Consider the following 56,060-nt stretch of genomic DNA (forward strand, 5'->3'; position numbering starts at 1 on the left):
TCAGGAGTGCGGCGTGAACCGCTTCGACGCACCTCCTGCAACAAACAGAAGCGGACATCTGATGTGCTACAAAAACCGGACAACTTGAAAAGCTACCGACAGAGCGGCGCGTTCAATCGTGATCGCCTCTGCCCAAACGGAAAAGGGCGCCACCGGCGCCCTTGAAACTGCTTATCCGTCACCCGGCCTCAGCTGTCGAGGAAGCTTCTGAGCTTGCGCGACCGGCTCGGGTGCTTGAGCTTGCGCAGCGCCTTGGCTTCGATCTGGCGGATGCGCTCGCGGGTGACCGAGAATTGCTGGCCGACCTCTTCAAGCGTGTGGTCGGTGTTCATGCCGATGCCGAAGCGCATTCTGAGCACGCGCTCTTCGCGCGGCGTCAGCGAGGCCAGCACGCGCGTCGTCGTCTCGCGCAAATTGGCCTGGATCGCCGCGTCGATCGGCAGGATCGCCATCTTGTCCTCGATGAAATCGCCGAGATGCGAATCCTCCTCGTCGCCAACCGGCGTTTCGAGCGAGATCGGCTCCTTGGCGATCTTCAGCACCTTGCGCACTTTTTCCAGCGGCATTGCGAGTTTTTCCGCCAGTTCTTCCGGCGTCGGCTCACGGCCGATCTCATGCAGCATCTGGCGCGAGGTGCGCACGATCTTGTTGATCGTTTCGATCATGTGCACCGGAATGCGGATGGTGCGCGCCTGGTCGGCGATCGAACGGGTGATCGCCTGCCGGATCCACCACGTCGCGTAGGTCGAGAACTTGTAGCCGCGGCGGTATTCGAATTTGTCGACCGCCTTCATCAGGCCGATATTGCCTTCCTGGATCAGGTCGAGGAACTGCAGGCCGCGATTGGTGTATTTCTTGGCGATGGAGATGACGAGGCGCAGATTGGCCTCGACCATTTCCTTCTTGGCGATCGCGGCTTCGCGCTCGCCCTTCTGCACCTGGTTGACGATCTTGCGGAATTCCTGGATCGAAATCGCCGTCTCGGTGGCGAGGTTCTGGATCTCGGCGCGCAGGTCGCGGATGGCGTCCTTCTCGTTCTTGGTGAATTCCTTCCAGCCGCGCGAAGTCAAATTGCCGATCGAGCGGGTCCAGTTCGGATCGAGCTCCGAGCCCTGATATTCCTTGAGGAATTCCTCGCGGCGCACGCCATAGCTTTCGGCCAGCCGCAACAGCTTGCCTTCGTTCTGCACCAGGCGCTTGTTGATGTCGTAGAGCTGCTCGACCAGCGCCTCGATGCGCGCCGTGTTCAAGGACAGCGACTTCACCGCCTTGATCAGTTGGTCCTTCAATTCCTTCAGCCGGCGGTCCTGACTGGGCGACAGCGTGCCGGCGGCGGCCAGCCGGTTCTCGACCTGCTGGTCCTGCAGCTTGCGCAGTTTCTTGTAGGTGTCGGCAATGACGTCGAGCGTCTCCATCACCTGCGGGCGCAGTTCCGCTTCCATGGCCGCCAGCGACAGGCTCGCCTCGTCATCGTCTTCCTCGTCGTCGTCCACCAGGCCACGCGTGTCGCCGCCGACATTGGTGATGTCGTCCTCGTCCTCGCGCGAACGGCGCGACTTTTCCTCGGTCTTGGCTTCCTCGATACGCTCGACAACCGGCGCCTGCTTGGCCTCCGGCCCGGCATAGGTCGCCTCGAGGTCGATGATCTCGCGCAGCAGGATCTTCGATTCGTTGAGCTCGTCACGCCAGATGATGATGGCCTGGAAAGTCAGCGGGCTTTCGCAAAGGCCCGCGATCATCGTCTCGCGGCCGGCCTCGATGCGCTTGGCGATCGCGATTTCGCCCTCGCGCGACAGAAGCTCCACCGAGCCCATCTCGCGCAGATACATGCGGACCGGATCGTCGGTTCGGTCGGTCGGCTCTTTCTTGGTCGTGGTGGCGGCGACGGCGGTGCCGGTCTGCTCGGCGAGCTCGTTGGCGTCTTCCTCGGCATCAGCGGCGGTGTCGGCGGCTTCGGGCTCCTCGCCCTGCTCGTCGTCCTCGACCACGTTGATGCCCATGTCGGAAAGCATGGCCATCGTGTCCTCGATCTGCTCGGAGGTCACTTCCTCCGAGGGCAGCACCGAATTCAGCTCGTCCATGGTGACATAACCGCGCTTCTTGGCGGCCTTGATCATCTTCTTGACAGCATCGTCGGAAAGGTCGAGCAGAGGGCCATCGGTCGCGGCCTCGCGTTCGGTCTCGACTTCTTCCTTTTCTTTTGTCGCCATAGTCTTTATTTTCTCCAAGCGGCTGAGTATCAAAGCCGCGTAAGCTGCCGGTCCGGTCAAATTGGATGCGCTCCTTCCAGAACGCGCTTTACCGGGCCAGTAACTGCATCTCTCGTTAAGTCCAGATTAACCCTGATATCTGTGGCAAGCTGACTGCCTGTCCAGTGATCAGTACCTTACATCGCTGCATTCCCGTCGATGCCGGGGCGGGTTAACGTTTCGAATCGACCTGATTCCGCCATTCTGCCGGAAGGTCAAGCGCCTCTCGCATGATTCGCATGAAAAAAGCGAATCAATTACCCGACTTAGAGCACCGCACGCTTGATTCAACGCGCAAGCACGGCCTTACATTTCAGTCTTCTGGAGGCTTCGATCTAAACGCGCCCAGCTCTGCCCGACGATACGCCAAACCCTTCGATCAGCGCTTCCGTTGCCTGCACATCACGAAATTGCGCCTGGATTTCGACCAGGTGCCGGTAATTTTCGTCCGTGGGATCGCTGGCGAGCGCTGCTTCCGCCTGCTTCAGCTCCTTATGTAAGGTGCGCGCGCTGCGCTGCAAGTGGAGAGCTTGGCTGAACGCATCGCGAGCATCGTCGAGTGCTGCCGTTTCCAGCGCCGGCCATTGCCGCGCACGTTTGATCAGCGCCACCGCGCGCTGCCAGATCTCACCGCAGCCGGCCCGCTCGATCGTCGCGATTACAGCCTCGCGGTTGTTGGCCATATCGTGCGCCATGGCGTCGAGGATGGCCGCATGCAGCCGCTTCAGATCGGAATTGGCGAGATCGAGGAACTCGACATGGGCGAAATTCTCGTCGATCAGCACGGGATGGTTGACGAGGGCCGCAATGATCGTCGCCTCGCGCACCGACATGCCCTCGCCGCCGCGTTTGACCAGCGCCGAGCGGCCGAGGCTTTCGGTGATCGCGGTGCGCCCACCGGCACCGCCGCCACGTGCAAACTGTCCGCCGGGTGCTGAGACCCTGCCCGGGAAGCGCTCACCGGGCCGTCCGTCCTGACGTCCCTGGCGTCCGCGCTGGGCACCGAAGAAGCTCTGCACGCGCTCGCGCATTTCCTGTTGGTAGTGATAGCGAAGGCTCTCGTCGCGGATGCGGCTGGTCAGTTCGCGTAGCGTCTTTTCGAGCTCCGCCCGCCGTTCCGGCGTGTCGAAGATGCCGCCGGCGGTCTCGCGCATCCACAAGAGGTCGGCCAGCGGCCGCGCCTCGGAAAGCACGGCGCGGAACGCATCCGGCCCGTCACCCTTGACCAGATCGTCGGGATCCTTGCCCTCCGGCAGCAGGGCGAAGCGCACGGAGCGGCCTGCCTGGACCGCCGGCAGCGCCATGTCGGCGGCGCGCCACGCTGCCTTCAACCCGGCTTGGTCGCCGTCGAAGCACAGCACCGGCTCGCCAGCCATGCGCCATAGAAGTTCGAGCTGGTTTTCAGTCAACGCGGTGCCGAGCGGCGCCACCACGTTTTCGAAGCCGGCCTGCGCCAGCGCGATCACATCCATGTAGCCTTCGACGGCAATGACGGTGCCGCCCTTGGCCAGCGCCCCCTTTCCCAGTGCTTGCCGCGCACGGGCGAAATTGTAGAGCACGTTGCCCTTGTGGAAGAGCTCCGTATCGGGCGAGTTCATATATTTGGCCAGCGCATCCGGCGCCAGTGCCCGCCCTCCGAAGGCGATGATCTTGCCCCTGGAATCCGGGATCGGGAACATGATGCGGTCGCGGAACCAATCATAGGAAACCGGGACGTCGTCGCCATGGCGCACCAGCCCGCACGCCTCGATGTCGGCCTTGGGGACACCCTTGGCGGCAAGATGCTCCTTCAGCGCATTGCGGCTGTCGGGGGCATAGCCGAGGCGGAAAGACTGCTGCGTCGCCGGTGTCAGCCCCCGGTCGCGCAGATAGGCGCGGGCCTTTGCCCCTTCCGGTCCCTGCAGCCGTTCCTGGAAGAACGCCGTCGCCATCTCCATGACGTCAGTCAGGCTGGCGCGTTCCTTTTCGCGCCGCTCCTCCTGGGCATCGCGAACCGGCATCGGCACGCCGGCCATGTCGGCGATCTTCTCGACCGCTTCAGGAAAGCTCATCCCGTCAAGTTCGGTCAGGAACTTGAAATGGTCGCCCGAAACCGAGCAGCCGAAGCAATGGTAGCGGCCCTTCTTGTCCTCGCAGTGGAAGGACGGGCTCTTCTCGCCATGGAAGGGACAGCACGCCCAATAGTCGCCGCGCGGCGCGTTAGTCTTCTTCCTGTCCCACGCGACGCGCTGGCCGATCACCGAAGAAATCGGCACGCGGTCGCGGATCTCGTCGAGGAAAGCAGGTGGAAAGCGCATGGGGGGACAGCCCGTTTGGCCTCCATATAATCACACGGGCGAAGCCCGACGACTCCTAATGGCGATCATACCCGGTTTTCACAGGCCAAAAAGAGAAAGCGGCCCGCGGGCCGCCTTCTCGATCTAAACCGACGCAGCGCGGTCAGCCGTTCCGGGCTCATTGCGCGGCGATAGCACCGAAGATCAGGCCGGAGAGAACGCTGACCAGCAGATAGTCGTTGCCGACCCGGATCCATTCCTGCCCGGGACCCGGACGGCGCAGGCCATAGTGGCGATAGTCGCGGATCGGCTGGTGACGCTTCCAGCTGGAATATCTCTGGCCGTTGCGCCAATGGCTGCGCTTCACGACGATCTTTTTCTTCACTACGACGCGCTTGTTCACGTCGACATGCCTGCCGGGCCTTTGCCAGTCGACCTGGCTGTAGTTCGACTGCGGCGCGTTTGGTGTGTTCAGAGGTGCAGCCTGGCCCTGCCAGGTGGTTGCAGCCAGCATCGAGAAGGCAATGGCGGAAAGAACGACGCGTTTCATGGCGGGTACTCCTTGGTTGTCGATGCCTAGGGAATAGAGCCGGACGGATGAACCGAAACTGAACACCGAGATTACGTTTTCGTAATGATTTCTTATATTTAGAACGACTAATTCAGCGCTACCTTTAAAGCTGGCATCCGCGAATGGACGCATGACCCGCCGCAACTCCGCAGTCTATGCAACCATTTTGTCAGCCATCCATTTCCGACACGCTCCGTCGCGTGCCAACAGGCGTCGGAACCGGGCAAAATTTATTATTCGGCTAAAATAAATCGGAGTAATATCAACCTCTGCAATGTCCACGATTCGCGCCCACTTTTGCACCCTTGACGTCACGGCGCCCGCGTCGCTGGCATCTGTTGGGTTGCGGGGTCGGGCATGAGTGGCTCTGTCGTTTTGCTGCACCTTGCCGGTGCGGTCGCATTGATGCTGTTTGCCACCCGTTTGGTGAAGACCGGCGTCGAGCGCGCCTATGGCGATGTGCTGCGCCACAAACTGCGCGCCACAATGCGCAATCCGTTCATGGCGGTTCTGGCCGGCTGCGGCCTGGCTGTCGCGCTGCAAAGCTCGACCGCCGTCACCTTGCTGGTCGGCTCATTCGCCGGCTCCGGTATTGTCAGCGGCATGTCGGGCCAGCTTGCGGTGCGCGGCGCCGAGATCGGCTCAGCACTGGTGGTCAAGCTGCTCACCTTCGATCTGTCGCTGCTGGTGCCGATCTGCCTGGTCGCCGGCACCGTCATGTTCATGGCCACCGAGCGGCGCGACTGGCGCCAGTTCGGCCGCATCCTGGTCGGCATCGGCCTGCTGCTTCTGTCGCTGGAGATGATCGGCCAGGCGTCGGAGCCACTGCGCCAGAGCACGCTGATGCCGCTCATCGTCGATTACTTCTCCGGCGATCCGGTCACCGCCTATCTTCTGGCGGCGTTGGTCACCTGGCTGTTCCATTCCTCGATCGCCGCGGTGCTGCTGATGGTGACGCTGGCCGGCCGCGGCTTCATCCCGCCCGAACTCGGCATCGTGCTGGTGCTCGGTGTCAATCTCGGCTCTTCGATCATCGCGCCGCTTCTAACCCGCAACGCAGAACCCGGCGTTCGTATCGTGCCGATCGGCAATCTCCTGATGCGCGGCATGGGTTCGCTGATCATGCTGATCCTGTTCCTGACGTTCAAGCCGCCGGTCGCCTTCTTGGGCAGCACGGTGCCCGAGCAGATCGTCAATGCCCACATTGTCTTCAACATCCTGATCCTGATCGCCGGCCTACCGCTGGCGAGCCTGGTCTATCGCGCCTCGGAAAGGATCGTGGCGTTGGGCACCAAGCCCCAGGAAGCTAACGCGCTCGACGTCGTCGAGCTTTCGGCGCTCAACGAAAGTGCGCTCGACGTGCCGAGCCAGGCATTGGCCAACGCCACCCGCGAGGTGGTGCGGGTCTGCGAAACGGTCGAGATCATGCTGAAACGGATCATCGAGCTCTATGAGAGCGCCGATGCCGACAAGATCGGCGCGTTGGCCGCACTCGACGACCGTGTCGACAGGAAGCACGCTGCGATCAAGCTCTATCTGGCCAAGGTCACCAAGAACCCGTTGAGCGAGGACGAGGCGCTGCGTTGCCAGGAGCTGATCGGCGCCTGCGTCAAGCTGGAGCAGGTCGGCGACATCATCGTGCGCAACATGCTGGTCCACGTGAAGAAGAAATTCGAGCGCGGGCTGGAGTTCACGCCGGAAGGCTGGCGTGAGCTTTGCGCCTTCCATGGCTTGGTGCTTGCCAATGCCAGGCTTGCCTTCAACGTGCTGGTATCCCGCGATCCGGAGACCGCTCGCCAGTTGGTGCTGGAAAAGGACCGGCTGCGCGACCGCGAGAAGGAAACCAGCCAGAGCCATTTCGTGCGGCTGCGCGACGGCACCCCCAAGAGCGTCGAGACCAGCTCCATTCATCTAGACACCATTCGCGACCTCAAGCAGATCAACTCGCTGCTCGCCTCGATGGCCTATCCCGTGCTTGAGGAGCGCGGCCTGCTCACCGGTTCGCGGCTGAAGGCTGGATAGATTGCGTCCACAGGCCGGGTAGCTTCAGAACATCGCCTATGAAAATTGCTGTGGGCCAATGCGCAAAAATTATCTTTGCGCCACCTCCTGTCTGTCGGCTAAAGATCGCCGCATCTACCGCAAGGAAAGTCGATGGACACCCATTCTCGCAGCTTCGCCAAAGCGCTTTCCTGGCGCGTCACCGGCACCATCGACACGATGATCATTTCGCTCGTCGTGACCGGAAGCATCAAGCTCGCCGCGGCCATCGGCCTGACCGAGGTCGTCACCAAGTCGCTGCTCTACTATCTTCACGAGCGAGCGTGGCTGAAAATTCCTTATGGAAGGAAGGCAGCCGCCTAGCTCTTGCCTCCGCGGCGGGCGCCTGACCGGCGATCAAGAAAAGCTAAAGCGGCGTCGACAATTTCTGGATTGCCCGCTGCCCTCATCCGTGGTTTGAGGCGACCTTATCCGAGGATCGCCAGTCCGCCATGCTCCCCCTCATTGCCCTGTTCATTGCCGCCTTCGCCTTCGGCACCACCGAATTCGTCATCGCCGGCGTGCTGCCGCAGGTGGCGGAGGGCCTTGGCGTCGCGATCCCGACCGCCGGCTATCTCGTTTCCGGCTATGCCGGCGGCATTGCAGTCGGCGGCCCGCTGCTGGCGCTCGCCACCAAAAGGTTCTCCCGCAAGGCCCTGCTGCTTGGACTGACTGCAGCCTTCACCATCGGCCAGGCCGCCTGCGCGCTGGCGCCCGACTTCGCCTCGATGCTGCTGTTGCGGATAGCGGTGGCCGTGGCGCATGGCGCCTATTTCGGCGTTGCCATGGTGGTGGCCGTCGGCCTCGTGCGCGAAGACCAGCGCGGCATGGCGGTGGCGCTGATCCTGTCCGGCCTCACCGTATCGAACGTAATCGGCGTTCCGGCCGGCACGGCAATCGGCAACATCTGGGGATGGCATGCGACATTCTGGGTGATGTGCGCGCTCGGTGTGGTGGCCTTCACGGCAATCGGCGCCCTGCTGCCGCGCAAGACGGGATCGTCGAGCCCGTCGGCGAGCCTTGGAAGCGAGGTCCGCGTGCTCGCACGCCAGCAGGTCTGGACCTCGCTCATTATTATGCTGATGCTGATGATCGGCCAGTTCGGCCTGTTCACCTACATCACGCCGACGCTGCTTGAGGTCACAGGCCTCGACGAGAAATGGATACCTTGGGTGCTCTTGCTCAATGGGGTCGGCGCAACGATCGGCGTCTTCGTCGGCGGGCGGCTCGCCGACTGGAAGCTGATGCCGTCGCTCATCGCCATGCTTTTCCTACAGGCGGCAATGCTCGCCTTGATCTACGCTGTCAGCCCTTACCCGCTGCCGATGGTGATAGCGATCTTCGTCTGGGGCGGCCTCAACTTTGCCATCGGCACGCCGATCCAGACCCGCATCCTGACCTGGACCGCGGACGCGTCCAACCTTGCCTCGTCGCTCATCCCGTCGGGCTTCAATGTCGGCATCGCGCTCGCCGCATCGCTCGGCGCGGCGATGCTCAATGCCGGCTATGGCTATCGCAGCCTGCCGGTGGTTGGCGCGATCGCCATGCTGGTCGCGGTCGCGGTTGCGCTTGCCTCGCATGTCTGGGAATGGCGAAGCCGGGCTGCGCCGCCGCTGCCGGCTGCCGCCGAATAGGGCTACAGATCGATCCGGTAGCGCAGGCTTTCCGCGCCGCCATAGGCAGCGTCCTCGAAGAAACGCCCGACGAGCCGGCCGCCATTGGCCAGAACGACCTTCTGCGAGGGCACATTGTGAGGCTTGCAGGTGATTTCGACGAAGGGCAGGCCAACCGCCCTCGCCTCCACCAGCATCAGCCGCAGCGCCTCGGTCGCATAGCCGCGTCCCCGTTTCCACGGCACCACCGCATAGCCGATGTGGCCGAGCACATGCGACGGCAGCGCCGCGGTGCCGTGCTGCCAGCGCAGGCCGATTGAGCCTGCGACTTCCCCGTCCCAGATCCAGCGCCGGAATCCGGGCAGCCGCGGCACTGTCGAACCGTCGGGCAAGGTGATCGGCGGTCCCTTGCCATCGGAATCGTCGAGATCGCCAAGGAAAGTCGCTGGATCCTTTTCGATAGCCGCAAGCTGCTCGCGCGTCGTGTCGAGCAGCCGCACATTGTCCGGCGACCAGCCGCGCTCGAGGGCCGCCTTGTAGGACGGCAGGTGTTCAAGCGCCGGTTTGACGAGTTCGATCACGGGCGCGAGCTTTTGGCTGCCGGATTGCGGGCGCGACGGCAAGGGCCTTCGGCAGCTTACTGAAGCAGGCTCTTGACGATGCCGCTCGCCTTGGAAAAATCCATCTGACCGGCGTATTTCTCCTTGAGCGCCGCCATCACCTTGCCCATATCCTTGACGCCGCTGGCGCCGGTCTCGGCGATGGCGGAACGGACGGCGCTTTCCGTCTCGGCCTGACCCAGTTGCGTCGGCAGGAAGTCGCGGATGATGGCCATCTCGTCGCGCTCCTGCGCTGCAAGCTCCGGCCGCTTGCCGTCATCGAACGCCTTGGCCGACTCTTCGCGCTGCTTCACCATCTTGGCCAGGATCTGCAGGATTTCGTCGTCGCTGGCCGGCTCCTTGCCGGCGCCGCGATTGGCGATGTCGCGATCATGAATGGCCGCCTGGATCAGCCGCAATGTCGGCAGCCGGCGCTTGTCCTGCGCCTTCATCGCACTCTTCAGGGATTCGGCGATTTTGCCTCGCATGGTGCTTTCTCCTTCGAATGCCGCGGACAATAGTCGTGCCGATAGCTCAAGGCAAATTCGATAGCGTCCGGCAAACCGCTGATATTATTCGACGAAATAAATCCAGGCACGCACGGCGCGGCATCATTGACCGCCTTGGCGCCTTCCCCTATGTACTGGGCCTTGCATGAATTGAATTCTAGTGCACGTCGCCCAAAAATGCGTAGCGGTTTTGGGCAACGACAGGCACAAATGAAAACTTAGCGCGCCGAGGCTGTGAGATCGCCGCTTCGCGCCTTTTGTTGCGCCGACTGAGGGCGCGACCTTTAGGAGTGCCGCCATGGCAACGATGACAGCCGCGTCGACCCCCCCTTGGGCCAGCGAGAGGCCGACAGCCCTGCTGGTGCTGGCCGACGGCACTGTCATAGAGGGCCGCGGTCTGGGCGCCACCGGCTCCGCCGTCGCCGAGGTCTGCTTCAACACCGCGCTGACCGGCTACCAGGAGATACTCACCGACCCATCCTATGCCGGCCAGATCGTCACTTTCACCTTTCCGCATATCGGCAATATCGGCACCAATGACGAAGACATCGAGGACCTCAACCCGCTGGCCCGCGCCGGCGCGGTCGGCGCCGTGTTCAAGGCCGATGTCACCAACCCGTCGAATTACCGCGCCGGAACCGGTCTCGACCAGTGGCTGAAGAAGCGCGGCATCGTCGCACTTTCAGGCATCGACACGCGGGCGCTGACCGCGCTGATCCGCGAAAAGGGCATGCCCAATGCCGTCATCGCGCACGCGCCCGACGGTATCTTCGACGTCGATGACCTCAAGCGCCGCGCCGCCGCATGGTCAGGGCTCATCGGGCTTGATCTCGCCAAGGAGGTGACCTCCGGCCAGTCCTCGGTCTGGCGCGAGACGCCCTGGGTCTGGAACGAGGGCTTTGGCGAACAGGCTGATCCGTCGATGCACGTCGTTGCCGTCGACTACGGCGTCAAGCGCAACATATTGCGCCTGCTGGCCGGCCTCGGCGCCAAGGTCACTGTGGTGCCGGCAAAAACCGGCGCCGAGGAGATCCTGGCGATGCGGCCCGACGGCATTTTTCTATCCAACGGCCCTGGCGATCCGGAAGCCACCGGCGACTACGCCGTTCCGGTCATCCAGGATCTGTTGAAGACCGAAATCCCGCTTTTCGGCATCTGCCTCGGCCACCAGATGCTGGCGCTGGCGCTGGGCGGCAAGACCGCAAAAATGCATCAGGGCCACCACGGCGCCAATCATCCCGTCAAGGATCACACCACCGGCAAGGTCGAAATCGTCTCGATGAACCATGGCTTTGCCGTCGACGCCGACTCATTGCCGAGCGGCGTCGAGGAAACGCATGTCTCGCTGTTCGACGGTTCGAATTGCGGCATTGCGCTCACCGGCAGGCCGGTCTTCTCGGTCCAGCATCATCCCGAAGCCTCGCCCGGCCCGCAGGATTCGCACTATCTGTTTCGCCGCTTCGTCAATCTCATCCGCGAAAAGCGCGGCGAGCCGGCACTGGCCGAGCGTGTTTAGCGCATGCGTAAAAACGGATTTGATTGACGGCGCCGGCCGGGCTCCCGGCGCCGATCAAGCCCCGTCTGTCACCGCTTCCTGCGCGTGCATGCGTTTGACTTCCTTCGGCGTCGGCTTGGCCACCCTGGTGACGAAGACGACGAGCGCCAGCGTGAGGAAAATCGCGCCGAGCAGATACGGGGCACCGCCGAAAACCACCGGCGCGCTCGGCCCCGTGAACCAGGAAAAGATCGCCGTATAAAGCAGCGGCGTGATGATCGAGGTGATCGAGAAGATCGAGGTCATCGCGCCCTGGAGTTCGCCCTGGGCGGAAGGTGGCACCTTGGCGGCCGCCAGGCTTCTGAGCGGCGGGTCGGCCAACGCCTCGAGACATCCAACGACGATCACTGCATAGATCATCCAGCCTTGTGACGCGAAGGCGTAGCCGAAGGCGCTGAGTGCGGTAAATGCCAGACCGATTACCGCCGTCTTCCACTCGCCAAGCTTAGGGATCACGCGCGGCAGGACTGTCGCCATGACGATCGCCCCGCACAGGCCGAAAGCGCCGAGCGAGAAGCCGATCTGTTGTTCGCTCCAGCCATAGCGATAACTGGAGACGAACGACCAGACCGCAGGATACATCATGTGCCCCAGCGTCATCAGAAAGAAGACAAGTCCGATCCAGCCGATACCTTCGTAGTTGCGCATCTGGACGAGCGTGCCGACCGGGTTCGCGCGTTTCCACTCGAAGCGGCGACGGTGCTTGTTATCAAGTGTTTCCGGCAACAGAAACAGCGCGATCAGAAAGTTTGCGAAAGCAAGCCCGGCAGCGAAATAGAACGGCACACGCGGCCCGAACGTGCCGAGCAACCCGCCCAGAACCGGCCCTATGACGAAGCCGACGCCGAAAGCAATGCCGAGCAGCCCGAAATTCTTCGCACGATTTTCGTCGGTCGAGATGTCGGCAATGAACGCCGATGTCGTGGAATAACTGGCGCCGGAAATGCCGGCCAGCACGCGGCCGATGAACAGCATCGGATAGGACCAGGCGATAGCGCAGATCAGATTGTCGATAGCGAACGTCAGCACCGAGGCGAGCAGAATTGGCCGCCGCCCGAACCGGTCGCTCAACCCGCCCATCACTGGTGCGAAAACGAACTGCATCGCCGCATAGACGAAGAACAGCCAGCCGCCCTCGATAGCCGCCTCACTGATGCCGACGCCGGTCAATTCCCTGAGATAGGCCGGCAGCACCGGCATGATGATGCCGAAGCCGATGATGTCGAGCAGCAGGGTGGTGAAAACAAGCGCAAGGCCCCGCCTGGCGGTTTTGGGGTCTATCATGATGGTATATCTCCTCGGGCCGCCCGAGCGAACGGGAACACACCTTATAGGCGAGCACATCGCTGGGAACAATGAGGGAACGGGCCGAGTGCTTTCATCCTGACATCCCCTGACTGCGATCCAGTCTCTCGGATTAGCGAGAAAACCGGCGGTTCAGATCGGGTTGTTGAACGTGTCGCAGTCCGAAAGCTTGCCGTTCTGGAAGCCGCGCGCCAGCCAGGTCTGCCGCTGCTGCGACGTTCCGTGGTTGAAGCTTTCCGGCACGACGTAGCCCTGCATCTTCTTCTGCAGCGTGTCGTCGCCGATCTGCTTGGCGGCGTTCAGTGCCTCCGCCATGTCGCCCTGCTCCAAAATGCCCTTCTGGCCGGTGAAATGTGCCCAAATGCCGGCAAAGCAGTCGGCCTGGAGCTCGACCTGCACCGACATGTGGTTGGCGTCCGCTTCGCCCATGCTCTGCCGCATCTGGTTGAATTTGGGCAGGATGCCGACCAGGTTCTGCACGTGATGGCCGACCTCATGCGCAATCACATAGGCCTGTGCGAAATCGCCTGAGGCACCGAACTGCTGATCGAGTTGCTGGAAGAAGGTGGTGTCGAGATAGACCTTGCGATCGTTGGGACAGTAGAATGGTCCGGCCGCTGACGAGGCAGAACCGCAGGCGGAGCGAATCTGGCCGCTGAACAGGACCAGTTTTGGATCTTGATAGGTCAGGCCCTCGGACTGGAAAATACCAGTCCAGGTATCCTCGGTCTCGGCCAGCACGGTCGACACGAACTGCTTCATCTCGTCGGATGCCGGCGCACCGGTGCCGCCGTCTTGCTCGCCGCTATTGTCGGTGATCTGGCCGCCGCCGGGCTGCAAGCCGCTGTTATCGAGGATCTGACTCGGGTCGAAGCCGAAATACCACCCTGCCAGGAAAATCAACCCTACGATGATAATGCCCGACATGCCGCCGCCGCCGGCGCGACCGCCGATCGGGATGCGAAACTGCCCCGGCCCGCCGCCAAGCCCGCCGCTCTGGCCGCGCTCGTCCTCGACATTGTCACTCTGACGACGGCCCTTCCAGAGCATGGCAACCCCCGTGATGCAATTTTCCGGCCGATCGGGCCGTGTCCCGGTTCGATCGGACACGACAACAATTATCTCAACGGTTACGCCAAGTCACAGTATTTTTCGTGCGAACAAGCAATGCTTGCTGACGCTTGCCTGCTCTGGCCGAGACATCGCAAGGTCTGTGCCGTTCACCCTGCTCATGGGAAGCGAGAGTCGCGCGAAGAGATACGCTGGCCGTGCTTTTCAGCGGGCGGCGATTATTGCCTTGCGAAAGGCTTCGAGCGTCTCGGCGCTGACATGATGCTCGATGCCCTCGGCGTCGATGCGCGCCGTCTCGGCGCTGACCCCGAGCGAGCGCAGGAAGGCCTCGACGGTCTGGTGGCGAATGCGGCTCTCTTCCGCAACCTTGCGGCCGGCATCGGTCAGGAACACGCCGCGATAAGGCTTCCGGGAGACCAGCCCGTCGGCGCACAGCCGCGTCAGCATTTTCGCCACCGTCGGCTGAGCGACGCCGAGCCGTGCCGCGATATCGACCTGGCGCGCCTCGTTGCCATCCTCGATCAGGTCGGCGATGAGCTCGACATAATCCTCGACCAGCGCGCTGCGGCGCGCTTCACGCGTCTGCCTGAAGCCTTCCGAGTGGATTTCTGCGTCAGGCAGCGGCTTTTCGCGAGGAACCGGTCTTTTCTTCAGCGCCAATACGCGCTCCTCCCGGCAGTTTGAATCGACATTGCGGTCATAACACGGAACCCTATTGGTTCTGGCCGTTTATTTCCATTCGGTGGCCGGCGCAACCGGCGTTCACTGCCGTTCCGGCCGCACGGCCAAGCGGCCACAAGAAAAAGCTCAGACAATGAAATATAGCATATTGCATAATGTTCAGCCGTGGCATAGATAAGGAGACAACATCGATCGTTCCAGCGGAAAGCCATTTCATGTCGGAAGCCGAAGCCACCTCAGCCCCCCGGTCCATGTGGCGATTTGCCCGCCCGGAGGACGACGAGCAGCCCAGCCTTCGCGAAGTCAACGCAACGATCGCGGTGCCGCACTCGGGGATCTGGCTTCGCCGGCTGTTCGCCTTCATGGGGCCGGGCTACATGGTTTCGGTCGGCTATATGGATCCGGGCAATTGGGCGACCGACCTCGCCGGCGGGGCCCAATTCGGCTACACGCTGCTTTTCATCATCATGTTGTCGAACCTGATGGCGATCCTGCTGCAGGCACTCGCCGCCCGGCTCGGCATCGCCACCGGCCGCGACCTTGCGCAGGCGTGCCGCGCCTATTATCCGCGACCGGTCAATTTCATGCTTTGGGTCGCTTGCGAATTGGCCATCATTGCCTGCGACCTGGCCGAGGTCATTGGCACGGCGATCGCCTTGCAACTGCTGTTCGGGATTCCGCTGATCGGCGGCGCCATTATCACCGCGCTCGATGCCTTCCTGCTGCTGCTGCTGATGAACAAGGGCTTCCGTTTCCTCGAGGCCTTCATCATAGCGCTTTTGATTATCATCTTCGGCTGCTTCGCCATTCAGATCTTTGCCGCCGCCCCGCCGGTCGGCTCCATCCTGCACGCGATGTTCGTGCCGTCGTCCGAGATCGTCACCAATCCGGCCATGCTCTACATCGCCATCGGCATCATCGGCGCCACGGTGATGCCGCACAATCTCTATCTGCATTCCTCGATCGTGCAGACCCGCGCCTATGAGCGCACCGATCGCGGTAAGCGCGACGCCATCAAATGGGCGACGACCGACTCGACCATCGCGCTGATACTGGCGTTGTTCGTCAATGCTTCCATCCTGATCGTGTCGGCGGTGGCGTTCCACGGCACCGGTCATCATGACGTTGCCGAGATCGGCCAGGCCTTCGAGCTTCTGTCGCCGCTGCTTGGCCTCGGCATCGCTTCCATCCTGTTTGCCGTAGCGCTGCTCGCCTCCGGCCTGAACTCGACGGTGACGGCGACGCTCGCCGGCCAGATCGTGATGGAAGGGTTCTTGCGGCTGCGCATCCCGCAATGGGCGCGCCGCCTGCTGACGCGCGGCATCGCCATCATCCCGGTGGTGGTGGTCACCGCGCTCTATGGCGAGAAGGGAACCGGCCAGTTGCTGGTCTTCAGCCAGGTAATCCTGTCGATGCAGCTCCCCTTCGCTGTCGTACCGCTGGTGCAGTTCGTCTCGGACAAGCGCAAGATGGGCAATTTCGCCATTTCCCGCGCCGTTGCCGTGCTGGCCTGGGTGGTCGCCGGGCTCATCCTGGTGCTCAACTTCAAGCTGCTCTACGATACGGTCGTTGGCTTGGGCTGAGCGTTCTCGGCTCCAAGCTGAGACGATAAGGTCGGCAGTCATCCGCCCTTCCAACCCTGGAAATTTGCCGGCCGCTGTCGGATAAATGTCCGTTCGCCCGTCCTTGGCTCGAACTCCGGCCATGACGGCACGGATCAGGGAAAGGGAGCTCCAATGAGGAAGATCATCGCCGCAACATTCGTCAGCCTCGACGGCGTCATGCAGGCGCCCGGCGGCCCGCAAGAGGACCCTGTCGGCGGCTTCAATTTCGGCGGCTGGACGTTTCACTACTGGGACGATGTGATGGGCGCCGCGATGGGCGAGACGTTTTCAAAACCGTTCGCGCTGCTTCTCGGCCGCAAGACTTACGACATCTTCGCCGCCCACTGGCCTTATCAGAAGAATGATCCGATCGCCGACAGCTTCAACGCCGTCACCAAATATGTGGCGACGCACAGGCCGGATTCGCTGTCCTGGCAAAACAGCCAGCCGCTCGGCAGCGATGTCGTGGCGACGTTGCGCCGGATGAAGCAGGAGGACGGCCCCGACCTGCTCATTCAGGGATCGAGCGAGCTGATCCAGACCTTGCTCGCCAATGACCTGATCGACGAGATCAGCTTGCTGATCTTCCCGCTGGTGCTGGGCAAGGGCAAAAAACTGTTCGGCAGCGGCACGATACCTGCCGCCTTCAAGCTGACCCGTTCGCAGGCATCGACCACCGGCGTCCTCATGGCGAGCTATGAACGCTCCGGCGAGATCAAGACCGGGTCATTTGCCACGGAGCAGCCGTCCGAAGCCGAGATCGAGCGGCGCAAGAACTGGAAGTAGATGCCGCGGGGCGATCAAGGACGGCTGAACACTGGCCGTCCTTTTTGCTGTTTTTAAGCCGCCTCTCGTCGCCCTGCCAACCCATCGCGGAGGTGGCCCGCGAATGCCAGTGCAGCCGGCGCGACGTCGTGCTTCGGCAAATGCAGATTGATCGAAAAATTCGGCAATGACGGCAGCTCCGGATCGTTGGCCAAAATGTCGAGGTCGACAGGCACGGTCGACGCCAACCAGGTGGTGACGGCCAAGTCCGAACGCACCGTCGCCGTCGTCGCGTCGATGCTGCCGTTTTCGAATACGGTGCGCCATTCCAGCCCATGCTCGTTAAGCGCCTCCAGCACCACCGGGCGGAACGCACAGGTCTCGGCGACCATCGAAACCGGCAAGGGCCGCTTGCCGCGGGCGGCGCCGCCTTTGGCGCCGACCCAGACCAGCCGGTCGACAACAAGGCATTCACCGGCCGACCGACCGATCGGCTCCTCGATCACCGCGAGCTCTATAGTGCCGGTCGCCAAGGCTGCGGCCAACTCTGGCGACGAAGCACAGACAAGCGAGATCTCGACCTGCGGATAGGCCTCGGCATAGGCCTTCAGCACCGGCGCAAGCAAGGTGCCGACAAGGTCGTACGGCACCCCGAGCCGCACCTGACCGGCAACCGCATCGCCCGCCATCTCCGCCAGGATCTCGTCATTGAGGGAAAGCAGGCGCTTGCCCTTGCCGAACAATCGCTCGCCGGAGCGGGTCAATCGCAATCCGCGCGGATCGCGATCGAACAGGCTGCAGCCGAGAACCTCTTCCAAACGCTTGATCTGCTGGCTGACGGCACCTTGCGTCAAATGCAGCGCGTTGGCCGCCGCCGTCATGCTGGCCTTGTCGGCAACGGTGACGAAGGTTCGAACCAGGGCAGTATCGAGGTTGCGGAGCATCCGGCTATTATATTTGCTAATACAGATCATAGCAAACATTGCATTTACTGATGAGCCAAACAGCCTACCGTGCAGGCTTCAAAGGAAGCAGCATGTTTGAAACCGTCCTTCCGCTCGTCCTGTTCGCGCTGGTCTCAACCTCAACGCCCGGCATGGCCACGACCTTATCGACGGCGTCCGGCGCGCAGTTCGGCTTTCGCCGCTCTATCCCGCTGATGGCCGGGAGTGCGGCCGGCTTGGCCACGGTGGCTGCGGCAGGTGCTGCCGGGCTCGCCAGTCTGCTGGCTGCCGCTCCTTCGCTGCAACTGGCAATGAAAATGGCCGGTACCCTCTATCTGACGTGGCTTGCCCTCAAGATCGGCCGCAGCGGTCCGCCCAACCTGGACGTGGCCATGGCAAAGCCGAACAGCTTTTTGGGCGGCGCCGGCCTGCAATGGATGAACCCAAAGGGCTGGGCCATGGGGCTGGGAGCGGCGGCATCCTTTGCCGCGCTCGCCAACGGGCCGCTGCAGCTCGCCGTGCTGCTCGGCACGGTCTTCGGCCTTGCAGCGGCCCTATCGCTGGCGGCGTGGTGCGTGGCGGGCACGCTGCTCGCCCGGTTGCTGCGAACCGAGCGGCAGTGGCGCATGCTCAACGCCGTGCTTGGCCTGCTGCTGGCCGCCTCGATCATCCCGATGTGGCGGACAGCGTAAGATCAGTCTTTAGCCATGTCAGGCAGCGTAACGCGCCGCCGGCTTGCCGGCCAGCAGGCTGCCGAAGAAACCTTGCGGACGCGAAGAAAGGCACCCCCCCGGCAATATCGGCAAGACCCGGTGCCGTGAATGCTTCACCTTTTTCCAGGCCAACCAGCGCTGCATCGACCAGATCGTCGGCGGTCATGACGATTTCTTGCGGAACGTCGGCGAGGTCGCTTCCGGCAACTTCCCAGAATTCGGCACTGGACGAAATCGCCGCGCTGGATTTTGACGCACCGCCGCCGCGACTTGAACTATCGGCGGCCGGCAGCCAAGCTTTGCTAACAAGCCTTACTCGGCCGGCATCGCCACCGGACGCGCCGCCAGGTGGCCCGCCAGCACGACGCCCAGACCGACGATCGGGAATGCCGCCGCGACCACGCCGAGGTCGGCCGGTGCGCCATAGCGCAGCACCGCGGCGCCGACCACGGCACCCAGTGCCACGCCGAGATAGAGCGCCGAAGCGTTCAGCGACAGCACGATTGGCGCGGCATCGGGCGCCAGCTTGATGATGCGGCTGGCCTGCGCCGGCGGGAATGCCCAGCCGACGATGCCCCACGGCACCATCATGGCCATCAATGCCGGCCCGGCGATCTCGCGCGGCAGGAACATCGGGATCAGCGAAAACGTGACCAGCATCGCGGCACTCAGCGCCAGTGACCAGCAGACGGTGCGCGTCGCGCCGAAACGGTCGGCGGCCTGACCGCCGCCGATATTGCCGATGACCGCGCCAACGCCGAAAGCGAGCAGCATTCCGGGAAGCGCGATCGGGTTCAGTCCGCCGCCTTCGATCGCGAGCGGCGCGACAAAGGCAAAGACGGTGAAGGCGCCGATCAGGGCCAGGATGGTCGTCACCAGGATAGGCATGACGCCGGGGCGAAGTGCCGCTGCCAACCGCATCCGGAGCGGCAGCCTGGTGCCGACGATGCCGCGCGGCAGCCGGTACCACAGGATCGCGCCGGCGAGCGCACCAAGGCCGGCGATGGCAAAGAAGGTGCCGCGCCAGCCGGCAACCGTCGCAACGAGCGCGCCGAGCGGTGCTCCGACCGCGACCGCAACCGTAGTGCCGCCGACGACCACGGCAATGGCGCGGGCGCGGTGATGATCGTCGACAAGCGCAACGGCCGTTCCCTGTGCGGTCGCCGCGAACAAGCCTGACGACAGCGCCATGACGATGCGCGCGATCAACAGCAATTCGAAGGAGGAGCTTAGCGCCGCGGCGACGTTGCCCAACACGAAGAACACCAGCGTCCACAGGATGACGCGGCGCCGGTCCCATTCGCCGGTCAGCGTTGCCAGGATCGGCGTGCCGATCGCATAGGCGAGCGCAAACGCGGTGATCAGCGTGCCGGCGAGCGGAACGGAGATGGCGGCATCCTTTGCAATGTCGGGCAAAAGGCTGGAGATGACGAAACCTTCGGTCGAAATCGTGAACGATCCGAGCGCAAGCCAGATGAGGCGCTTATCCATGGCAATTTCCTTAGTTCAAAGGTTATTGAACAATTGGACATAACAGGGCATGATGTCAATAAAGCCGCTGCAAAATAGCCGAACCATCCTGACAGCCCGGTGTCAGGACGGGGCGACGGGACGAAACTATGTGTCCATTAGCCACGAGAGGAGATGCGTTGAAATCGGCTCCGAATGTGCTTAATTCCTGGGCATGACCTTGCCCCATCCCACCGCCGACCAGATCAACCTGCCGAACGTGCTTGCCGTGCTCGGCGACCCGACGCGACTGGCCATCGTGCGCTATCTCGCCAGCAAAGAGGGCGTGCCGCTGAATTGCAGCCGGTTCCTCGATCTCTGCTCGAAGACCAATCTGAGCTACCATTTGGCCAAGCTGCGTGAGGCCGGCGTCACCCGCACCGAGGCGGTTGGAACCAGCCGGCTGATCACGCTGCGCCGTGACGATCTCGACCGCCGCTTCCCGGGCCTGCTCGACAGTGTCATTGCCGCGGCCGGCGACGCATCGTTGCCGGCGGTCGGCGGCCACGAGATCGAAGTCCGCGCCTGAACGACCCGAAGCTGGGTTCCGCTCTCGCCCGCCTCGCGAGGCGAGCAAAGTAGCTTCACCCGCCCTCCAGCCATTCCAATTAACGGAGCCTGCCATGCGCATTGCCGTCCTCGCCGACATCCACGGCAATGTCCTGGCGCTCGACGCCGTGCTCAATGATCTGCGGCAGCGCGGCGGCGCCGACCTCATCGTCAATCTCGGCGATTGCGTTTCCGGCCCGCTCTGGCCGCGCGAGACCATGGAGCGGCTCGAGACGCTCGACCTGCCGACGGTGCGCGGCAACCACGACCGCCGCGTTGCCCGCGACACCGCCGACGAGACCATGTGGCCGTCCGACCGCTACGCGCAGGAACGGCTGACCGCAGGCCAACGCGAGGCGCTATTTGCGCTGCCCGTCATGCTGGAGGTGGCGCCCGGCATACTCGCCTTCCACGCCCGGCCCGACCACGACGAAAAATACCTGACTGACGCGATCGTCGACGGCCGGCTGGTGCGCGCGCCGCTGGTCGCCATCGAGCGGCGGCTCGGCGCGATCGATGCCGCCTGCCGCATCATGCTTTGCGGCCACAGCCATCGCAGCGAGCTGGTCCGCATTCCCGGCGGTCCGGTCATCTTCAATCCGGGTAGCATCGGCTGCCCCGCCTATGACGATTCAACCCCGCCGGCGCATGTCTCCGAACAGGGTTCGCCGCACGCCCGCTACGGCATCGTCGACTTGCATCCCGATCGTTTCGAATCCATCGCCGTCGACTATGACCATGAGGCGGCGGCGTATCAGGCCGAGCAGGCGGGACGGCCCGAATGGGCTCACGCGCTGCGCACCGGCTTCATGCCGGGCTGAGCTTGCTCATCCCAGGCTGAGCTTGCTCATGCCTAGCTGAACGGATGACCGCCTTCGAGCGGCAGAAGTCGCGACCGGTCCAATCTTCAGTCGTCAGACGCCGATCGCTTCGATCGCTTGGCAGGACGTCGGGCGCTGGCCGCCGAAGTCTTGGACGTCGAAGTCTTGGACGTCGAAGTCTTGGTCGCCGAAGCCTTTGGCCGTGACGTCTTGGGCGCTAGTTGCGTTGGGTTGAAAGTCTGTGCTGGGGCGGATTCGGAACCGGCCCGAATGTCGGCGTCGCGCACCTGCTGGCCAAAGTTCAGGCCGGTCAGCTCTTCAATCTCGGCCACCGTCGAAAGGAACTCCGATACCCTGGCAATTTCAAGCGGGTCATCGAATGCCTCGGCACGCTCGCCGAACGCTTCGGGCATCACTTCCAAAACCGGCTTCTGGTCCGCAAGCAACGCGATGGCGCGCAGGCCAGCTTGATCGGACCACAGCGCGATCTTCCAGAACTTCAGCGGAACATGGCTGTCGAAGCGGTAGGGAGGATCGTCCTCGCCGAACACTGGCCCGGCAAACACCGTGACACGGCCTCGCGTCGTATAGGCGTTGCGCAGCACATAGGTTTCTACCGCGCGCCATCTCAACTTCCCTTTGGAGCCGGGATGGTTAAGCGAGCTTCCTTGATTGAAGAAGCCGACTTGCGGCGCAGCATTGGTATAAAAGAACGTGTCGCGTTCTGCCGCGACCGCCTCCTGATCGACGCCCCATGCGGGGTCGCCGCGAAGTGTAATATGGCCCTTCTGGAACATTCGAGCGATTCGTTCCTTGGATTTTGCGACGGGAAATCCAGGCACATTCTGGCTCGAATAGAATTCCTGGTTCATCTGCTCGCCAAGGTCGATGCGCCGATCCGGCCGGAAAGCATCGCTGGCTTCCGAACCGGAAATCGACTCCACCCCCAATTCGACAAGCGACGGGTTGTCGATGACCGTCTTGTCCTCACGATTGACCGCCTTGGTGCGGGATCCATCGATATTGCAGGCGGTGACGAAGGCAAGCCTGCGATCGGCGTTCATCAAGATCGAAAAATGATGGTAGCGCAATTCGTGTGGGTCCTCTCCCGGTTTGGCAAGAAGGTTTTTGGCCAACCGGTAGGGTGAATTGGCAACCGTCGGCATTGCCAGGACAAAGCCCGGTATGAAGCCGGGCTCATACCCTCCACGATCGTCGAAATCCTCTGTTTTCCAACCCGCGGCCTCGGCGATGGCCACCTTCCCGGGTTCGCTTGCCGGGCCTTTGCCGTCGTTTCGTCTCGCATCGCCTCCGTCGATCAGCGGCGCCCGGACATTTATCTCGACGGGAAAAGTCCAGGTGACCGAGCCATCGGCATTGTGTCTCGTCGCCGGCGGATTGCGATCCGGTTCCGGCCGCTGCACCGGCTTGTCCGGCACATCTTCGCGAATATCGGCGTTCAGCCGAACTGTCTCGTCCATCATGCGCGGCATGCCGGCCCAAATCGCCAGAGCTCGCGAAACCGCCGATGCCGAGGAGCCCGGCAGCTTGGACTTTCTAGCACCCAGATCGTCAACGATGGCGCTGATCCGTATGCCTTCGTTGATCTCACGCGCAAGCGCATAGCCACCTATGCCCGTCACCTCGTGGAACGGGCCGGCCCAATGGTGCAGGGCGATAGGTTCCCATTCATTGTTGAAGACCGGGGAGCCGGACGAACCCTGTTCGGTGTCGGCGACATAGTGCAGCACTTGCACCGTTTCGTCGCGGGCCACCAGCCGGTTTTCACGCAACACCAGTTCCTTGAAGCGGCCATCGGGATGCTGAACGATGTTGGCGATTTCGCCGAGCATATGCTTGTCGCGCGCATCCGACAGCGAGATAAAACCGAACTCCCCCAGTTCCTTTGGACCGGAACGCCGCTCGCCAACTCCGATCAGCGTATAGTCCAGACCCTCTATGCTATCGGTCACGAAACAGGATTCAGGATCGAACAGGAACGTCGTCGGCGTACGCACGGCATTCGCACCGTCCTGCTCATAATCGAACTGGACCTGGAAGCGCCGGGAATCCGCCGGCGACGAAATCACATGGTTGTTTGTGAGGAACAGCCTTGGCCCGACCAGAAAACCCGATCCTTGTGGATTGCCGTTGAGAAAGGCAACGCGGCCAACCGCATCGGCAGCACGGCGCCCACGCTCGAGGAATGCGATCCCGATGAAATCGAGCGTTGGGCCGAGAATTGCCTCCGGCCCTGGCTGCTTGGCGGCGGCCTTTCTTTCCCCGGCAGACCTCATGTCGATCGCTGCCGATATCATCTCCGCTTCGGTGCGGCTGAGCGACGCCTTTACCTGCAACCTGTCGAGGCGCCTGGAGAGGGTCTGTTCGGCGGCCAGCGGATTGCCGTTGGCGATGTGACCAAGTGAAGCCTCAATCTCGGCGCGCGTTTTCTTGATACGCTGGCGAACTATGTTTTCCACCTGCGCAAATATTTCAAGGTCGACCATATTTCCCTCCTCAACCTTACTTGAGAGAGTGCATATTTACATGAAATGTGCAATATTTTGCCGGCTGTTAGTTCACGGAAGTGGCCTGGTCGCGATTCAACACGCGGCACCTTTTCGGGCTTACACAGCGCCGTCTCGTCGCCTATAAAAACCGGCTGGCGTGCGATGGCGCTTTCGTGCCTGGCCGCGCCTTCGGCAATTGAACCTACCGCCATGGCAGATGATTAGGCGCACAGTAACACTCCCGACGACGCTGCTTGCGATGGTTGCCGCTCCGCTGATGCTGGCGGAGTTGCCGGCCAACGGCCAGGAGCCGGAGCCCATCATCTCGATTGTGACGGGTCTTGCTCCGGATGATCTCCTGAACGTGCGCGCCACGGCGTCGGCCATGGGCAAGGTCGAGGCGCGGCTGCCGAGTGGATCGAGCGTGAAAAATCTCGGCTGCGGCGACGTCAGCGGCCACAAGTGGTGCAAGGTCGAAGACATTGACGACCCGAAGCTGAGCGGATGGGCTCCCGCACGCTACCTCGACCCTATCAATCCCCAGCAAGTGACGCCCCAGGCGGCGGCCGATACGGAGAGCCCTGCCTCTCAACCGCTGCCCGATCTGACAACGCGCCTCGGCGCAACCGGTCCCGAAACGACGCTGAACTCCGCTGACGCAATCGGCAAGGTGGCGATCGAGGACGCTTACCGCCTGGCCCTGGCCGCTGGAAACCCCTCGACTGGACAGGTTGATGGATCGCCGCCCGTGGCTGCGGACCCCGTCCGGAATTTCGGCGCGGTCAATGCGGCGCCTCCGGCCGACGCGCAGACCGTTGCGCGGCTGCAGCCGCCGGGGACACCGGTCCCCGGTGCCGGCAACGCCATCCCCTGCGCGCGCTATCTCGGCCAGCCGATGACCAGCTGCAAGGCAGGCGTGGTGCGCACCGGCGACAAGACCGACGTGACCGTGACCTGGCCCGATGGCGGCACGCGCATCATCAGCTTCAAGGCCGGCAAGCCGGCCGGTGCGGACGCACCCGGCGAATTCCGCTTCACCCGCGAGGGCAGCCTGAACATGATCCGCGTCGGTGCTTCCGAACGCTTCGAGATCACGGACCAGTTGGCGCTGGGGGATAGTGGTAAGGGGAATAAGGCAGTAGGGCAGTAGGGCAATATGCTTAAGGGCGCTCGAACCTCTGCCCTACTGCCCTACTGCCCTACTGCCCTACTGCCCTACCCGCATTTTAGGGGGTTACATCCGGCAAAACTCTTCCCTATAAGGCCCTCCTAGCCTGATACCAGAATCGCGCGCACAACCGGCCGGGTCATCCCGTCCGGCTTTTTGTGCAAGCCGCCCGCCGAACGGACCCTCGACATGCCAAGACGCACCGACATCAAGTCGATCCTGATCATCGGGGCCGGCCCCATCGTCATCGGCCAGGCCTGCGAGTTCGACTATTCCGGCACCCAGGCCTGCAAGGCGCTGAAGGAAGAGGGTTTTCGCGTTATCCTGGTCAATTCCAATCCGGCCACCATCATGACCGATCCGGAACTGGCCGACGCCACGTACATCGAGCCGATCACGCCCGAAGTGGTGGCCAAGATCATCGCCAAGGAGCGGCCGGACGCGCTGCTGCCGACCATGGGCGGCCAGACCGCGCTCAACACCGCTTTGTCGCTGCGCCGCATGGGCGTGCTCGACCGCTATCAGGTCGAGATGATCGGCGCCGACGCCACCGCAATCGACAAGGCTGAGGACCGCGCGCTGTTTCGCGAGGCGATGAACAAGATCGGCCTGGAAACGCCGAAGTCGATGCTGGCCAACGCCACCGACGTCAAGAATGCCGACCGCAAGACGCACGAGGCCGAGCGCGCCGCGCTGAAGGCGGAAAAGCCCGAAAATCTCGACGCCGCGCTCGATGCTCTGGAAACGCGCTGGAACCTCGGTGAGGGCGACCGCAAGCAGCGCTATATCAGCCATGCCATGGCGATTGCAGCACAAGCGCTCGACCATGTCGGCCTGCCCGCAATTATCCGCCCCTCCTTCACCATGGGCGGCACCGGCGGCGGCATCGCCTACAACCGCGCCGAATTCTTCGAGATCGTCCAGTCCGGCCTCGACGCCTCGCCGACCACCGAAGTGCTGATCGAGGAGAGCGTGCTCGGCTGGAAGGAGTATGAGATGGAGGTTGTCCGCGACAAAGCCGACAACTGCATCATCATCTGCTCGATCGAGAACATCGACCCGATGGGCGTGCATACCGGCGACTCGATCACCGTCGCCCCGGCGCTGACGCTGACCGACAAAGAGTACCAGATGATGCGCAACGCCTCGATCGCGGTGCTGCGCGAGATCGGCGTCGAGACCGGCGGCTCCAACGTGCAGTTCGCCGTCAACCCGGCAGACGGCCGCCTGGTGGTGATCGAGATGAACCCGCGCGTCTCGCGCTCGTCGGCGCTGGCTTCCAAGGCGACCGGTTTCCCGATCGCCAAGATCGCCGCCAAGCTCGCTGTCGGCTACACGCTGGACGAGCTGGAGAACGACATCACCGGCGGCGCCACGCCGGCCTCGTTCGAGCCGAGCATCGACTATGTCGTCACCAAAATCCCGCGCTTTGCCTTCGAGAAATTCCCCGGCGCCGAGCCGGTGCTGACCACCTCGATGAAGTCGGTCGGCGAGGTCATGGCCATCGGCCGCACTTTCCAGGAATCGCTGCAGAAAGCGCTGCGCGGGCTGGAAACCGGCCTGACCGGGCTGGACGAAATCGAGATCCCCGGCATCGGCCATGGCAGCACGGCCGCCAGCCACGTCGACGACCGCAACGCCATCCGCGCCGCCTTGGGCACGCCGACGCCGGACCGGCTGCGCATGGTGGCGCAGGCGATCCGCATGGGCACCTCGCTGGAAGACGTGCACGCCATGTGCAAGATCGACCCGTGGTTCCTCGAGCAGATCGCCGGCATTCTCGACATGGAAGCGCGCATTCGCGAGCACGGCATCCCCGAGGACGCCGCCAATCTGCGCATGCTGAAGGCGATGGGTTTCTCCGATGCCCGCCTCGCATCCCTGGTCAGGAAGGACGTCGAAGAGATCGAGAAGATTAGGCGTACACTCGACGTTCATCCGGTCTACAAGCGCATCGACACTTGCGCCGCCGAGTTTGCTTCGCCCACCGCCTACATGTATTCGACCTATGAGGTGCCGTTCGCCGGCGCGCTCGCCAACGAGGCGCAGGTCTCATCGCGGAAAAAGGTCGTCATCCTCGGCGGCGGCCCCAACCGCATCGGTCAGGGCATCGAATTCGACTATTGCTGCTGCCACGCCGCGTTTGCGCTGCGCGACGCCGGCTTCGAGGCGATCATGATCAACTGCAACCCGGAGACCGTGTCGACCGACTACGACACCTCCGACCGGCTCTATTTCGAGCCGCTGACGCCGGAGGATGTGCTGGAGATATTGCGCGCCGAGAAGGCGTCCGGCGAGCTGGTCGGCGTCATCGTCCAGTTCGGCGGCCAGACGCCGCTGAAGCTCGCCGATGCGCTGGAGAAGGCCGGCATCCCGATCCTCGGCACCTCGCCCGACATGATCGATCTGGCCGAGGACCGCGACCGCTTCCAGAAGCTGTTGCACAAGCTCGGCCTCAGCCAGCCGAAGAACGGCATTGCCTATTCGGTCGAGCAGGCCCGCCTTGTCGCTGGCGAGCTCGGCTTCCCGCTGGTGGTGCGCCCGTCCTATGTGCTCGGCGGCCGCGCCATGCAGATCATCCACGATGAGAGCATGCTGCAATCCTACCTGCTCGACACCGTGCCCGGCCTGGTGCCGGAGGACATCAAACAGAAATATCCCAACGACAAGACCGGCCAGATCAACACCCTGCTCGGCAAGAACCCGCTTCTGTTCGATACCTATCTGTCGGGCGCCATCGAGGTCGATGTCGATTGCCTGTGCGACGGCAGGTCGACCTACGTCTCCGGCATTTTGGAGCATATCGAGGAGGCCGGCATCCATTCGGGCGACAGTGCCTGCTCTCTGCCGGTGCATTCGCTGCCCTCCGAGCTTGTCGACGAGCTCGAGCGCCAGACGGCAGCGCTTGCCCGCGCGCTCAATGTCGGCGGGCTGATGAACGTGCAATATGCGATCAAGGACGGCACCGTATATGTGCTCGAGGTCAACCCGCGCGCGTCGCGCACCGTGCCCTTCGTCGCCAAGACGATCGGGCGGCCGATTGCGAAGATTGCCGCCCGCATTATGGCCGGCGAAAGCCTGGAAGACGCCTTCGCCCATTACGGCGCCATGCCCGACCCACGCAATCCCGGCCACATCGCGGTCAAGGAAGCGGTATTCCCCTTCGCTCGCTTCCCCGGCGTCGACATCCTGCTCGGCCCGGAAATGCGCTCGACCGGCGAGGTCATGGGCCTCGACCGCGACTTCGCGCTCGCCTTCGCCAAGAGCCAGCTCGGGGCGGGTGTTGATCTTCCCCGCGCGGGCACGCTGTTCGTCTCGGTGCGCGACGAGGACAAGAAAGGCATATTGCCGGCGGTCAAGCGCCTCGCCGGCCAGGGCTTTAAAGTGCTGGCCACCTCGGGCACCGCCCGCTTCCTCGCCGAAAACGGCGTCGCGGCCGAAAAGATAAACAAGGTGCTGGAAGGCCGCCCGCACATCGAGGACGCCATCCGCAACCGCCAGGTGCAGATTGTCTTCAACACGACTGATGGCCAGAAAGCGGTATCGGACTCAAAATCGCTGCGCCGGGCGACGCTGATGCAGAAAGTGCCGTATTACACGACGCTATCGGGGGCTGCTGCGGTGGCGGAGGCGATTGCGGCCCTGAGGGCGGGGAGTTTGGAAGTGCGACCGTTGCAGGAGTATTTTGCTTAGGCGATTAGCCAAGCTCTCTCCCTTGGGGGAGACAGCCGACAGGCTAGAGGGGGCGCTGCCGGCAATAAGGCCCCGCTTTGCTTCGCTCAGCCATTTCACAGACTTGGGGCGGCAAAAAACGAGCAACTCGAAGGCATCGCTCGGATCAGAACACAATAACTCTCCGCAGGCACAGCGACTTATTTTTTTTCACCTTCGATAAGAACTAAATTAGGCTGCCTTCTGGTAGATTTCCTATCCGTCTTTTTTGAAGATGGGCCAGAGCGTGATCTTCGGATAGTTTTCCTTATCAACTTGTATTTATTTGTTTCCTGAGGAACATATTTGCGGCCAAATAACTTTTCAAATTCGGCTCTAAATGGCAGGTCATCCCGAACGTGGACGAAGACAGGCCACTCTTCCAGAGTATTGCCATCCCATTCGCCGCTCTGAGAAAGTCTCCGCATATACGACAAAACGGTAGCTATGTCGCCCCTTATCGCCGCCACGCTTATCGCAAATTGGTCACTTACGATTGTCCAATCCTCAGCGTCTAAGGTCTTCATTGCTTCGGCCTCTCGACCGTCCAGCTTGTAGGCGTTCGCCAAGTTCACGATGTCCATACGCCTTCTAGCCTCTACCGTCTTTCCCCGCAAACCGTTCACGGCGAAGTCGAGCACTGCAGACGCCAGCTTGTATTCCCCACGCTCGATCAATTTGTATCCAAAGTCCCCAAGAGAATCGTCGGCTAGAGCTGTTTCCTTTTGGTGCAACTTTCTCCAAGATACCTGAAGTATTTTCACTCCGAACTCGCAAATGTTATCCAAAGAAGCCTTAAAATATTTGGGAGACGCGAACAATTCATCGCCCTTCTTCATTTTAACAGCTTCGCTCCCTGACGCGTTAAGGCTCTTAATATAAATGTCATTTACAAGTCCATTTGCGTGGGCAAACAGATTCCTCCTCTCTATTACCTCAATTAGGCTAAGCCAGTTAGCGTAGTCATCGTTTATTTTTCTAGCGATATTCAGGCGCTTTTCTATCCAATCAATTTGATCTTCGAAGGAACTTCGTGTTACACTTTCAATCTCTCGATCAAGCAAGAAATCTTTGAACTCCTCAAGTGACCCAGACTTAAAAATATCTCGAACCGATATAGTTTTGTCACTGTCGGAAATCATTGCAGGAAATTTCTTTAGTATTTCTTTCATTATCTGCGCGAGATAATGATCAAGGCTTCCAACTATTCCTATTAGCAACATTTTTGGAACTTGTTTTGATACAAGCTGAGCAGACTTTCTTCGGACTTCTATCGATCGATACTCAGAGTAATTGTTAACGCCAATTTCAAATATGTCACTCTGGTCACGACGTATCGTATTTACGCTGTTGCTTTCACAAAACTCTGTGAGTTCGGCATTCTGGATTCCATCAGTGATTACTGATCCTATAATTGCTATGAAAGGAAGTATATCCATGTATCCTAACATAGATTCGCAAAACAGATCGAAAATAGTTCCGAAATTTGTTCCAACATTTACCTGATCTATCGTTACATTTTTGCTAATTTTCTCCGGGAAATCTGCAGAATTTGATAACGCATGGCCTAAATTCTTTCCGTTTTCGCCTCTATATAGGCAAATATAGAAACTTTGGCTATTTTCCATACCGCTTCTCGCTATTTTAGATCTAATTCAGCAATTTCTTCAGCCGAGCGCCTGCGGACGGCTTCCGTTCCCAACCTTGGTGTCGAGAAAAATTTTGTTGGGACGGCGATCTACTCGTCGCTCGACGAATGGCGCTCGCTCAACAAACTCACCCCCATTTTTACGATTTGAGGACCAGTTTACTTGTAACGCAAGAGAAAATTATTGCTCGCTCATGAGGAGACCGCTCTCATAGTGGCAGCATCCCCATACTGCAGCTGCTCCCGCCAGCTCTGCGTCCTGCTCTCAGGAGTAAAGCAAATCCGTCAGATCACAGGATGTTGCAGGGGCCGAGTGCGAACGGTCCTTGGCAGGTTGGGGCGGCGCGAACCCCGTTCGGAGCCTCAGAATGGTAGATGCCGTCGGCATCGCGGTGGGGACGCTCCCTTGCTGGCGTCAGAGAAACCCAATAAACCGTCCGGCGAACAGCACGGACGTCCACAGCACCAGCGAAAGCACAGCCAGCACGGCCGCGGCCCCACCAACCGACTCGTCACCACCCTTTGCGCGCCAGACGCGCATGAAGACAAGGAAGTTGGCGCCGGCGAGAAGGATGAGAACCATCTTGGCGAAGAAGATCGGCATTGCCGCATACTCGCTCGCCCTGACCGAAAACAGCAGCGACCCAGTAACTAACGCACCGCCGAACGCGGCCAATGCGGTGCGGCGCAGCAGCGCCACGAACGGCGCCTGCGGCAGCGAGCGGAAGGCGCCCAGGATCCTGAGGTCCATGAGCCAGACGCTGGTCAGCAGAGCGCCGATCGACAGGATGTGGAGCGCATTGACGATGGGGTAGGCGACGAAGGAGGCCTTCAGTCCCCGCGCGAAGGCGAGTTGCTCGATGCCGGCGAAAAACCCGTCCATTCAAGCCGGCGGCACGCGGTCGGGATAGACGTCATAGGTCTTGCCGCCGACGATGACGCGGACTGCCTTCATGCGTTTTTCGCTCTCGTCGCGCGAGCGATGGCCGATCGCGGTCACCTCGTCGCCGACCTTGGCGACCTCCTCGGTGAAGCCGGCGGCGATCGTGCGGGACGGCGGCGCCATCTCCACTCGCCAGGCCTCGCCCTCCGCGTCGACATCCAGCGTGGCGTGCGGATTGCCGATATAGATGGCCATTATCTTGCCCTTGAGCTCGAAGAACCCGTCCTGCGTCCACGACCAGCCGTGATGGGCATACGCCGCGGTGGCGGCGGCAAGGATCACCGCCGCTGCCAGCGTGATGCTTCGCATCTTGTTGAAAGGCGACTGCATCGCTCGTCTCCTCGTTCCGGCACTAGAGGGTAGGTCAGCGCGCCGCAGCGTCAAATCACATAAGGGCCCTTGGGTCGCTGCGCTCTACAGCCATGGCAACGGCATGGATCCTAGGGTCTGCGCTCCCGCTTCGCGTTCGCTCCGCCCTAGGATGACGAAGCGCGGGTAGGCTTCTGGCCAATCTCCAACGCCCGCGATTGGCCTTTATGCCACTGTGCCCTTCGTCATCCTAGGGCGGAGCAGGAGCGAAGCGACGTCGCGGAGACCCTAGGATCCATGCCGTTACCTTTGAGCGTCGCAGCCTCAGCTGAATATCAACACACTTACCCGAAGCCAGCTTTGCCCCGCCTCACCCCGCCCAATCCACCTCGACCATCCCCAGCCGCTGATAGAGCCTGACGGCGGCGGCGTTCTCCACCGTATTGGTCTTGAGATCGACATGCGCGGCGCCCCGCGCGCGAAACTCGGCGAAGGCGTGGCGCATCAGCGCCTCGGCGATGCCCTTGCCGCGTGCCTCGGGATGCACGGCAAGGTCCTTGACGAAAGCCCGCGTCCAGCACAGCGCCGCGCCCGCCAGCCGGCCCTTGCCGTCGATGACCAGGAAACACAAAGCTGGGTCGAATTCCGCGTCGCCCGAAATGCGCGGCCACCATTCGTCGAACGGCCCGTCGGCGCCGTCGTCGAACACCGCGGTCAACAGCGTATGCAAAGCGAGTGCATCGGCGGCTTCGAAGCCGCGCATGAAAAAACCTTCGGGCCAGCGCGGCGCCAGAAGCGTGTCGTCGAAGATCTTGCGCAGGCGGATGTCGTTTGGCGCCGGCGGGCGCGGCTCAGGCATCGGGCTGCATGCGGCGGCGCAGGCTATCGCTGCCGAGGCCGGTTTCGCCCAGCATCCCCTTGCGCTTGGCGTCGTAATAATAGCCGCTCTGGTAGAGCCGGTCGGCGCGCTTGGGGTTGCCGCCTGAGACCAGCCAGGCGCCGCGCAGATATTTCACCGCATATTTCAAATTGGTCTCGGCATTGAACAGGCCGCTTGCCGGCCCGTCATAGCCCATGCCGCGCGCCGTCGCGTGCTTGATCTGCATCAACCCCCAATGGCCGTGATTGTAGGCTTTCGGGTTGAAGGTGCTCTCGCGGTTGACGACGCTGCGCACCAGATCGACCGGCACCTGGTAAAGCGCGGAATATTTCTCGATCAGCCGCTCGATCTCGCTGCGGCCGCCGGCGTTCGACTGACCCTCGGTGGGGTCGGTCGCGGCCAGAACGGCCGGGTTCTGCGGCACCGTGTAGGAAACCGGCTGAACGCCGGGCATGGCCGCGGTCTGTTGGCTGACCGGCATGGCGACGGCTGGCGTCGCGGTAACAGGCTGGGCATTGGCGGTCATGACGGCGGGGGTAGTTGCCGCCAGCGGCGTCGGCCCGGCAAAGGCGGCGGCCGGCTCGATCGGCAGCGCCGCTGTCTGGGCGACGCCGGACGGCTCCGGCAGCACCGAAACTGTATCGGGCAGCGCCAACGTAAAGCCGGCATCGGTATTGGCCGTATTTTCGGTGAAGGCCGGCGTCGGGGTCACCGGCGAAGTCGAGGTGCAACCGCTGAGAGCGGCCACGGCCAACACCGCCACTAGGACGGGAAAGAGAAATTTTGCTGGCAAGCCGCGCTCGGGTCCGGTTCGTCGGGTGTTAAGAAGTCCTTACACCAGCATCTTTCCCCGGGCAATCCGCGGCATTCGACCGTTTTCGGGTGGCGAGCCGGGCCGGGAAATGCGATATTGTTCTGGATTTGTACTTCGAAGGATTCCGGAAAGGAGCACGCCATGGACGCCTCTCATGCCACCGCCGGCCACGCGGTCTTCGAAACCGTGCTCGGCTTCATGGGCATCGCCTGGAGCGAAGCCGGGCTGACCCGGCTCTGCCTGCCGCAGCGCAATCGCGACGCGGTCGAGCGCCGGCTGCTACGCCGTGCCGCCGCCGACCAAGCAGCGAAGCCCGAGCCGCAATGGGTTGCCGAGCTGATCGCGTCGATCAAGGCCTATGCCGCCGGCGGGGATATCGATTTCTCCGGCGTGCCGGTCGATCTCAGCGGCGTCGACGAGTTCCGCCTGGCGATCTATGATGCCGCGCGAAAACTCGCCTTCGGCGAAACCACCACCTATGGCGAACTGGCCAAACGCGCCGGCCATGCCGGGCTGGCGCGTGAGACGGGCGCCGCACTCGGCGCCAACCCGGTGCCGCTGGTCATCCCTTGCCATCGCATCCTTGCCGCCGGCGGCAAGATCGGCGGCTTTTCCGCCCCTGGCGGCTCGGCCACCAAGGAAAAGATGCTGGCCATGGAAGGCGTGCGCGTCGGCCCGCCGCCCCCGGCGCAGGTGTCGTTCGGGTTTTAGGTGTGCTGATATTCAGGTGATGCCGGTACCCCGGCGCACCCATCTCGACCAGCCTAGTCCGGAAGCAGGCGCCGGCGGAAGCGCCGATCGAATTCCACCCGCTTGCATTTATAGACGGTGCACGAATTCGTATCGGCACTCGGCACGGAGGCCCGCGCCCTGACCTCGCCGATGTCGCAGAATTGCTGGCTCCGCACGTAACGGTCGTAGAGCGCCAGCCCCGGCACGCGCGCCGATCTGTAGCGCAGGATGACCGCGCCCTCGCGCGCGATCGTCGCCTGCACCTTGCCGCAGCTCATACGGGTCGGGTCGTAGCGCGAGACGGCCTGCGCCTCGGAAGCCACCAGCGTCAAGCACGCGGTAAGCAGAACGATTTTCATGGGCCCTCTCCCCAAAACCCGGTCGCGCCCGAAGCCGACGCGATCCTCCCGGGTCAGGCGCGCAACAACGACGCTCTCACGCGATTGGGGCGGCCGTTGGGCAGCGTTGCCGCCGCGCCATTTTCCGCCCCGTCTTGTTTTTTGCGCGAAAGCATATTATATGCGGTCCATTGATATTTCGGCCGATCGATCCGGGCCTCGCGATATTCGCGTTTGCTGACGTTCTATCTCCAAAATCTCGATACAAACCGGCTGGGTTTCGGTCCAGTCAAACTAAAGCAAACGTAAAGGACTATCGAAATGGCAACAGGTACGGTCAAGTGGTTTAATTCCACCAAGGGTTTCGGCTTCATTCAGCCTGACAGCGGCGGCGCGGACGTTTTCGTTCACATCTCCGCAGTCGAGCGTGCTGGACTGTCGACCCTGGTTGAAGGCCAGAAGATCAACTTCGAGATCGAGCAGGACCGCCGCACTGGCAAGTCGTCCGCTGGATCTCTGAGCAAGGCAGCCTGATTTTGCGAATGGCGCGCGCCGGGCGATAGCCCGGGGCGCGCGGCAAGTCACGGATGTACTGGCGGTCGCGCGAGAAGCGCGCCGGAGCGAAAGACCCCGACAAGCCGAAGCAGCAGATTGCTGCCGGCCCGGCCAAAACGCTCCCGATCAGGCTACCAAGCATGGGAAGGCGGGATTTTGTCCCGCCTTTTTGCTGTCTGGATTTTAAACGCCGACAATTGGCGAAACCGGCGATACAGCTCCTTCTCCCCGTCTCTATACGGGGAGAAGTGCCCGGCAGGGCGATGAGGGGCAGCGCGACGCATCAGGACTGCCCTTCGCCAGGCCAAGCACGACATCACAACAAAGGCTGGCGCCGCCCCTCATCTGGCTGCCGCCATCTTCTCCCCGTACAGTGACGGGGAGAAGGACGCTTTCGCCGAAGCTTTCGCCAATTGTCAACGTTGCTCAGCAAAGTCGGCGAGTTGCACTCAACCCACCCACTCCAGCGGCACGTGCCCCGGATCGGCCTCGACCCTTTTCAGCCAGGCGGCCACCGCCGGATAGGCGTCGAGCTGAAACCCGCCCGTCTCGGCGGTATGCGTATAGGCATAGAGCGCGATGTCGGCGACGCTGAGCGCATTGCCAGCGAAGAAGCTGCTCCCGGCCAGGTGCTTGTCCATGACGCCGAGCGCCTTGTTGCCGCGCTCCAGCGTCAGCGCCAGCCGCTCGGGCGTTGCGTCCTTGGCTCTTTCAGGGAAGGTCAGCAGCGCCCTGCGCACGGCGATATAAGGCTCATGGCTGTATTGCTCGAAGAACAGCCACTGATAGGCCAGCGCGCGTTCGTATCTGTCCGCCGGCAGGAACCGCGTGCCTTCGGCGAGATAGAGCAGGATGGCATTGGATTCGGCCAGCCGGCGGCCGTCGTCGAGTTCGAGCAGCGGCACCATGGCGTTCGGGTTTTTCGCGACATAGTCGGGCTTGCGCGTGTCGCCGGTGTGCGAGCTGACCTCGACATTGGTGAAAGCGATGCCGAGCTTGGCCATCAACAGGCGCGGCTTGTAGCAATTGCCGCTGTCGATCATTCCATAGAGTATCATCGGTGCTCCCCCTTGCTCGCAACCACCCGTCTCAGGGCTTGATCCAGCCTCTATCGCGGCAGCGGCGGCCTCATCCAGTGATTTGTTTTGGCGTAACCATCAGCGCCGCTGATGCATTCATCCGAACAAGGGGATGACGTTGTTATCCCTGCCAAGCAACCTGTCGATCGACAGAGGCTCCTCGTCGAACAGCGTACCGGCCAGCGCCGGCCGGGCAAGATAAAAGCCCTGCAGCAGGTCGACGCCGCCATCCAGCGCGACGCGCAGATGCGTGGCGTTCTCGACGCCTTCGACCAGCACCTTGGCGCCACGGTCGTGCAGCGTCGAAACCAGCGGCCGGAAAAACCGCTCGGCGGCGGCATGGCGGCAGAATTCTGCGAACCAGGTGCCGTCGATCTTGACGATGTCGGGCTGCACCAGCGCTACCCTTTCTTCGGTCGAATGCCCGGTGCCGAAATCGTCGATGGCGATGCGGACGCCGTCGCGCCGCATCTCGCGCGCCAGGCTGACAAGCACCTTGTCGCCGGCCGCCTGCTCGGTAATCTCGCAGACCAGCATGCCAGGATGCAGGCCGAAATCCGTCAGATGCCTGGTCATCAGCCTGATTTCGGCCAGCGCCCGTGCGGGGTCATCGTTGATCAGCGGATTGTAGTTGAAGAAGAGGTCGAGCCCGTCGACGCCGATGTTGCGGAAGTTGCGCAAATGCAGCACCCGGCACATGGTTTCGACAAACAGCCGATCCGCTGCCGGCACACCTTCGAAGAAGATTTGCGGCGCCACCGGCCTGCCTGCACGATGCGGCTCGATCAGTCCCTCGACCGCGACGGCGGCGAGAAACCTGCCGCGCGGCGCGAAGACCGGCTGGTAGGCGCTCCTCAGCCGGAATGCGCCGTAGACGCCATATTCAATGCCGACCTCGTCGGCAAAGATCGCTTCGCCGACCTTGCGCCGCATGTCGGCCCGCCCGGTCACGATGCCACCCTGCGGCCAAAGGCCCGCATCGGCCGCCGCGATGGCGAAACGGCCGCGGGAACTTTGTCCTTATCGGGCGACACCGCTGATGCTTGCCCGGCCTTGTCGAAGACGTGAAAGCTGGTCGGCGCAAGCTCCGGGCGTGCCAGCACGAAGCCTTGCACCATCGAGGCGCCCGACTTTTCGGCAAGCTCGAGCTGCCAGCCCGTCTCGATGCCCTCGAATACCGTACGGATGCCTTGCTCTTCGAAGCTTGTCACCATAGCGGTCAGCAAGGCGAAGCCGGCACCGGACTCCATCAGCGTCATGATCCAGTCGGCGTCGAACTTGACGATGTCTGGCCTGAGTTCCTTGATGCGATTGATGTCGGATTCGTCCGCGCCGTAATCGTCGACGGCAATGCGCAAACCATTGCCCCTGAGCGCCTCGACGAAATTGTAGAGCGTTTCCTGCGACGCCGATTTCTGCTCAGTGACCTCGCAGACGACGCGGCGCGGATCGATGTCGGCCTCGTGCAGCACCAGCCGCATGTCGCGCAGCGCCTTGTCGGCGATGCTGCGGTCGGTGAACACCGATGGATCGAAATTGATGAAGATGGAGGCGTCTCGCGGCAGGCAGGCGCCGGCGTTCAGAAGGTGCAGCGTCCGTGTCAGCGCCTCGATATGCAGGCGGTCGACCGCCGGACAGCTGTTGAAGAAACTCATTGGCGGCTGCGGCTCGCCTTCGCGGAACGGCCGGATCAGCCCCTCGAACGCGACGACGGAAAGCTTGCCCTTGTTGAAGGCGAAGATCGGCTGGAACGCGCTTTGCAGCGTATAGACCCCCCAGACACCGCTGGCGGTGCCGTCATCATGGCGGATGGTATGGGCAAGCCCGATGCTGCGCGTCACGGTTCCTCGCTGTGCGAGACTGGCGGACCGGCCACGGTCCTGCCGTTCAAGCTTTTACCGATCGTTGGTGAATTTATTGTTGCCAGCATTGCGCGCTGGCTCATTCGACAATGCCTGCGCTGGGCTTGCGCTTGACCAGATGATGCGACATGAGAGGCGCCGCGGCGCCTTCGCCCGCCGGTCTTTTCTGGAGATATCTGTCATGGCCTTTCTTGCCGACGTCCTTTCCCGCGTAAAGCCTTCCGCGACCATCGCGGTGACGCAGAAGGCGCGCGAGCTGAAAAACGCCGGCCGCGACGTGATCGGGCTGGGCGCCGGCGAGCCGGACTTCGACACCCCCGACAACATCAAGCACGCCGCGATCGAGGCCATCCGCCGCGGCGAGACGAAATATCCGCCGGTCTCCGGCATCGTGCCGCTGCGCGAGGCGATCGCGAAAAAGTTCAAGCGCGAGAACAATCTCGACTACCGGCCGGAGCAGACCATCGTCGGCACCGGCGGCAAGCAGATCCTGTTCAACGCCTTCATGGCGACGCTGAACCCCGGCGACGAGGTGATCATCCCGCGGCCCTACTGGGTGAGCTATCCCGAAATGGTGGCGATCTGCGGCGGCACCTCGGCCTTTGCCGACACCTCGATCGACAACGGCTTCAAGCTGACGGCGGCCGTGCTGGAAAAGGCGATCACGCCGCGCACCAAATGGCTCTTGATGAACTCGCCGTCGAACCCCTCGGGCGCCGCCTATACCGAAGCGGAACTCAAGAGCCTGGCCGACGTGCTGTTGAAGCACCCGCATGTCTGGGTGCTGACCGACGACATGTACGAGCACCTGACTTATGGCGACTTCGTCTTCAAGACCATCGCCGAGGTCGAGCCTAAGCTTTATGAGCGCACGCTGACGATGAACGGCGTGTCGAAGGCCTATGCCATGACCGGCTGGCGCATCGGCTACGCGGCAGGCCCGGTGCCGCTGATCAAGGCGATGGACATGATCCAGGGCCAGCAGACCTCCGGCGCCTGCACCATCGCCCAATGGGCGGCGGTCGAAGCGCTGAACGGCCCGCAGGATTTCATCCCGAAGAACAAGGCGATCTTCCAGGGCCGGCGCGATCTCGTCGTCTCGATGCTCAACCAGGCGCGCGGCATCACCTGTCCGTCGCCGGAGGGTGCGTTCTACGTCTATCCCTCCTGTGCCCAGCTGATCGGCAGGAAGACCAAGAGCGGCAAGGTGATCGACAGCGACGAAACCTTCTGCTCGGAACTGCTCGAGGCCGAGGGCGTGGCGGTTGTTTTCGGCTCGGCCTTTGGCCTCGGCCCGAACTTCCGCATCTCCTACGCCACGTCGGAGGCTCTGCTCGAAGAGGCCTGCACGCGCATCCAGCGCTTTACCGCCGCGCTGGTCTGAGACGTTTCAGCCGCCATACTGCTCGTCGTTCACCTTCTCCAGCCAATCGACATGCACACCCTCGAGCGCCTCCTGCATGGCGATGTGGGTCATCGCCGATTTGGGCGCGGCGCCGTGCCAGTGCTTTTCGCCGGCCGCAAAGGAGATGACGTCGCCGGCCCTGATCTCCTGCAGCGGCCCGCCCCAGCTTTGCACGAGACCGGCACCGGATGTGACATAGAGCGTCTGGCCGAGCGGATGCGTGTGCCAGTGGGTGCGAGCGCCGGGCTCGAAGCTGACCAGCGTGGCTCTGAGCCGCGCCGGCGCCTCTTTCTCGATGATCGGCGTCTGCAAAACCCGGCCAGTGAAGTATTTTTCCGGCGCAACAATCGTCGGCACGCTGCCGCAGGCAATAATCTTCATCGTCGCAAGTCCTCGATTCAATCCAGTGTCTTAGACCCTACCACTTTCGTCCGATGCCGGCTGCATCTCCTGCCGGCTGCGGGCAAAACGCGGCCAGAACAGACCGGTCCGCGTGCGGTAAGCGTCGTAGGCATCGGCCAACCTTGTCCGCGAAAATTTTCGCTCTTCGTCCAAGGCTGCGATCACGTAGATCGTAACGATGCCGGCGACCGGCACCACCGCCCAGACCGACCAGGTCGCGATACCCGATCCGATCCAGAAAATGATGTAGGACGTGTAGAACGGATGCCGGACATGGAGATAAGGGCCTTCGGTCACCAGGCTGTCGGGATTGTCAGGATCGAATGCGAACCGCAGCCGCGCCTTGCGGGAGACCGAGATCGCCCACCAGAACAGCGCCGAGCTTGCCAGTTCGACGGCGAGCCCGCCGATCTTCGCCGCCACCGGCTGCCGCTCGATCCACAGCAGCGCAAGAAAGAACAGCGCCGTGCCGACCACGACGGCCGAAATGATCATCGCGCCTTGAGACATAGTCTGCGACTGGAAATGCGCGCGCATCGACCAGGCATATTGGCCGAGCGTCGCGATGCTGCTGATCGAGAGGAGAAGGTCGAGCGTGGATTCCATCATCAGGGTCCCGGGGTTAGCTGTGGTGGATTCGTTCATCATACCCGGCGCAAGCCGAGAAATCATTTCTTAACCACCGTTCTAAACAACATGGTGACCTCGGCATGCGATGTTGACCTGGAGACAATCCCAAGGTCCAACCAGATATGGCCGTTTCCCACCGCACGATCCGCACGCCGCAAGCGGATTTGCGCCTCAGCCAGTCGTCGGGACCCGGCATCCCGCTTGTCCTGATCCATGGGTCGGGCAGTTCGCGCGCCGTATTCGCCCGCCAGTTCGACAGCCCGTTGGCCGCTGCCCATCGGTTGATTGCTTTCGACCTGCCCGGCCATGGCGAATCGTCGGACGCCCGCGATCCGGCGACGGACTACACCATCGCCGGCCTTGCCCAATCGGCGGCTCAGCTCCTCGATGCCTTGGGCATCGGCCGCGCCGTCGTCTTCGGCTGGTCGCTTGGCGGGCACGTGGCAATCGAACTCGCGAGTTTTCACCGCGCCGTCGGCGGGCTGATGCTGACCGGCGCGCCGCCGGTATCGAAGGGTCCTTTCGGCATGCTGCGCGGCTTCCACGCGCATTGGGACATGCTGCTGGCGTCCAAAAAGACGTATTCCGAACGCGATGCCGAGCGCTTCGAGACGCTGTGTTTCGGCGACACCGCCGATCCGTCCTTTCGCCAAGCCATCCTGCGCACCGACGGCCGGCTGCGCGCCGCGGTGACGCGCGGCATGCTCACCGGCAAGGGCGCCGACCAGAGACAGGTGGTCGAGCAGGCCGCGTTTCCGGTCGCTATCGTCAATGGCGAGAACGATCCGTTCGTCCGGCTCGGCTATTTTGAGACGCTCGCCTACGGCTCGCTGTGGGAGCATTGCCACATCGTCTCCGGCGCCGGGCATGCGCCTTTCTGGGAGCGGGCGGACCTGTTCAATCCGCTGCTCGCGCGCTTTGCCGAGACGGTGGCGGTGCAGCGCGTGGACGCACCCCCGCTGGCGTCGCGCCTAACCGGCACCGGCTGAACCGGCCCCAACTTCAAATCCCTTCAACCTCAAATCCCTTGCCCTCCCGGCCTGCCCGTGGGACGATGCCCTTTGGGTAGGTGGCAAATTGAAAAAAGCCTCGCCCGCGACGGCCGACAGGCCGGCCGCCGCTCACAGGGAAACGCCTGAGTGGAGGTCAGCCATGGGTACTCGCGCCGGAGGACGACGCACGGGACCGAAATGCATTGCCATAGTCGGTCCCTTCGCAAGCGGTAAGACGACACTTCTCGAAGCCATACTCGCCCGTACAGGCGCCATTCCCCGCCAGAATCCCGTTTCGTCCGGAAATACCGTTTCCGATCATTCGCCCGAGGCGCGCGCTCACGGCATGAGCGTCGAGGCGACCTTCGCCACCACCGATTTCATGGGCGAGCCGTTCACCTTCGTCGATTGTCCCGGCTCCATCGAATTCTCCTTCGAAGCCGAGCCGGTGCTGGCCGCCTGCGACGTCGCCGTGGTCGTTGCCGAGGCCGACGAGAAGAAGATCCCTGCCCTGCAGCTGATCATGCGCAAGCTCGACGATCTCGGCGTGCCGCGCATGCTGTTCCTGAACAAGGTCGACAAGGCGATAGCAGGTGTGCGCGACACGCTGAAGATGCTGCAGCCGGCAAGCTCGGTGCCATTGCTGCTGCGCCAGATCCCGCTGCGCAAGGACGGCGTCGTCATCGGCTCGATCGACCTCGCTCTGGAGCGTGCCTACATCTACCGCGAATATGCCGAGAGCGAGGTCGCCCAGATCCCGAGCGACGACAAGGCGCGCGAGCTCGAGGCGCGCTTTTCCATGCTGGAGACGCTCGCCGACCATGACGACCGCCTGATGGAGCAATTGCTGGACGAGATCGAACCGCCGAAGGATGCGATCTTCGACGATCTTGCCGCCGACCTGCGCGACGGCATGGTGACGCCGGTGCTGATCGGCACCGCCGAGAAGGGCAATGGCGTGCTGCGCCTGTTGAAGGCGATCCGTCACGACGCACCCGACATCGAGGCGACGCGCCAGCGCCTCGGCGCTCCCGACGGCAATGCCACCGTGGTCCAGGTGATGAAGACCATCCACACCGCGCATGGCGGCAAGCTGTCGGTGTCGCGCATCCTGTCCGGCCAGGTCGCCGACGCCGCCGAGCTGTTCCTTTCCAATGGCGAAACGGCAAAGGTCTCCGGCATCTACAAGATGCTCGGCAAGGACCAGGTCAAGCTGACTTCGGCCAAGGCCGGCGACACGGTGGCGCTCGGCAAGCTGGACGCCGTCAGGACCGGCCAGACGCTGAGCTCGACCAAGGGCGGCATCCAGCCGCTGGTCACGCTGGCGCCGCCGCAACCGGTCTTCGCCTTCGCGCTGCGGCCGAAAGAGCGCAAGGACGAGGTCAAGATGTCGGCGGCCATCCAGCGCCTGGCCGAGGAAGATCCCTCACTCAACCTGCATCACAACCAGGATTCGGCCGAAACCGTGCTGTCCGGCCATGGCGAGATGCATCTGCGCGTCGTGCGCGAGCGGCTGGAAGGCAAGAACCAGATCCCGGTCGAAGGCCATGTGCCGGCCGTGCCCTACCGCGAGACGATCCGCAAAGCGACGCAGCAGCGCGGCCGCCACAAGAAACAATCAGGCGGCCACGGCCAGTTCGGCGACGTCGTGATTGAGATCAAACCGCTGCCGCGCGGGTCAGGCTTCCAGTTCACCGATACGATCACCGGCGGCGTCGTGCCAAAGACCTACATCCAGTCGGTCGAGACCGGCGTGCGTGACTACCTGAAGTCCGGGCCGCTCGGCTTCCCGGTCGTCGATGTTGCCGTCAACCTTTCCGACGGCTCCTACCATGCGGTCGATTCCTCCGACATGGCCTTCCAGATGGCAGCGAAGCTGGCGATGAAGGAAGGCATGGCCGCGTGCTCGCCGGTGCTGCTCGAGCCGGTGATGAAGGTCGAGATCGTCACGCCGTCCGACGCGACGTCGAAGATCATTGCGCTGATCCCGCAGCGGCGCGGCCAGATCCTCGGCTACGACGCGCGGCCCGACTGGCCCGGATGGGACGTCGTCGAGGCGACCATGCCGCAAGCCGAGATCGGCGACCTCATCATCGAGCTGCGCTCGGCCACGGCGGGTGTCGCCAGCTACCGGGCCGTCTTCGACCACATGGCCGAACTCACCGGCCGGTTGGCCGACGAAGCGCTGAACGCCAACGGCAAGGCCGCCTGAGCTGCCTTTGCGGCCCAACAGGAAACGGCGCCCGGATGATCCGGGCGCCGTTTCTTGCGGACCGTCTTCGTGGGAGGCGAAACGGCAGGTCCGCCGCATGCTTGCCGCCGGTGCCTGGCGGCGGAGGAAGGTTCGGACGCGGTAGCTGCCTGAGCCCGGGTCGTCCGAGTGATGCCCCCATCCCCCGGACGAGCCACACCGCGTCCTGTGCTCTGCTTAATCGATTTGGCGCGCCCGCGGCATGTTACCCGAGGTTACATGTCACTGTTACGCGACCGTTCCGGCCGATTTTCTGGCGATGTGTTGGTTTCGGGCAACAAAAAAGCCGGATCAATGAAGACCCGGCTGAGTTTGATTGGAAGTGCCTGTTAAGGCTAACCTCCAGAGGGGAACACTCGAGAGCGCTAATGGGAGGAGAACGCGCTCAGGAGATGATCTATATATGTGCTCTTCATGCCCAAGAAACAAGCATCTATTTTGCAACACTCACATGCAAAAAGGCGCCGGCTGTGGTCTAATCCGTCCCGAAGCGCAATAGGACCAGTTGAATCGCTGAAATACAGCCTGCGGCAAGGCAAAAATCGATCCGCGGCCGCGAATCAGCAGCGATTCCTGCTCGGAAAGTCGAAAAACGCAGGATGACGTGGAATCGTGCAGCACGCGTTTGTTTTTTCGGCAGCCAGACCTTGCTGGTGCATGCCGCCCAAAAGCCCGCCATCGAGCCTGACCTGAGGGTGCAGCGGTTTGGGTTACATGCCGGACAAGACCTGAAGCGCGTTGCAGGAGACCGTTCAAGGCCGCGCCCGTAAGGAGAGCTATATGCGAGCCACTTCGGCGATCGCCGGCAGCGTCATCTTCCTTGCTGTAGCGCCCGGCGTGGTCGCCGGACTGTTGCCTTGGCTGCTGACCGATCGCTATCGCCTGCCCTGGTCGAGACTGCCCGGTTTCGTTCCTGTGGGCTGGCTGCTGGTTGTCGCCGGCACAGCCATACTGCTGCACGCCTTTGCCCGGTTTGCCCTGGAGGGCTTGGGTACCCCCGCCCCGGTCGCGCCGACCGAAAGGCTGGTCGTCGGCGGCATCTACCGCCATGTCCGCAATCCGATGTACGTCGCCGTGCTGTCGATCGTCCTCGGCCAGGCACTGCTGTTTTCGAGCTGGACGGTCGCGGCCTATCTAGTCATCGCCGCGGCCGCCATGATCTCCTTCGTGAGACTGTATGAGGAACCGACGCTTGCCCGCCGCTACGGCGACGAATACGAGGCCTACCGCCGTGCCGTACCAGGCTGGCTGCCCCGCCTGACACCTTGGCGCGGCTGAAGCAGGCTCCAAGGCAACGTCACCACGGCAGCGGGCCGTCCTCGTTCGAGAACGTGCCCGTCGGACCGTTCGCGTCGAGAAGCGCGAGGCGCACCGGCTCCCGCGCGGCCTGTTCGACGGTGCGCGAACCTTCGAAGTTGTTCAGCTCCGTCGCGGTGTAGCCCGGGCAGGCAGCGTTGACCTTGATGCCGGTCTCCTCGAGCTCGATGGCGAAGGCGAGCGTCATCGCGTTGACGGCCGTCTTCGACGGGTTGTAAACGGCGCCAAACGAAGTGCGGTACGGAAAGGCCGGATCCGCGTTCAATGTCAGCGAGCCGGCGCCGCTCGAGACGTTGACGATACGTGCCGCCGGCGCCTCACGAAGGAGCCGCAGCATCGCTTGCGTGACGGCGACGATGCCAAACACGTTCGTCTCGAATACCGCGCGTACGTCGTCGAGGGAGGCAACGCTCGGGCGGCCCGAATTGATGATCTCCTCGAGCGGCTTGCCCGGCTTTCCCGCATGGGAGATGCCGGCATTGTTCACCAGCACGTCGAGGCGGCCGAGTTCGATGCGGATGCGCTCTGCCGCGGCGGCGATCGACGCCTGGTCGGTGACGTCGAGCTGCAGGGCGTGGGCATCCTCTCCGATGCTATTTGCGGCTGCCTCGGCATGCTCGAGCCTGCGCGATCCTACGAGCACGGTAAGGCCGTTCGCCGCGAGGTCCCTGGCGATCTGAAGACCGATGCCCTTGTTGGCCCCGGTGACCAGGGCGACGGGTTTGTCCTGCATGGTAATCTCCTTTTGTGCACCGATTTGTGGCCAACACCGCCTTGCCGTGCTAGATACAAGTCAAGCGGAACCACGTTCCACATATATCCGGAACAAGGTTCCGTTTGCAAGAGGTAATTTGATGGGCGAAAAAACGCCGAACGGCAAAACGGATCAAGGCGATGGTCTGGAACCCCGCGACCGCGCGGATCGGCACGTGCGCGCCGACGCACGGCGCAACATCGACGCGTTGCTCCGGGCGGCCATGGCGGTGTTCGCGACCTCCGGCGTGGAGGCTCCGGTGCGAGAGATCGCGGAAAAGGCTGGCGTCGGCGTCGGCACCGTCTACCGCCATTTTCCACAGCGCTCGGACCTGATCGTGGCCGTCTTCCGCAACGAGGTTGACGCCTGTGCGGACGCCGCGCCGATCCTGGCCAGAAAGCATGAGCCCGGTGAAGCGCTGGCCCTGTGGATGCAGCGCTATGTGGATTTCATCACGGCAAAACGCGGCCTCGCGGCAGCCTTGTACTCAGGCAATCCGGCCTTCGACACTTTGCCTGCCTATTTCAACCAACGGCTCCGGCCCGCGCTCCAAACATTGCTGGAGGCAGCGGCCGCGGCCGGCGAGGTGCGCGCCGATATCGAGCCGGGCGACCTGTTGGGGGCGGCCGCCAGCCTTGCCATGCCGGCACATGGCGGCGGCCCCGCCCAGGCGCGGCGCATGGTTGCCCTGCTGGTCGACGGTTTGCGCTACGGCGCCAGCACGCTGGCGGATACGCGTTCCTAAAGCGCGTTGCGTTCGACCGACCTGATGCGACGCGCTTTAGGTTCTTGTTTGATGCATGTCGTTATCGCAAAACCGCTGCACGCTTTTGCGCGACATGCATTAGCAATCGCAGACCAAGTACGACATCAGACAAAAAGGCTGGTGCTGCCCCTTCTGGCTGCCGCTATCTTCTCCGTTATAGTGACGGGGAGAAGGACGCTTTCGCCGATCGCTCTTTGGAGTGTTGTAGGGTCGACATAAATGAGCTTTTCAGAATTTCAGCCACGCCATGTGCTCTGCATGCTGGGAAGGCAGGGTGGATATTCTGAGCTGTGTCGCTCAGTTCAGTCGGCAATCGACAATTTCGCCCCGGGGTTTGAAATTGATACGCACTTTTCGCAGGACGCGCCGGATGATCGCATGGTTGAGTCGTTCGATGTGTCTTGGGATCGGGTACATAAGGGGGGACGGACTAAAGAGGACCAAGCGGCCGTCCATGAGCACGGTTGCGTGATTTATGTACTTGGTCCCCATATGGATATCGAAAGTACCGTTGGGACGTCGGCAATCGCCCTTCGCTTAATCGTGCATGCGCTGAACAGTGATGCTATTGCCGCAAAAGGCGAGAGTGCTGGCATTGCGCACGGTGCGGCTCGATGGAAACAACTTGGCCGTGATGCGGAAAACGCCGAGGACGGCCCGAGTTTAGCCCGTACTTGCCGCCTTGCCTTCAGCAAGCGGCCGTTAAGTGACGGAAAGTTCCTCTGTAGCGTCGGTTTCCATCTCGTCGGTCTGCCAGAGGTCTTCGCGCCAAGGAGTCTTTCCGACGATGAGCTGGTGCTCAGCTCGATAATCGACCGTGTTGCCGATGAGATGTTTACCGAAGGCGTCGGGCTGAGTTTAGTCCGTAACAATGGGATACTGCTACCCATCGAAGCGTACGAAGAAGACGACTTCAAATTCAACCCGTATGGTGCCGTCTACTTGGGCGATCACGGCAAAAAGGATACCTTGTCGACAGAATCTAGAAACTAAAACGACCAGCTGCGCGCCTTGGCGATGATGAAATCGCGGAAGACATGCAGCTTCGCCTGGTTCTTCATCGCGTCGGGATAGGCGAAGTAGGTATCGAAGGACGGCACCTCGGTCTCGGGCAGCAACTGCACCAGTCCGGAATCCTTGCTGACCACGTAATCGGGCAGCATGGCGATGCCCGCGCCGCCCTGTACCGCGCGCTTGATCGACAGGATGTCGTTGATCTGCAGCGTCGGTACCCTTTGCCCGCCTTCGAAATCGCCGACCGTTTCCAGCCAGTTCAGTTCCGACAGATGCGCCGGCACCGGCACGCCGAAGGTGACGATGCGATGGGCCTTCAGCTCGGCAATCGAATTCGGCTTGCCGTATTTGTTCACATAGGAGGGCGCCGCGTAGAGATGAAAATGCACGGTGAACAGGCGACGCTGGATGAGGTCGGGCTGCTGCGGCTGGCGCAGCCGGATGGCGCAGTCGGCCTGGCGCATCGTGAGATCGAGCTCCTCATTGGCCAGGATGAGCTGCAGGCTGACCTCGGGATAGAGCTCGATGAACTCTTGCACGCGCTCGGTCAGCCAGCCTGCGCCGAGGCCGACCGTCGTCGTCACCCTGAGCACGCCGGAGGGCCGGTCCTTGGTTTCGGTCAGTCGCGATTTGATGGTTTCGAGCTTCATCAGCACGTCGTGTGCCGTGCGGAACAGCATCTCGCCCTGCTCGGTCAGCACCAGGCCGCGGGCGTGGCGATTGAACAGCGGCACGCCGACGTCATGCTCGAGCGCGCTGACCTGCCGCGAGATCGCCGATTGCGACAAATGCAGTGTTTCCGCGGCATGGGTGAACGACCCCGCTTCCGCCGCGGCGTGAAACACGCGTAGCTTGTCCCAATCCAACGCCATGATTTCCCCTCGTCCTGTTTTCTGGCGTCCGCCTGTTTTCGGCGTCTGAATGAAAAATCAGGCTTTTGCGCGGCTTTTCTCAGCCGCTTATCGAACAATCACTCCGCCGCTTCGCGGTGAACCTCGATCCCCGCCAGATATTTTTCCGCCTCGAGCGCGGCCATGCAGCCGAGCCCGGCCGCCGTCACCGCCTGGCGGTAGATGTCGTCGGTTACGTCGCCGGCGGCGAACACGCCCGGCATGTCGGTGCGGGTCGAATCCGGCGCCGTCCACAGATAGCCGTTCGGCTTCTGCTTCAGCTTGCCGGCAAACAGCTCGACCGCCGGCGCGTGGCCGATCGCCACGAACACGCCGTCGACCACCAGATGCATCTCCTGCCCGGTCACCACGTTGCGCAGCTTCAGCCCTTCGACCGAGGGCGGTAGCGGCGCCTTGCCGGGCCTGCCGGTGATCTCGTCGACCACCGTGTCCCAGATGACGCGGACATTATCTTTCCGCAGCAGCCGCTCGCGCAGGATGCGCTCGGCGCGGAAATCGCTGCGCCTGTGGATGACGGTGACGCTCTTGGCCAGGTTGGAGAGATAGAGCGCTTCCTCCACCGCCGAATTGCCGCCGCCGATCACCGCGACATCCTTGCCGCGATAGAAGAAGCCGTCGCAGGTGGCGCAGGCCGAGACGCCAAATCCCATAAAGGTGTGTTCGCTCGGGATGCCCAGCCATTTGGCCTGGGCGCCGGTGGCGATGATCAGCGCGTCGGCGGTATAGATCGTGCCGGAATCGCCCTTGGCGCGGAACGGCCGCACGTTGAGGTCGACCTCGGTGATGATGTCGTTGACGATGTCGGTGCCGACATGCTCGGCCTGCCTGAGCATCTCGCTCATCAGCCATGGACCCTGGATCGGTTCGGCGAAGCCCGGATAGTTTTCGACATCGGTGGTGATCATCAGTTGCCCGCCCTGCTGCAGGCCGGCGACCAGCATCGGCTTGAGCATGGCGCGGGCGGCATAGATCGCCGCCGTATAGCCGGCGGGGCCGGAGCCGATGATGAGAACAGGCGCATGCTTGGTGATCATGAAAAACCTCTGCGGGGAGCAGCCATGGATTGTGGCATGAACTCTCGTCGATTGTTGCGCGTAATGTAAGTGTTGCCTGCGACGCCAGCAAGGCAAGTTGCCGTTCGTCCCCGGAAAGCTTCGGCGCCGGCGACGGCGACAAGCAACCCGCAGCAAGATGATGCGAAAATCCTCGATCCAGCGGATGGAATAGACAGCAAAGTCGTTTAATTACAAAGTCGCGAAAGATTCTTTCGCGTCACCACGGAAGCCACCATGCCGATCAAGGCCGATCTCGATGCCATCGACTGGAAGATCCTGCGCGAGCTTCAGCAGGACGGACGCATGACCAATGTCGAACTGTCGAGCCGCGTCGGCATTTCGGCGCCGCCGTGCCTGCGCCGCGTCAGGCGGCTGGAAGAGGCCGGCATCATCCGCGGCTACCGCGCTTTGCTCAACGCTCCGGCGCTCGGCCTCGACGTCGTCGCCTTCTGTCTGATCGGCCTGCATCACCAGGCCGACGCCGAACTCAAGACCTTCGCCGAGCGCACCCGCGGCTGGCCGATCGTGCGCGACGCCTGGATGGTGTCGGGCGAGTCCGATTTCCTGCTACATTGCGTGGCGAGCGATCTCGGCACCTTCCAGACCTTCGTCATCGAGGAACTGGCCTCGGCCCCCAATGTCGATACGGTGCGAACCGCGCTGACCATCCGCCGGGTCAAAGACGAAGGGCTGGTGGCGTTTTCGGGTTGAGAGAGCAGGCAAAGCGGCTGCGAAACAAAAACCCGGAAACAAAAAACCCGCCTCGGCGGACGGGATCGTCGGTGGAAATCATCACCATACCCAGATTATTAGCATAGCTGCCGGCACAAAGCAAGAACAAAATTGCGCCTTCAGCGTTAGAATGCGGCTTCATGCCAGCTTGGGTTCCTCGCCCCACGAAAGTGGGGAGAGGTGTCTCGGCGAAGCCGACACGGAGAGGGGAACCGCGCTCAACGAAGCCCCCTCTCCGGCCGCTTCGCGGCCACCTCTCCCCCGCTTCGCGGAGGGCGAGGAACCCAGGTCCTGAGAGTTCGAGGATCACCCTGCGTCGCAGAGGCGTGTTTCGACCATTTCGCACAAATGGTGGTAGAGGCACAAATGCCCCTGCTGGATGATCGGCGTCGAGGTCGAGGGTACGTTGAGCAGGATGTCGGAGAGCGGCTTCAGCTTGCCGCCGGTGTCGCCGGTCAGGCTGACCACCGTCATGCCCATCATGCGCGCCTGTTGGGCGGCGGCGAGGATGCTTGGCGAATTGCCGCTGGTCGAGATGGCGAGCAGCACGGCGCCCGCCGAACCATGCGCCTCGACCTGGCGCGCAAACACCGTGTCGAAGCCATAATCATTGCCCCAGGCGGTCAGCACCGCCGCGTTGGCCGGCAGCGCGATGACGTTGTAGGCCTTGCGCTCCCTGAGGAAGCGGCCGACCAGCTCGCCGGCGATGTGGATGGCGTCGCTGGCCGAACCGCCATTGCCTGCTATCAGCAGCGCCTTGCCCTGCGAAAGCGCGGCGACGACGGCGCTGACCGCCCGCTCCATCTCGCTGGTCAGGTCGCGCTCGACCATCGCCGAAATCGCGGCCGCCGAGCGGGCCAGGTAATCGTTCAGTTCGGACATGAAACCCTCAGTTCCCGGCGCGCAATCTGCCGATGGTGCCGGTCGTGCTCTTGCCGGCGACGAGGTCGACCAGCACGACGCGCCCGCCGGCCTTCTGCACGACATCGGCGCCAACCACCTGATCGACCTTATAGTCGGCGCCCTTGACCAGTATGTCGGGGCTCAGCGCCTCGATCAGCGAAAGCGGCGTATCCTCCTCGAAGATGACGACGGCGTCGACCGAGGCAAGTGCTGCCAGCACGCAGGCCCGGTCATGCTGGTCGTTGACCGGGCGCCCCGGCCCTTTCAGCCGGCGCACCGAGGCATCGCTGTTGAGGCCGAGCACCAGCCGGTCGCACTGGCTGCGCGCCGCATGCAACAGGCTGACATGGCCGGCATGCAGGATATCGAAACAGCCATTGGTGAAGCCGACGCTCAAGCCCTCGTTTTTCCAGCCCGCCACCAGCCGCGCGGCGGCGGCGGCATCGAGGATCGCATCCAAGTGGGCGACCGGACCATGCGAGGCAAACAGCGCACCGGTGAGCTCCTCGATCGTCAGCCGCGCCGTGCCGCGCTTGCCGACGACAACACCGCCGGCGGCGTTGGCGATCGATCCGGCCATGACACGATCAGCCCCTGCTGCAAGAGCCAGCGCGAAGGTCGCGATTACCGTGTCGCCGGCGCCCGAAACGTCGAACACTTCGCGCGCCTGCGTGGCGATATGGCGGGCGTCGTCCGCACCGACGACGCTCATGCCCTTTTCGCTGCGCGTCGCGACGACGAAATCGAAACCGTGCGCCGAAATCAGCTGGCGTGCCGCCGCCTCGATTTCGTCGTCGGCAAACACTGCGCGGCCGACCGCCTCGCCGAGTTCCTTGCGATTGGGCGTGATTGCCGTCGCGCCGGCATAACGCGCATAGTCGCGGCCCTTCGGGTCGACCAGCACCGGCTTGCCCGCTTCCCGACAGATCGAGATCAGCTCGCCGGCGACGCCGTCGAGCAGCACGCCCTTGCCATAGTCGGACAGAATGACGATGTCGGCGCGTGCCAGCGCTTCGCGAAAATGCCCGACCAATGTCGCGCGCTCGGCATCGCCCAGCGGCTTGATTTCCTCTTCGTCGAAACGCAGCACCTGCTGGTTGAGCGCGCTGAAGCGGCTTTTGGACGACGTCATGCGATCGGCATCCTGCGCCAGCCCGCCGGTGTCGACGCCAAAGTCGCCGAGCATGCGCATGAGGTTCTTGCCGGCCTCGTCAGCGCCGATCACCGAGACCGGTATCACGGCAGCGCCGAGCGAAACGATGTTGGCGACGACATTGCCGGCGCCGCCCATCGCCAGCGTTTCGCCGCGCCCGTGCAGCACGGGGATCGGCGCTTCCGGCGAAATGCGCTCGATCACGCCGTTGACGAAACGGTCGAGGATGAAATCGCCGACCACCAGCACGGTGGCGCCACCGAAGCGCGAAATGGCGCGGTGAAGAGGTTCGGGAGAGGGCAGCTTGATCATGTCAACGCGTGGGAGAGCCGATTTTCAGTGACGGGGGATTCGATTGGCAGGGCCGGCCGTTCATGGCGATGCCGATATACCGCAATTTCAGCCGACGCAACGGCAGGCCTTCGACCGATCGCCGCGGCGAGACAGTGCGTCAGCTTTTCTGCAACGCGACATGCACGCCCAGCCCAACAAGCATCGTACCGCCGGCGCGCCGCATCAGGCGCTGCGCCCGGCTCGACTGCCGCAGCCTGGCGATCACCGCGCCGGCCAGCACCACGCAAACAATGTCGGCCGACGAGAACATCAAATTGACGATCGTTCCAAGCACGACGAACTGCAGCCAGACCGGAAACGCTGCCGAGGCATCGATGAATTGCGGCAGGAACGCCATGAAGAAAATCGCCGTTTTCGGGTTGAGCACCTCGACGGCAACGCTCTCGAAAAACGCGCGGCGGGCGGATTTCGGCTGAATTCCCGGCAAGACAACGTCGCCTTGCGCCTTGGCGCGAAACAAAGAAACACCGAGCCAGATCAGATACAGCGCACCGACCAGCTTGACCGCCATGTAAAGCACCGGCACGGCATGGAAAAGCACCGACAGGCCGACGGCGGCGGCGAAGACATGAACGTAACCGCCGAGATGGATGCCGAGCGCCGCCATCAGCCCGGACCAGCGGCCGCGCGCCATGGTTTGCGCGGCGGCATAGAGCATGGCGGGACCGGGGATATAGGCGAAGATCGCCGTGGTGGCGAAAAAGGCGACAAGCAGTTCGGTTGACGGCATTACCTTGCTCCTGTCACGCTTCGCCGGTGGTCACCGACTGAAGCGAGAGCTTTGCGGCGGCACTGTGGCGCTCATCCGGCCGCCCCGCCACCTGCTTTGTCGACAGCCCGGCCCGCCTCCCCTATAAGGCCAGAATCCCACAAGGGCTACAACCGGCACAAGGTACCAGAGGCTTTCATGATCATCGTCACGGGCGGCGCCGGCATGATCGGTTCCAACATCGTCGCCGCGCTCAACGCCGACGGTTTCAGCGACATCCTCGTCGTCGACGACCTCACCGACGGCCACAAGATCGCCAACCTCGCCGATCTCGAGATCGCCGATTATCTCGACAAGGACGATTTTCTGGCGCGGATGGAGGCCGGCGACCTCGGCCGCATCGAGGCGGTTTTCCACCAGGGTGCCTGCTCGACCACCACCGAATGGAACGGCAAGTTCATGATGGAGGTCAACTACACCTATTCGAAGCGCCTGCTGCACGCCTGCCTGGCCCTGCGCGTGCCGTTTCTCTATGCCTCCTCCGCTTCCGTCTATGGCGGCGGCGCCGAGTTCCGCGAGGAGCCGCAATACGAACGCCCGCTCAACGTCTATGCCTATTCGAAAAAGCTGTTCGACGACTATGTCCGCCGTACCGTGTTCGATACCGACCATTCGCCGGTGGCGGGCCTGCGTTATTTCAACGTCTACGGACCGCGCGAGGCGCATAAGGGCGCCATGGCCTCTGTCGCCTTCCATCTGTTCAACCAAGTCGAGCAAGGGCAGAACCCGAAGCTGTTCGGCGCCTATGGTGGTTTCGGGCCCGGCGAGCAGAGCCGCGACTTCATCCATGTCGGCGATGTCGCCGACGTCAATCTGTGGCTGTGGAAACGCGGCTCGAGCGGCATCTTCAACTGCGGCACAGGCAAGGCTCAGCCGTTCCGCGCCATTGCCGAAACGGTGATCGATACGCTCGGCCAAGGCCAGATCGAGTTCATCGAGTTTCCCGACCACCTCAAGGGCAGCTACCAGAGCTTTACGCAAGCTGATATGTCCCGCTTGCGCGCAGCCGGTTACAATGGCCAGTTCCGCACAGTGGAAACCGGCGTCAGAGACTATGTCGAATGGCTGAAAGCCCAACGATCCTCGTGATCGGCCCACGCTGGGTGGGCGACATGGTGATGGCGCAGTGCCTGTTCCAGGCGCTGAGGGAGCTTCATCCGAACGCCGCCATCGACGTGCTGGCGCCGGCGTGGGCAGCACCGCTGGTCAAGCGCATGCCCGAAATCCGCCAGCAGATCGACCTGCCGCTGCAATCCGGCACGTTCGAATTCCGCACCCGAAGGCGCTTCGGCCGCCTGCTGCGCGGCCGCTACGACATGGCCTTTGTCCTGCCGGGAAGCTGGAAGTCGGCGCTGATCCCGTTCTTTGCCGGCATTCCGCGCCGTGTCGGCCATCTCAAGGAAATGCGCTACGGGCTACTGACCGACATCGTGCCCTTGCCCGATCGCCTGAAACGGCGCACCGCGCAGGCCTATTTCAGCCTTGCCCGTGGTGGCGCCTTCCAGGCGCCGAAGCTCGCCGTCGATCAAGCCAGCCAGGCGGCACTGCTCAGCCGTTTCGGGCTGACAGCGGGGAAATTCGTGGCAGTCATGCCCGGCGCAGAATTCGGCCCGGCCAAGCGCTGGCCGAGCGAACACTATGCCGGCCTTGCCCGTGAGATGATGGCGAAAGGGTTTGGCGTCGCGCTGTTCGGGTCGAAGAACGACGCTGGGGTGACGGCTGAAATCGCCGCGCTGGCTCCGGGCGCCGTCGATCTTGCCGGCCAGACGCGGCTCGAGGATGCCATCGACCTGATCGCGGCGGCGAGGCTCGCCGTCTCCAACGACAGCGGGCTGATGCATGTCGCCGCCGCCGTCGGCACGCCGGTAGTCGCCGTTTACGGCTCGACCTCGCCGCAGAACACGCCGCCGCTCGCCGAGCGCCGCGAACTGCTCTGGCTCGGCCTGTCCTGTTCGCCCTGCCACAAAAAAATCTGCCCGCTCGGTCATCTCAACTGCCTGAACACGCTGGAGGTCGAACGCGTCGTGGCGGCGGCGGAGCGGCTGCTGGAAATGCCGGCCGCCGCATGAAAGTGCTGATCGTCAAGACATCGTCCATGGGCGACGTCATCCACACCTTCCCGGCGATCGAGGACGCGCGCCGCGCTCGGCCGGATATCTCCTTCGACTGGTGTGTCGAAGAGGCATTTGCCGGCATCGTGGCGCTGCATCCAGCCATCCAAACCATCCACAGCGTGGCGATCCGGCGCTGGCGCAGGAAGCTGCTCGAGCCCGGCACATGGCGGGAAGTGGTCGGCTTGCGCCGCGCCTTGCGCGATTGCCGCTACGACCTCGTCCTCGATGCACAAGGCTTGCTGAAATCGGCGCTGGTGGCGCGGCTGGCGGCAGCCCCGGTCGCCGGGTTCGATCGGTCGAGCGCCCGCGAGCCTTCGGCAAGCCTGTTTCATGGCCATCGCTATGCCGTGCCGCGCGGCCTGCATGCCATCGAGCGCACGAAACGCCTGTTCGGGCTGGCGCTCGGCTACGAGCCGGATTTTTCCAGGCTTGAATCGGGTATCGCGCCGCCAGCCGGAAGATCGACTTTTGCCGGTGAAAAGACCGCCTTCCTGCTGCACGGCACCAGCCGCGAGGACAAGAAATGGCCGGTCGCGGACTGGATCGAAACCGCCCGCCTGCTGGTGAACATGGGAATGACGCCGGTCACCACCTGGTCGAACGACCGGGAACAGG

The 56,060-nt window shown here is 62.8% G+C and carries 52 protein-coding genes (1 of these 52 running past the window's edge); 23 read left to right on the forward strand and 29 right to left on the reverse strand.

Annotated elements, in window-relative coordinates:
- Positions 1–188: 188 nt before the first annotated feature.
- The 3 genes from rpoD to NKI29_RS25110 form a co-directional block, all read right to left on the reverse strand.
- Positions 189–2,210, reverse strand: coding sequence for an RNA polymerase sigma factor RpoD (rpoD, locus tag NKI29_RS25100; protein ID WP_023678297.1), 2,022 nt, complete (start codon positions 2,208–2,210; stop codon positions 189–191).
- A gap of 374 nt (positions 2,211–2,584) precedes the next feature.
- Positions 2,585–4,546 carry a DNA primase gene (gene dnaG, locus NKI29_RS25105; RefSeq protein WP_352567921.1) on the reverse strand — a complete coding sequence of 654 codons (1,962 nt, stop codon included), beginning with the start codon at positions 4,544–4,546 and terminating at the stop codon, positions 2,585–2,587.
- Between the two features lie 157 nt (positions 4,547–4,703).
- Positions 4,704–5,075, reverse strand: coding sequence for an RcnB family protein (locus NKI29_RS25110; protein ID WP_352567922.1), 372 nt, complete (start codon positions 5,073–5,075; stop codon positions 4,704–4,706).
- 378 nt (positions 5,076–5,453) lie between these two features.
- On the opposite strand from NKI29_RS25110, the gene NKI29_RS25115 reads away from it, so the two are divergent.
- The 3 genes from NKI29_RS25115 to NKI29_RS25125 all read left to right on the forward strand — a co-directional run bounded on the left by NKI29_RS25115 (position 5,454) and on the right by NKI29_RS25125 (position 8,770).
- On the forward strand, positions 5,454–7,118 hold the full coding sequence (locus NKI29_RS25115) for a Na/Pi cotransporter family protein (RefSeq protein ID WP_023678300.1): 1,665 nt from the start codon (positions 5,454–5,456) through the stop codon (positions 7,116–7,118).
- Positions 7,119–7,250: 132 nt separating this feature from the next.
- Positions 7,251–7,460 (forward strand): DUF2061 domain-containing protein, encoded by a 210-nt coding sequence (locus NKI29_RS25120; RefSeq protein ID WP_023678301.1) that lies wholly within the window; start codon positions 7,251–7,253, stop codon positions 7,458–7,460.
- 128 nt (positions 7,461–7,588) lie between these two features.
- Positions 7,589–8,770 carry an MFS transporter gene (locus NKI29_RS25125; RefSeq protein ID WP_023678302.1) on the forward strand — a complete coding sequence of 394 codons (1,182 nt, stop codon included), beginning with the start codon at positions 7,589–7,591 and terminating at the stop codon, positions 8,768–8,770.
- Positions 8,771–8,772: 2 nt separating this feature from the next.
- Here NKI29_RS25125 and NKI29_RS25130 read toward each other — a convergent pair whose 3' ends face one another.
- Together NKI29_RS25130 and NKI29_RS25135 are read right to left on the reverse strand one after the other, a co-directional pair.
- On the reverse strand, positions 8,773–9,330 hold the full coding sequence (locus NKI29_RS25130; protein WP_352757111.1) for a GNAT family N-acetyltransferase: 558 nt from the start codon (positions 9,328–9,330) through the stop codon (positions 8,773–8,775).
- A 56-nt stretch (positions 9,331–9,386) separates the two neighbouring features.
- Entirely contained in the window at positions 9,387–9,836 is a 450-nt protein-coding gene (locus NKI29_RS25135) for a GatB/YqeY domain-containing protein (RefSeq protein WP_023678304.1), read from the reverse strand.
- Positions 9,837–10,155: 319 nt separating this feature from the next.
- Here NKI29_RS25135 and carA point away from each other — a divergent pair, with 319 nt between their 5' ends.
- Positions 10,156–11,373: a glutamine-hydrolyzing carbamoyl-phosphate synthase small subunit gene (gene carA, locus NKI29_RS25140; RefSeq protein ID WP_084641355.1), complete on the forward strand. Its 1,218-nt coding sequence runs from the start codon at positions 10,156–10,158 to the stop codon at positions 11,371–11,373.
- Between the two features lie 54 nt (positions 11,374–11,427).
- Here carA and NKI29_RS25145 read toward each other — a convergent pair whose 3' ends face one another.
- The 3 genes from NKI29_RS25145 to mntR form a co-directional block, all read right to left on the reverse strand.
- The gene (locus NKI29_RS25145; RefSeq protein ID WP_352705376.1) at positions 11,428–12,696 is read right to left on the reverse strand and encodes a TCR/Tet family MFS transporter; all 1,269 of its coding nucleotides are present in this window, start codon (positions 12,694–12,696) and stop codon (positions 11,428–11,430) included.
- A 153-nt stretch (positions 12,697–12,849) separates the two neighbouring features.
- Entirely contained in the window at positions 12,850–13,767 is a 918-nt protein-coding gene (ypfJ, locus tag NKI29_RS25150; protein WP_352683791.1) for a KPN_02809 family neutral zinc metallopeptidase, read from the reverse strand.
- A 225-nt stretch (positions 13,768–13,992) separates the two neighbouring features.
- Positions 13,993–14,448, reverse strand: a complete 456-nt coding sequence (gene mntR, locus NKI29_RS25155; protein WP_023678308.1) for a manganese-binding transcriptional regulator MntR — start codon at positions 14,446–14,448, stop codon at positions 13,993–13,995.
- A gap of 236 nt (positions 14,449–14,684) precedes the next feature.
- Between mntR and NKI29_RS25160 the strand changes: the two genes are divergently transcribed.
- Both NKI29_RS25160 and NKI29_RS25165 read left to right on the forward strand, forming a co-directional pair.
- Entirely contained in the window at positions 14,685–16,052 is a 1,368-nt protein-coding gene (locus NKI29_RS25160; protein WP_352450711.1) for an Nramp family divalent metal transporter, read from the forward strand.
- Positions 16,053–16,205: 153 nt separating this feature from the next.
- Complete coding sequence (locus NKI29_RS25165; protein ID WP_352797501.1) at positions 16,206–16,859, forward strand: dihydrofolate reductase family protein; 654 nt, start codon at positions 16,206–16,208, stop codon at positions 16,857–16,859.
- A gap of 53 nt (positions 16,860–16,912) precedes the next feature.
- Here the strand turns inward: NKI29_RS25165 and NKI29_RS25170 are convergent, their stop codons facing one another.
- Positions 16,913–17,782, reverse strand: a complete 870-nt coding sequence (locus tag NKI29_RS25170; RefSeq protein ID WP_352797503.1) for a LysR family transcriptional regulator — start codon at positions 17,780–17,782, stop codon at positions 16,913–16,915.
- A 92-nt stretch (positions 17,783–17,874) separates the two neighbouring features.
- Here NKI29_RS25170 and NKI29_RS25175 point away from each other — a divergent pair, with 92 nt between their 5' ends.
- Positions 17,875–18,474, forward strand: a complete 600-nt coding sequence (locus tag NKI29_RS25175) for a LysE family translocator (RefSeq protein ID WP_352567933.1) — start codon at positions 17,875–17,877, stop codon at positions 18,472–18,474.
- Here NKI29_RS25175 and NKI29_RS25180 read toward each other — a convergent pair.
- Both NKI29_RS25180 and NKI29_RS25185 read right to left on the reverse strand, forming a co-directional pair.
- Entirely contained in the window at positions 18,449–18,661 is a 213-nt protein-coding gene (locus NKI29_RS25180) for a hypothetical protein (protein WP_352757110.1), read from the reverse strand. The two genes, NKI29_RS25175 and NKI29_RS25180, sit on opposite strands and share 26 nt — an antisense overlap.
- A gap of 146 nt (positions 18,662–18,807) precedes the next feature.
- Positions 18,808–19,986, reverse strand: a complete 1,179-nt coding sequence (locus NKI29_RS25185) for an MFS transporter (protein ID WP_352457527.1) — start codon at positions 19,984–19,986, stop codon at positions 18,808–18,810.
- Between the two features lie 193 nt (positions 19,987–20,179).
- On the opposite strand from NKI29_RS25185, the gene NKI29_RS25190 reads away from it, so the two are divergent.
- Together NKI29_RS25190 and NKI29_RS25195 are read left to right on the forward strand one after the other, a co-directional pair.
- Complete coding sequence (locus tag NKI29_RS25190; protein WP_352757108.1) at positions 20,180–20,533, forward strand: ArsR/SmtB family transcription factor; 354 nt, start codon at positions 20,180–20,182, stop codon at positions 20,531–20,533.
- A gap of 94 nt (positions 20,534–20,627) precedes the next feature.
- Positions 20,628–21,374: a metallophosphoesterase family protein gene (locus NKI29_RS25195; protein WP_352797505.1), complete on the forward strand. Its 747-nt coding sequence runs from the start codon at positions 20,628–20,630 to the stop codon at positions 21,372–21,374.
- Positions 21,375–21,460: 86 nt separating this feature from the next.
- Here the strand turns inward: NKI29_RS25195 and NKI29_RS25200 are convergent, their stop codons facing one another.
- A complete protein-coding gene (locus NKI29_RS25200) occupies positions 21,461–23,881 on the reverse strand; it encodes a DNA/RNA non-specific endonuclease (RefSeq protein WP_352797508.1) in 2,421 nt (806 codons plus the stop codon).
- Positions 23,882–24,143: 262 nt separating this feature from the next.
- Here NKI29_RS25200 and NKI29_RS25205 point away from each other — a divergent pair, with 262 nt between their 5' ends.
- Entirely contained in the window at positions 24,144–25,034 is an 891-nt protein-coding gene (locus NKI29_RS25205; RefSeq protein WP_352797510.1) for an SH3 domain-containing protein, read from the forward strand.
- A 207-nt stretch (positions 25,035–25,241) separates the two neighbouring features.
- On the forward strand, positions 25,242–28,745 hold the full coding sequence (gene carB / locus NKI29_RS25210) for a carbamoyl-phosphate synthase large subunit (protein WP_352797512.1): 3,504 nt from the start codon (positions 25,242–25,244) through the stop codon (positions 28,743–28,745).
- 179 nt (positions 28,746–28,924) lie between these two features.
- Here carB and NKI29_RS25215 read toward each other — a convergent pair whose 3' ends face one another.
- From NKI29_RS25215 to NKI29_RS25235, 5 genes are all read right to left on the reverse strand, one after another.
- Positions 28,925–30,391: a hypothetical protein gene (locus NKI29_RS25215; protein ID WP_352797515.1), complete on the reverse strand. Its 1,467-nt coding sequence runs from the start codon at positions 30,389–30,391 to the stop codon at positions 28,925–28,927.
- Between the two features lie 435 nt (positions 30,392–30,826).
- On the reverse strand, positions 30,827–31,294 hold the full coding sequence (locus tag NKI29_RS25220; RefSeq protein WP_352797518.1) for a hypothetical protein: 468 nt from the start codon (positions 31,292–31,294) through the stop codon (positions 30,827–30,829).
- Positions 31,295–31,684, reverse strand: coding sequence for a DUF6152 family protein (locus NKI29_RS25225; RefSeq protein ID WP_352797521.1), 390 nt, complete (start codon positions 31,682–31,684; stop codon positions 31,295–31,297).
- Positions 31,685–32,033: 349 nt separating this feature from the next.
- Positions 32,034–32,522 (reverse strand): GNAT family N-acetyltransferase, encoded by a 489-nt coding sequence (locus tag NKI29_RS25230; protein ID WP_352797523.1) that lies wholly within the window; start codon positions 32,520–32,522, stop codon positions 32,034–32,036.
- Positions 32,515–33,291 (reverse strand): transglycosylase SLT domain-containing protein, encoded by a 777-nt coding sequence (locus tag NKI29_RS25235; RefSeq protein ID WP_352797526.1) that lies wholly within the window; start codon positions 33,289–33,291, stop codon positions 32,515–32,517. Before NKI29_RS25235 ends, NKI29_RS25230 begins: the two co-directional genes overlap by 8 nt.
- Before the next feature lie 207 nt (positions 33,292–33,498).
- Here NKI29_RS25235 and NKI29_RS25240 point away from each other — a divergent pair, with 207 nt between their 5' ends.
- A complete protein-coding gene (locus tag NKI29_RS25240) occupies positions 33,499–34,068 on the forward strand; it encodes a methylated-DNA--[protein]-cysteine S-methyltransferase (protein ID WP_352567946.1) in 570 nt (189 codons plus the stop codon).
- Positions 34,069–34,121: 53 nt separating this feature from the next.
- Here NKI29_RS25240 and NKI29_RS25245 read toward each other — a convergent pair whose 3' ends face one another.
- Positions 34,122–34,448, reverse strand: a complete 327-nt coding sequence (locus NKI29_RS25245; protein ID WP_352567947.1) for a hypothetical protein — start codon at positions 34,446–34,448, stop codon at positions 34,122–34,124.
- 300 nt (positions 34,449–34,748) lie between these two features.
- Between NKI29_RS25245 and NKI29_RS25250 the strand changes: the two genes are divergently transcribed.
- Positions 34,749–34,961, forward strand: a complete 213-nt coding sequence (locus tag NKI29_RS25250) for a cold-shock protein (protein ID WP_023678332.1) — start codon at positions 34,749–34,751, stop codon at positions 34,959–34,961.
- A gap of 470 nt (positions 34,962–35,431) precedes the next feature.
- On the opposite strand, the gene NKI29_RS25255 is transcribed toward NKI29_RS25250, so the two are convergent.
- From NKI29_RS25255 to NKI29_RS25265, 3 genes are all read right to left on the reverse strand, one after another.
- On the reverse strand, positions 35,432–36,040 hold the full coding sequence (locus NKI29_RS25255) for a glutathione S-transferase family protein (protein ID WP_352797530.1): 609 nt from the start codon (positions 36,038–36,040) through the stop codon (positions 35,432–35,434).
- 117 nt (positions 36,041–36,157) lie between these two features.
- The gene (locus NKI29_RS25260; RefSeq protein ID WP_352622192.1) at positions 36,158–37,012 is read right to left on the reverse strand and encodes an EAL domain-containing protein; all 855 of its coding nucleotides are present in this window, start codon (positions 37,010–37,012) and stop codon (positions 36,158–36,160) included.
- The gene (locus tag NKI29_RS25265; protein ID WP_352788247.1) at positions 37,009–37,902 is read right to left on the reverse strand and encodes an EAL domain-containing protein; all 894 of its coding nucleotides are present in this window, start codon (positions 37,900–37,902) and stop codon (positions 37,009–37,011) included. The genes NKI29_RS25260 and NKI29_RS25265 overlap by 4 nt, the downstream gene beginning before the upstream one ends.
- Before the next feature lie 202 nt (positions 37,903–38,104).
- Here NKI29_RS25265 and NKI29_RS25270 point away from each other — a divergent pair, with 202 nt between their 5' ends.
- Positions 38,105–39,307: a pyridoxal phosphate-dependent aminotransferase gene (locus NKI29_RS25270; protein WP_352788244.1), complete on the forward strand. Its 1,203-nt coding sequence runs from the start codon at positions 38,105–38,107 to the stop codon at positions 39,305–39,307.
- Positions 39,308–39,313: 6 nt separating this feature from the next.
- Here NKI29_RS25270 and NKI29_RS25275 read toward each other — a convergent pair whose 3' ends face one another.
- Both NKI29_RS25275 and NKI29_RS25280 read right to left on the reverse strand, forming a co-directional pair.
- Entirely contained in the window at positions 39,314–39,709 is a 396-nt protein-coding gene (locus NKI29_RS25275; protein WP_023678338.1) for a (R)-mandelonitrile lyase, read from the reverse strand.
- A gap of 30 nt (positions 39,710–39,739) precedes the next feature.
- Positions 39,740–40,339 carry a methyltransferase family protein gene (locus NKI29_RS25280; protein WP_352797534.1) on the reverse strand — a complete coding sequence of 200 codons (600 nt, stop codon included), beginning with the start codon at positions 40,337–40,339 and terminating at the stop codon, positions 39,740–39,742.
- Between the two features lie 143 nt (positions 40,340–40,482).
- Between NKI29_RS25280 and NKI29_RS25285 the strand changes: the two genes are divergently transcribed.
- From NKI29_RS25285 to NKI29_RS25295, 3 genes are all read left to right on the forward strand, one after another.
- Complete coding sequence (locus tag NKI29_RS25285) at positions 40,483–41,349, forward strand: alpha/beta fold hydrolase (protein ID WP_352475048.1); 867 nt, start codon at positions 40,483–40,485, stop codon at positions 41,347–41,349.
- Positions 41,350–41,512: 163 nt separating this feature from the next.
- Positions 41,513–43,564, forward strand: a complete 2,052-nt coding sequence (locus tag NKI29_RS25290) for an elongation factor G (RefSeq protein WP_352458409.1) — start codon at positions 41,513–41,515, stop codon at positions 43,562–43,564.
- Positions 43,565–44,383: 819 nt separating this feature from the next.
- Positions 44,384–44,881 carry a methyltransferase family protein gene (locus tag NKI29_RS25295; protein WP_023678342.1) on the forward strand — a complete coding sequence of 166 codons (498 nt, stop codon included), beginning with the start codon at positions 44,384–44,386 and terminating at the stop codon, positions 44,879–44,881.
- Positions 44,882–44,900: 19 nt separating this feature from the next.
- Here the strand turns inward: NKI29_RS25295 and NKI29_RS25300 are convergent, their stop codons facing one another.
- Positions 44,901–45,653 (reverse strand): SDR family oxidoreductase, encoded by a 753-nt coding sequence (locus NKI29_RS25300; RefSeq protein ID WP_352797537.1) that lies wholly within the window; start codon positions 45,651–45,653, stop codon positions 44,901–44,903.
- A 121-nt stretch (positions 45,654–45,774) separates the two neighbouring features.
- Here NKI29_RS25300 and NKI29_RS25305 point away from each other — a divergent pair, with 121 nt between their 5' ends.
- The gene (locus tag NKI29_RS25305) at positions 45,775–46,419 is read left to right on the forward strand and encodes a TetR/AcrR family transcriptional regulator (RefSeq protein ID WP_352450432.1); all 645 of its coding nucleotides are present in this window, start codon (positions 45,775–45,777) and stop codon (positions 46,417–46,419) included.
- A gap of 240 nt (positions 46,420–46,659) precedes the next feature.
- Positions 46,660–47,433: a hypothetical protein gene (locus tag NKI29_RS25310; protein ID WP_352683556.1), complete on the forward strand. Its 774-nt coding sequence runs from the start codon at positions 46,660–46,662 to the stop codon at positions 47,431–47,433.
- Here NKI29_RS25310 and NKI29_RS25315 read toward each other — a convergent pair.
- Both NKI29_RS25315 and trxB read right to left on the reverse strand, forming a co-directional pair.
- Complete coding sequence (locus tag NKI29_RS25315; RefSeq protein ID WP_023719100.1) at positions 47,430–48,326, reverse strand: LysR family transcriptional regulator; 897 nt, start codon at positions 48,324–48,326, stop codon at positions 47,430–47,432. The genes NKI29_RS25310 and NKI29_RS25315 overlap by 4 nt on opposite strands.
- A gap of 98 nt (positions 48,327–48,424) precedes the next feature.
- Positions 48,425–49,399, reverse strand: coding sequence for a thioredoxin-disulfide reductase (gene trxB / locus NKI29_RS25320; RefSeq protein ID WP_352450433.1), 975 nt, complete (start codon positions 49,397–49,399; stop codon positions 48,425–48,427).
- A 255-nt stretch (positions 49,400–49,654) separates the two neighbouring features.
- On the opposite strand from trxB, the gene NKI29_RS25325 reads away from it, so the two are divergent.
- Positions 49,655–50,131 (forward strand): Lrp/AsnC family transcriptional regulator, encoded by a 477-nt coding sequence (locus tag NKI29_RS25325; RefSeq protein WP_352749915.1) that lies wholly within the window; start codon positions 49,655–49,657, stop codon positions 50,129–50,131.
- A 327-nt stretch (positions 50,132–50,458) separates the two neighbouring features.
- On the opposite strand, the gene NKI29_RS25330 is transcribed toward NKI29_RS25325, so the two are convergent.
- From NKI29_RS25330 to NKI29_RS25340, 3 genes are all read right to left on the reverse strand, one after another.
- Positions 50,459–51,034, reverse strand: coding sequence for a D-sedoheptulose-7-phosphate isomerase (locus NKI29_RS25330; RefSeq protein ID WP_352586848.1), 576 nt, complete (start codon positions 51,032–51,034; stop codon positions 50,459–50,461).
- A 7-nt stretch (positions 51,035–51,041) separates the two neighbouring features.
- Positions 51,042–52,520: a D-glycero-beta-D-manno-heptose-7-phosphate kinase gene (rfaE1, locus tag NKI29_RS25335; RefSeq protein WP_352797543.1), complete on the reverse strand. Its 1,479-nt coding sequence runs from the start codon at positions 52,518–52,520 to the stop codon at positions 51,042–51,044.
- A 139-nt stretch (positions 52,521–52,659) separates the two neighbouring features.
- A complete protein-coding gene (locus NKI29_RS25340; protein WP_352567962.1) occupies positions 52,660–53,292 on the reverse strand; it encodes a LysE family translocator in 633 nt (210 codons plus the stop codon).
- 177 nt (positions 53,293–53,469) lie between these two features.
- On the opposite strand from NKI29_RS25340, the gene rfaD reads away from it, so the two are divergent.
- The 3 genes in view from rfaD to waaC are tightly spaced (each overlapping or abutting the next) and all read left to right on the forward strand, a layout consistent with a single transcriptional unit that may run on beyond the window.
- Entirely contained in the window at positions 53,470–54,420 is a 951-nt protein-coding gene (gene rfaD, locus NKI29_RS25345) for an ADP-glyceromanno-heptose 6-epimerase (RefSeq protein ID WP_023678351.1), read from the forward strand.
- A complete protein-coding gene (gene waaF, locus NKI29_RS25350; protein ID WP_023678352.1) occupies positions 54,393–55,400 on the forward strand; it encodes a lipopolysaccharide heptosyltransferase II in 1,008 nt (335 codons plus the stop codon). Before rfaD ends, waaF begins: the two co-directional genes overlap by 28 nt.
- Positions 55,397–56,060 carry the 5' portion of a lipopolysaccharide heptosyltransferase I gene (gene waaC, locus NKI29_RS25355; RefSeq protein ID WP_352567963.1) on the forward strand. Its footprint extends 320 nt past the window's final position, so only the first 664 of its 984 coding nucleotides appear in the window; its start codon is at positions 55,397–55,399; its stop codon lies beyond the right edge, outside the window. Before waaF ends, waaC begins: the two co-directional genes overlap by 4 nt.

This window comes from Mesorhizobium sp. M0678 (assembly GCF_040320505.1).
In the GTDB taxonomy this organism is placed as follows: Bacteria; Pseudomonadota; Alphaproteobacteria; order Rhizobiales; family Rhizobiaceae; genus Mesorhizobium.

Excerpts from the sequence above, each read along its gene's own strand:
- dnaG (WP_352567921.1), bottom strand. The coding sequence starts at position 4,546 with ATGCGCTTTCCACCTGCTTTCCTCGACGAGATCCGCGACCGCGTGCCG.
- NKI29_RS25125 (WP_023678302.1), top strand. The coding sequence starts at position 7,589 with ATGCTCCCCCTCATTGCCCTGTTCATTGCCGCCTTCGCCTTCGGCACC.
- NKI29_RS25120 (WP_023678301.1), top strand. The coding sequence starts at position 7,251 with ATGGACACCCATTCTCGCAGCTTCGCCAAAGCGCTTTCCTGGCGCGTC.
- NKI29_RS25295 (WP_023678342.1), top strand. The coding sequence starts at position 44,384 with ATGCGAGCCACTTCGGCGATCGCCGGCAGCGTCATCTTCCTTGCTGTA.
- carB (WP_352797512.1), top strand. The coding sequence starts at position 25,242 with ATGCCAAGACGCACCGACATCAAGTCGATCCTGATCATCGGGGCCGGC.
- NKI29_RS25250 (WP_023678332.1), top strand. The coding sequence starts at position 34,749 with ATGGCAACAGGTACGGTCAAGTGGTTTAATTCCACCAAGGGTTTCGGC.
- NKI29_RS25175 (WP_352567933.1), top strand. The coding sequence starts at position 17,875 with ATGTTTGAAACCGTCCTTCCGCTCGTCCTGTTCGCGCTGGTCTCAACC.
- NKI29_RS25165 (WP_352797501.1), top strand. The coding sequence starts at position 16,206 with ATGAGGAAGATCATCGCCGCAACATTCGTCAGCCTCGACGGCGTCATG.
- NKI29_RS25315 (WP_023719100.1), bottom strand. The coding sequence starts at position 48,326 with ATGGCGTTGGATTGGGACAAGCTACGCGTGTTTCACGCCGCGGCGGAA.
- NKI29_RS25240 (WP_352567946.1), top strand. The coding sequence starts at position 33,499 with ATGGACGCCTCTCATGCCACCGCCGGCCACGCGGTCTTCGAAACCGTG.
- NKI29_RS25185 (WP_352457527.1), bottom strand. The coding sequence starts at position 19,986 with ATGGATAAGCGCCTCATCTGGCTTGCGCTCGGATCGTTCACGATTTCG.
- NKI29_RS25290 (WP_352458409.1), top strand. The coding sequence starts at position 41,513 with ATGGGTACTCGCGCCGGAGGACGACGCACGGGACCGAAATGCATTGCC.
- NKI29_RS25245 (WP_352567947.1), bottom strand. The coding sequence starts at position 34,448 with ATGAAAATCGTTCTGCTTACCGCGTGCTTGACGCTGGTGGCTTCCGAG.
- NKI29_RS25300 (WP_352797537.1), bottom strand. The coding sequence starts at position 45,653 with ATGCAGGACAAACCCGTCGCCCTGGTCACCGGGGCCAACAAGGGCATC.
- NKI29_RS25145 (WP_352705376.1), bottom strand. The coding sequence starts at position 12,696 with ATGATAGACCCCAAAACCGCCAGGCGGGGCCTTGCGCTTGTTTTCACC.
- NKI29_RS25285 (WP_352475048.1), top strand. The coding sequence starts at position 40,483 with ATGGCCGTTTCCCACCGCACGATCCGCACGCCGCAAGCGGATTTGCGC.
- carA (WP_084641355.1), top strand. The coding sequence starts at position 10,156 with ATGGCAACGATGACAGCCGCGTCGACCCCCCCTTGGGCCAGCGAGAGG.
- NKI29_RS25270 (WP_352788244.1), top strand. The coding sequence starts at position 38,105 with ATGGCCTTTCTTGCCGACGTCCTTTCCCGCGTAAAGCCTTCCGCGACC.
- NKI29_RS25160 (WP_352450711.1), top strand. The coding sequence starts at position 14,685 with ATGTCGGAAGCCGAAGCCACCTCAGCCCCCCGGTCCATGTGGCGATTT.
- NKI29_RS25275 (WP_023678338.1), bottom strand. The coding sequence starts at position 39,709 with ATGAAGATTATTGCCTGCGGCAGCGTGCCGACGATTGTTGCGCCGGAA.
- NKI29_RS25225 (WP_352797521.1), bottom strand. The coding sequence starts at position 31,684 with ATGCAGTCGCCTTTCAACAAGATGCGAAGCATCACGCTGGCAGCGGCG.
- rpoD (WP_023678297.1), bottom strand. The coding sequence starts at position 2,210 with ATGGCGACAAAAGAAAAGGAAGAAGTCGAGACCGAACGCGAGGCCGCG.
- waaF (WP_023678352.1), top strand. The coding sequence starts at position 54,393 with ATGGCTGAAAGCCCAACGATCCTCGTGATCGGCCCACGCTGGGTGGGC.
- ypfJ (WP_352683791.1), bottom strand. The coding sequence starts at position 13,767 with ATGCTCTGGAAGGGCCGTCGTCAGAGTGACAATGTCGAGGACGAGCGC.
- NKI29_RS25215 (WP_352797515.1), bottom strand. The coding sequence starts at position 30,391 with ATGGAAAATAGCCAAAGTTTCTATATTTGCCTATATAGAGGCGAAAAC.
- NKI29_RS25255 (WP_352797530.1), bottom strand. The coding sequence starts at position 36,040 with ATGATACTCTATGGAATGATCGACAGCGGCAATTGCTACAAGCCGCGC.
- NKI29_RS25305 (WP_352450432.1), top strand. The coding sequence starts at position 45,775 with ATGGGCGAAAAAACGCCGAACGGCAAAACGGATCAAGGCGATGGTCTG.
- rfaE1 (WP_352797543.1), bottom strand. The coding sequence starts at position 52,520 with ATGATCAAGCTGCCCTCTCCCGAACCTCTTCACCGCGCCATTTCGCGC.
- NKI29_RS25230 (WP_352797523.1), bottom strand. The coding sequence starts at position 32,522 with ATGCCTGAGCCGCGCCCGCCGGCGCCAAACGACATCCGCCTGCGCAAG.
- NKI29_RS25110 (WP_352567922.1), bottom strand. The coding sequence starts at position 5,075 with ATGAAACGCGTCGTTCTTTCCGCCATTGCCTTCTCGATGCTGGCTGCA.
- NKI29_RS25195 (WP_352797505.1), top strand. The coding sequence starts at position 20,628 with ATGCGCATTGCCGTCCTCGCCGACATCCACGGCAATGTCCTGGCGCTC.
- NKI29_RS25325 (WP_352749915.1), top strand. The coding sequence starts at position 49,655 with ATGCCGATCAAGGCCGATCTCGATGCCATCGACTGGAAGATCCTGCGC.
- NKI29_RS25200 (WP_352797508.1), bottom strand. The coding sequence starts at position 23,881 with ATGGTCGACCTTGAAATATTTGCGCAGGTGGAAAACATAGTTCGCCAG.
- NKI29_RS25280 (WP_352797534.1), bottom strand. The coding sequence starts at position 40,339 with ATGATGGAATCCACGCTCGACCTTCTCCTCTCGATCAGCAGCATCGCG.
- NKI29_RS25180 (WP_352757110.1), bottom strand. The coding sequence starts at position 18,661 with ATGACCGCCGACGATCTGGTCGATGCAGCGCTGGTTGGCCTGGAAAAA.
- rfaD (WP_023678351.1), top strand. The coding sequence starts at position 53,470 with ATGATCATCGTCACGGGCGGCGCCGGCATGATCGGTTCCAACATCGTC.
- NKI29_RS25115 (WP_023678300.1), top strand. The coding sequence starts at position 5,454 with ATGAGTGGCTCTGTCGTTTTGCTGCACCTTGCCGGTGCGGTCGCATTG.
- trxB (WP_352450433.1), bottom strand. The coding sequence starts at position 49,399 with ATGATCACCAAGCATGCGCCTGTTCTCATCATCGGCTCCGGCCCCGCC.
- NKI29_RS25170 (WP_352797503.1), bottom strand. The coding sequence starts at position 17,782 with ATGCTCCGCAACCTCGATACTGCCCTGGTTCGAACCTTCGTCACCGTT.
- NKI29_RS25205 (WP_352797510.1), top strand. The coding sequence starts at position 24,144 with ATGGTTGCCGCTCCGCTGATGCTGGCGGAGTTGCCGGCCAACGGCCAG.
- NKI29_RS25190 (WP_352757108.1), top strand. The coding sequence starts at position 20,180 with ATGACCTTGCCCCATCCCACCGCCGACCAGATCAACCTGCCGAACGTG.
- NKI29_RS25220 (WP_352797518.1), bottom strand. The coding sequence starts at position 31,294 with ATGGACGGGTTTTTCGCCGGCATCGAGCAACTCGCCTTCGCGCGGGGA.
- NKI29_RS25330 (WP_352586848.1), bottom strand. The coding sequence starts at position 51,034 with ATGTCCGAACTGAACGATTACCTGGCCCGCTCGGCGGCCGCGATTTCG.
- NKI29_RS25135 (WP_023678304.1), bottom strand. The coding sequence starts at position 9,836 with ATGCGAGGCAAAATCGCCGAATCCCTGAAGAGTGCGATGAAGGCGCAG.
- NKI29_RS25340 (WP_352567962.1), bottom strand. The coding sequence starts at position 53,292 with ATGCCGTCAACCGAACTGCTTGTCGCCTTTTTCGCCACCACGGCGATC.
- NKI29_RS25310 (WP_352683556.1), top strand. The coding sequence starts at position 46,660 with ATGAGCTTTTCAGAATTTCAGCCACGCCATGTGCTCTGCATGCTGGGA.